Below are 57,671 nucleotides of genomic sequence, written 5' to 3'. Positions count from 1 at the left end.
TCATCCGGATTGCGAATCCGACCGATGCCCAGCTTGTTGAAGAGAACAAGAAAGCGGCCAAAGATGCTTTCGGGATTTGTTTGAATAAAATCAAGGATCATCAGCTCAAAATGAAGCTGGTGGACGTGGAATATACATTTGACCGGAATAAAATTATTTTTTATTTTACGGCTGAGGGAAGGGTTGACTTCCGGGAGCTGGTTAAGGACCTGGCGAGCATTTTCAGAACGCGTATCGAACTTCGTCAGATCGGGGTACGGGATGAAGCCAAAATGCTGGGCGGTATCGGACCGTGCGGCCGAATCTTATGCTGTTCTTCATTCTTGGGGGATTTCGAGCCGGTGTCGATCAAGATGGCCAAGGACCAGAACCTGTCCCTGAATCCGACCAAAATTTCCGGATTGTGCGGCCGGCTTATGTGCTGCTTGAAGTTCGAGCATGACAACTACGAAAGCGCCAAAGACAGCGTGCCTTCCGTAGGAACTTATGTGATTACCTCACTTGGCAACGGCAAAGTGCTTTCACTGAACATGAACGAAAAAACTTGCAAGGTTCAGCTGTATGATATCGGCAAAATAATGGATCTTCCTTTTGACGATGTAGCGGAGCAAGATTAGTTAACGGATGCAGGAAGCGTTACTTGAGGTGAGACAGTGGAGAAACATGAAATGTTTGCGCAAATCGACGGTTTGGAAGAGCAGATCGGAAAAGCATATGAGGAGCTTGGCGATTTGAAGAAAACCATCATTTCTTTGCTTGAGGATAACCAACGGCTGATGATGGAAAATCAACAGCTTCGCAAATTGCTGAAGCAGGGGGATGCCGAGGAGACGGATTCCGAACCGGAGAAAGGCATTGAGCCTGTCATCGGCGAGGGATACGACAACCTGGCCCGGCTGTATTATGAAGGCTTCCATATCTGCAATGTCTATTACGGACACCTGCGGACGGAAGGAGACTGTTTGTTCTGCCTGTCTTTCTTAAATAAATAACGTAAGCCGTAGGGAACTTTTCTCTACGGTTTTTTCCATATGAGAATTCCGGTTAAAATAAAGGAGGAATCCCCTTGCAGGTTGCACTGCATGAAACGGAGCGGATCGACGATCTGCTGACGCATGATTTGAAAATCATTCAAAGCGAAGAGGTATTTGCCTTTTCTTTGGATGCGGTTTTATTGGCGAGGTTCTGCACGGTGCCTCCACGGGGCAAAATTGTGGATCTGTGCTCGGGCAACGGAGTTATTCCCCTTCTGTTGTCTACAAGGACACCCGCAGCCGAGATCTGGGGCGTTGAAATCCAGGAGCGCTTGGCAGGTATGGGGAAACGCAATATCGAGCTGAACGGTTTGCAGGATAGGCTTCACATGGTGCATGCCGATCTCAAGCAGATTCACCGGACACTGGGAGCTTCCGGGTATGATCTGGTGACGGTCAACCCGCCCTATCTGCCGGTTCCTGCGGGTGAACAAAACCGCAACGAGCATGTGGCGGCCGCAAGACACGAGCTATTCTGTACCTTAGAGGACGTGGTAGCCTCTTCCGCTAAACTGCTGAAAACCGGGGGCAAGATGGCCATGGTACACCGGCCGAACCGGCTGGTTGATATCTGCACGTTAATGAGACAGTATCGCGTCGAGCCCAAAAGAGTCCGTTTCGTTCACCCGCGGCAGGGGGAAGAGGCGATGATGGTACTGATCGAAGGCATCCGTGACGGTAAAGCGGATATGCGAACTCTTCCGCCGCTCTTCGTGCATGAGGAGGGCGGACGGTACTGCGGCGAACTTCATGCCGTATTCTACGGGGAGAAGAGTGAACTGGAAGCAGGCGGGCAAAAGAGCCCGGAAAACGAAAGAAACAGAGGATAATTCGGCATGAATTTTAACATACAGCGAAGCTATATAATGAAGAAAGACGATCAGCGCATAACCGGGAAGGAGGGAGATGCGTCGGATACAGCGGCGTTAGAAGTGGAAGATTCACCGAACATGGAAAGACAGGCCGGTGCTGATGAGCTCCAAAAAGGTACCTACGGCCATGACGTTATCTCGCCGACGCCCGAACAGGTTCAAAGCAGAGTCCGCAGCCGTAAAACGGAAAAGTCGGCCGGCACGGGGATGCTTTATCTGGTCGGCACTCCGATCGGCAATCTCGAAGACATGACCTACCGGGCTGTCCGTATCTTGAAGGAAGCGGACCTTATCGCCGCCGAGGATACACGCCAGACTCGCAAGCTGCTGACTCACTTCGACATTTCCGGGAGACTCGTCAGCTATCACGAGCACAACAAGCAGGCGAGCGGCCCGGAGCTGGTCCGGCTCATGAGCGAGGGGCAGACCATCGCGCTCGTCAGCGATGCGGGGCTGCCGGCCATCTCCGATCCCGGGCACGATCTTGTCCGGCTGGCAATTGAAGCCGGGGTTACGGTTGTGCCGATCCCGGGAGCGAACGCGGCCTTGTCGGCCCTTATCGCCTCAGGGCTGCCTACCGATGAATTTACCTTCATCGGGTTCCTGCCGCGCGATAAGAAAGATCAGCAGCGGGAGTTGGCGAGGCTGGCGCCTGCGCAGGGCACGCTGCTGTTCTACGAATCCCCCCATAGGGTTGTCCGTACGCTCGAGCAGATGCTCGAATCATGGGGGGATCGGGAGATCTGCCTGGCGCGCGAATTGACGAAGCGCTATGAGGAATTCGGGCGCGGCCGGATCAGCGGGGCGCTGGCCCATCTCGGCGAGCATCCGCCGCAGGGCGAGTACGTCGTCCTCGTGGAGGGACGAAGCGCAGCCGAAACGGCGGAGGCGGAAGCCGCCTGGTGGAAGGAGCTTTCACTGGAGGCGCATGCCGCCCATTACATGGAACAGGGGCTGAGCAAGAAGGAAGCGATCAAAAAGACCGCTTCCGACCGGGGGCTGCCGAAGCGGGACGTCTACAACGAGCTGCTTCAGAATTAAGCTGCCGGTCCAAGTGAAATTATGTTGAGACTTGCGGGTATGATTGCAGAGGCTCCGGAATCGCCGGGCGGACTCGGGGGTGAACGCTTCCAAGCGGGGCCCGAGCGAGTGAACGCTCCCTGCTCGGCGGAGCCATTCTGTACGGAGACTCGCGTACACTTTCGGCGGCTCCTCTCAAGATTCGCATGTACGCTTGGTAGCTGTACCCTGCAGCAGCAAGCTCTCCCACGTCTATGGACAAAAAAATGTCCCTAATCCATGGCGGTGGTCCGCCGGGATCAGAGACGTAGAGGAGATATGAAAAAGGTTAGAATTACCAATGGGAACTTTGCTAGTTCTTATTATATACTATATTTCTTATTTTGTCACAGGTATTGGCATTTCATTTAAACATTCGTGACAAACAATTTTTCCTTTGAAATAAGTCACATTTTCAGCGTTGCCGCAGAAGATACAAGCAGGCTCATATTTCTTGAGCATGATGCGCTCGCCGTCTACATAAATCTCCAGCGCATCCTTTTCACCGATACCGAGTGTACGGCGAAGTTCGATTGGAATAACGACACGCCCCAATTCGTCGACTTTTCTTACAATTCCTGTGGATTTCATCATATATAAAAGCTCCTTCCAATCTACTGAAATAATTAATCGTCATTATTCAACATAGTTTTCGATATTCATGATACCAAGCATTCCCAAAATAGTCAACCCAAAATTGGTCTCTAATTGCAGTTTTTATATTTAATGAATTCTTTGTGAAATGCCGAATTCCTCCTTAGCCCTTAAAAATAAGTGAATCTTTTGCAGGTAACCGCTTTCCTTCAAACTGACAATTGTTTTATTTTTGTGACAAGTGTCACTTGGTTTGGAAAATGGCCAGAAACATTATTCGACAAATTCCTTGTTTAAATGATCAAATAGTCGGCTTTTATGTCGAAAAGGAGGCGGAAACATGATAGAAGAAAAAGTTTTTAAAGACCCTGTCCATAAATATATTTATGTGCAGGACCGTACGGTTTGGGACCTCATCAACACCAAGGAATTTCAGCGGCTGCGGCGTATCCGCCAACTGGGCACTTCATTCCTGACCTTTCACGGCGCGGAGCACAGTCGTTTTTCCCACTCGCTCGGCGTTTACGAGATTACGAGAAAGATTATTTCTCAGTTCGAAAGAAACTCATATGCCGACTGGCCGGAGGAGGAAAGGCTGCTTTGTTTATGCGCCGCCTTGCTGCATGATGTCGGTCACGGGCCATTTTCCCACTCTATTGAAAAAGTATTCGGAACGAATCACGAAAATTGGTCCTGTCGGATCATTTTGGGTGACACTGAAGTAAATCAGGTGCTTTCCAGAGTGTCGCCGACGTTTGCCCATGACGTTGCCGGCGTCATTTGCAAAACCTACCGCAAGGAAATAGTAACGAGTCTCGTCTCGTCCCAGCTCGATGCCGACCGGATGGATTATTTGCTGCGGGATGCGTATTTTACGGGTGTGAATTACGGAACTTTCGATTTGGAGCGCATTTTGAGGGTAGTCCGGCCTTATAAAGGGAAAATTGTCGTAAAAGAGAGCGGGATGCATGCCGTCGAAGATTACTTGATGTCCCGTTATCAGATGTACTGGCAGGTTTATTTTCATCCGGTTACCCGGAGCGCGGAGATTTTGCTGGGGAAAGTTCTGGAGTGCGCCAAAGCGCTGTTCGAAGACGGTTACCCGTTTACATTTATGCCGGAGCCGATCCTTCATCTTTTCCAAGGAAAATTGTCGCTGCAGGATTATTTCCTCCTGGACGAATCTTTGATGCAGACGGTTCTAATGTATTGGAGTTTGGAAAAAGACCCCGTGCTGGCTGATTTGTCCGGCCGATTTCTGCACCGCCGCTTGTTCAAATTCTCGGCCGTGGAAGAGTGGGACAAAGAACTCCTGACGGAATTCCGTGACGCTCTGGAGGAGGCGGGATTTGATGCGGATTATTACCTGGAGCTGGATTTCCCGTCAGACCAGTCGTACGATGTATACCGGCCCGATACCGGAAAGGAAGACAAACAACCCATTCTGCTGCTTGACGGCCAGGATAAACTGACGGAAATTTCAGCACGCTCCGAAATCGTTAAATCGATCTCGGGCATTCATATGGGGCAGCACCGTATCTATTATCCCGCCGAATTGTTTGAAAGGGGGGGCGGTAAAGCTGTGGCCCTCCAAAGGAAGCTATTCGACGCCTAATTCAAAAAACAGACGAACCAAAAGGAGTTCTCGTTATGCTGACCGATACTCATACTCATATGAACAATGAAGCTTTTGATGAAGACCGCGACGAAGCTATTCAAAGGGCGTGGGACAACGGAGTGACCCGGATCGTTAACGTAGGGTTCAATCGGGAAACCATCCCCTCCTCTATCGAGCTTGCGGAGAAGTACGATTTTATATGGACGACAGTAGGCTGGCACCCGACCGATGCGATCGATATGCGGCCCGGCGACCTTGAATGGATCGAGGAGCTGTGCAAGCACGAGAAAGTAGTGGCGATCGGGGAAATCGGGCTGGATTATCACTGGGATACGTCCCCGAAAGATGTGCAGGCGAGGGTGTTCCGCGAACAGATCCGCCTTGCACGCAAGGTCGGGCTTCCGATTGTGATCCATAACCGCGAGGCTCATCAAGATATCGTCGATATCCTGAAAGAAGAAAAAGCCGCCGAAGTCGGCGGCATTATGCACTGCTATTCCGGCAGTTGGGAAACGGCGAAGCAGTGTCTGGATATGAACTTCCATATTTCCTTCGGCGGTCCCATTACGTTCAAAAACGCCAAGCAGCCCAAGGAAGTCCTCAAGCAAGTGCCGCTTGACCGCCTGCTTATCGAAACGGATGCGCCTTATTTGACGCCTCATCCGTTCCGGGGTAAGCGCAACGAAACGTCTTACGTTCGTCTCGTTGCCGAAGCGGCGGCCGAGCTGCGCGGCATGAGCTTGGAGGAACTGGCCAAAGTGACGACGGACAATGCCGTGCGTTTACTCGGCCTCAAATGAAGCGGTAAATTTCCGCTTCATTACCGTAGCGCAAAGCGCGAGGCCGAGCGCGAGCCCCGCAAGCGGGGCGGCTGCGTAAACGCCCGTTCCGCTTAGCAGCATCAGCAGGGTAAGAACGATACCCTGCAGGGTGAAAGCGCCGCTGATGATCCGCACCACGGCGGCCACTTTCCGGCGCGGATCTACCGGATAAGTCTGCAGCCAGAACGTGTAGCGGTGCGACTGCTCCAGCGAGGTGAGCTGAACCAGCGAAATGAACATGGCTACGAGGCAGACTGCGGCTGCCACGGGCGCGGATTGAACGGCCGCGGCCGCGAGGCCGGCGACAAGCGTGATCCGGACGACGATGCCTAGCAGCTCGGAACGGACAAACGTCTTCGTGAAGAGATACAGGTACAGCGAGGAAGAGCGGAATGAGTACCGGTCCGTAATGCCCGCCAGCCATCGTCTCTGCTTCACTCGTACCGGGAGCTGCGGCACGTCGGCAAAGCCGCTGAAAAACAAGTACAGCCGGTACTGCTGTTTGCGGTCGTTGTCGATGAGGTAATCCCAAGCGACGCCCATTGTCCGTTGTCCGGGCCCCAGCTTGTATACGACCGCCCAGACGACAAGTCCCGCCAATAGAACGAACCCGCCCGGAAGCGGCCCCGTACCGAACAAGGCGAATACGACGGCTGCGCTTAAGACCCAGCGGTAACCTACTGAGATCAGACGCCATCCGGGGGATGAAAAACGGCCTTCCTGCCACGAGCCGAGCAGGTTGGCTGTTTTTATTAGAAGAACAAAAATCGCCATCAGCCACAAGGGCTGTCCCTCCGTACCCGTGCAGTGTTTGTACAGAGGCCATGCAATCAGCATCAGAATGATGGATCGTGCGGCTTGGATTCCTAAACTGTAGCGGAAAGCCGACCGGAAGAATACGTTCATAACGGGTTCCAGCGGAAGCAGAAACACCCGGTCCGCATTCTTCAGGAGTGTGCGCACAGAGCCGGCTGCGAGAGCCGGAACGAGGACGAGCAGAACGATCCAGATATAAGGAAAAGATGTCGGAAGCTGCTGAAGGATTTTTGCATAATAATAGGAAGAAACGATAAAAATCAGGAAAAGAAAACCGAAAAACTGGCTTCTTGCGACATAAGCCCAGTAGCGGGACGTTTCCTGCCGGTAATGGTCGAATCTGCGCTTCCACAGCTGACGGACAGCTCCGGCCGTGCCCTCTCTGTGAACGGCTGCTTCTTGGTTCATGCCGGATTCCTCCGCACCAGCTCATAGAACAGCTCGTCCAGCGTCGCATCGGACAGCCCGGTCTGTTGTCTCAACTCCTCCAGCGTGCCTTGGGCAAGAATCCGCCCTTGATGGAGAACGACGAACCGGTCGCAGTATCTTTCGATCGTGGCGAGGATGTGGGAGCAGATCAGGAAGCTGGCGCCCCTGCTCTTGAAATCCGCCATAATGTCGAGAAGAGAACGCATCGCCAGCGGGTCAAGGCCGAGGAACGGCTCGTCAATGACATAAAGCGCGGGCTCGACAAGAAACGCATTCATGATCATGACTTTCTGCTTCATCCCTTTGGACAGCTGGCCCGGAAAGCTTTTGCGCTTAGGCTCCATCTGGAACTCGCGCATCAGGCGGCCGGCACGTTCCTTGAACGCTTCCTTCGGAATATCGTAAGCCATCGCCGTCAGTTCCAAATGCTCTTCAATCGTCAGATCGTCGTACAATTCGGGAGACTCCGGTACGAAAGAATACGAGGACCGGTATCCCAGCGGGTCTTCCTCCAGGGTCCGGTTACGGATGCGGACGCTGCCTTCCTGCGGCTTCAGGAGCCCGAGAATGTGTTTGATGGTCGTGCTTTTTCCCGCTCCGTTGAGTCCGATCAGACCGACCATTTCACCTTGTCCGACTGTAATTTCGAGATCGCGGAGAATCGGTTTTCCGGGCAAATAGCCTCCGCTGAGACGGGAAATGTGAAGAATTGGATCCATGCCTTCACCTGCTTTTCTTCAATCGGTTATTGCGGCTTTCGGCCTTTTCGGGCGGATTGCCGTATCTTTTATTATAGTCAAAAAATGCCTGGAAGCCCAATGCCCAAGCGGAGCAGCGGAAATGGGGAAAACTAGAAGCGAGATAACGGGAGAAAAAAGGAGAACGACTGCAAGATAATTAGATAAATGCCATTGGTTTGGTTAAATTTGCTTATTTTTAGGGAATATGCCCCCTTTACAGGTTGGATATTTGAGCGTAATATACTTTCATGATAACTTAATAAACGCCAAGTTTTAACGCTGAGTTTCCGTAAAAGGAAAACGGGGGAACCGCTGTCAAGGTCGGAACAGCTTTGGGCCGATACAACAGGAAACAATTTGGGGTGAATCTCAATGGCAGGTGCAGGCAGCACCGCCGGCGAGTAGGGCAGCTCTCACGGCCCGAATCCGTCAGCTAACCTCGTAAGCGTACCGGGAGAGATAACAACTGTCGTGTCATTCTGTTTAGTCGCGCTCACACACAGGCCACCGGGAAGCTTTCTCTTTCCGATGGCTTTTTTTGTTCCATATCGGACGGGTATCCGACCCGCATACAGGTAAACATCAAACGGAGGTGATGCAGACCCCGTAGAGACTGAGAGCAACCGGTCAGCCCGGCGGGAAAGAAGCCAATTGCAAGGGTTCCGTTAGGAACCGCCAAATAAACCTAAGTCGCGTCCAAATCATCATGCGTATCACAGAGGCGAGGCTTTGAAGGAGGACCGAAGAAGTGGGCAATATCTCGCAATCAGAGACCCATGTTAAGCGATCATCCAGCATGTCCTTCGCATTGCGATGGAAGCATGAAAACTTGCGTATGATCATCCTTGCAGCTATCATTTCATTCGCTTTGACTTTCATGTTTTTGGTGTTGTTATACGGTACGGCTGGTAAAAGCGTATCATTGGTGGTAAACGGACGAGAAACCGTTGTGGAAACAAGACAATGGGTCCTACAGCGCCTACTGGATGAACAAGCCATTACAATCGGTGAGCACGATCAGGTATCTATGCCGCTTGACGGTAAGATTCAAGACGGTCAGAAGATTGTCATCGATCATGCATCACCCGTACAGCTAACTGCCGACGGGCAGACACAAACTGTGCATACCATAGCGAAAACGGTAGATCAAGTTCTGCAAGATTCAAATATTTTGCTGGGAGAGCACGACAAAGTGACTCCGGCCAAAGACACGGAGCTTTCAGCCAATGCGGCTATCGAAGTTGTCCGGGTGAAGAAAGAAACGGAAGAAATTTCGGAGCCCATCGCATTCAGTGTGGTCAAGAAATCCGATGAGGATCTGCTGAAAGGCAAAGAGCAGGTCGTACAGGAAGGCCAGGAAGGCGTATTGGTTAAAAAGAAAGAGAAGATTTTCGAAAACGGAAAACTCGTATCCGAGCAAGTTATCGATCAAGCAGTCAAAAACGCCAGTGTGGATAAGATTGTGGCTGTAGGCACAAAAAATCCGGTCGTTACGGTGGCAGCCGCATCCGAACCGGTTAAGCCTAAGCAGGTAACTAAAGCAGGTACCGACATAGACGCGAAGAAAATATTAAAGAACGTTACCTTGACCGCTTACTCTTCCGAAGAGCCGGGCGTAGGCAACCGGACCGCCAGCGGAACGAAGCCTGTTCAAGGCCAGACGATTGCCGTAGATCCATCCGTCGTGCCGTTAGGCTGGTGGGTGTACATTGAAGGCATCGGATACCGCCGTGCGGAAGATACGGGTGGTGCTATTAAAGGCCAGAAAATGGACGTTTATTTCGACAGCATGAATTATGCCAAGACTTTCGGTGTGAAACGGGGATATACCGTTTATGTCATCGGTCCGAATAAACCGACACAAGATTAGGATAACATGTTACCTGTAACGAAGATTTACAAACCGGTAACAAACCGTATGCGAAAAGAAGAGGGAAACCCTCTTCTTTTTGTGCGCTTAAGAGAGGATAAAAAACATGATCAAAGAAATCATTGTTGTCGAAGGAAAGGACGACACAACCGCCATCAAGCGGGCGGTTGAAGCGGATACGATCGAAACCGGCGGATCGGCAATCAACCGGGCAATTCTGGATCGCATCCGGCTGGCCCAGGAGCGCAGAGGGGTCATTGTCTTCACGGATCCGGATCACGCGGGGGAGCGCATCCGTAAAATCATTTCGGGCAAGGTGTCCGGCTGCAAGCACGCCTTTCTCCCCCAGGAACTTGCGGAGAAGCGAGGCGACATCGGAGTCGAGAACGCGACTCCGGACGCTATACGGTCCGCTCTGGCGAACGTAAAGACCGAATATGAGGGCGCCGTGTCTCTTTTGACATGGGAGGATCTGATCGCCGCCGGCCTCGTTGTTCATCCCGATGCAGCGGCCAGACGGCTGGAAGTAGGAAAAAAGCTCGGAATCGGGTATTGTAATGGTAAGCAGTTTTACAAGCGCTGCGCCGCTTTTCAAATTTCCCGGGAAGAGTTCGAAGCTGCCGTAGAGCAGTTGGACCGTCCGGATCAATAATTTACGCACAGGCAACTTTCGTCAGGGACGGAAGTTTGGAGGATGACTATGAAATTAAATGAACAAGGCAGCGGCCCGTCCTTTGCATCTGAAGATGTGGCAACGCCCAAACGGACCAAAGACATTCTAAACCGACACAATCTGGTGCTCAAAAAAAGTCTGGGACAGAACTTTCTCACGGACGGCAACGTTCTGCGCAACATCATCTCCGCGGCGGAGCTTACTCCCGAGAAGGGCGCGCTGGAGATCGGTCCCGGAATCGGCGCCCTGACCCAGCAGCTCGCTAAGGAAGCCGGCCGCGTCGTAGCGGTGGAGATCGACCAGCGCTTGCTCCCCATCCTGCGGGAGACGCTGTCGCCTTATCCGACCGCCGAGGTCGTTCACGGCGACGTATTGAAGCTCGATCTGAGGCAGCTGATCGAGGAAAAATTCTCCGGCTTGTCCGGAATCAGCGTCGTCGCCAACCTTCCGTATTACATCACGACGCCGATCATCATGAAGCTGCTCGAAGAGAAGCTTCCGCTCGAAAACATCGTCGTGATGATCCAGAAGGAAGTGGCGGACCGGATGGCGGCCAAGCCGGGCGGCAAGGAGTACGGCAGCCTCAGCATCGCCGTACAGTTCTATTGCGAGGCGGAACTGGTTACGATCGTTCCGCGCACCGTTTTCGTGCCGCAGCCGAACGTCGACTCGGCTGTGATCCGCCTGCGTCTGCGCAAAGGACCTCCCGTCGAAGTAGCGGACGAAGACTTCTTCTTCGAGGTGGTACAGGCCAGCTTTGCGCAGCGGCGCAAAACGATCTATAACAACCTCGGAGCCCGGTTCTTCTCCAAAGAGAACAAACGCGATTTGGAGGCTCTTCTGCTGGAGGCGGGCATCGAGCCGAGCCGCCGCGGCGAAACGCTCAGCATGGAGGAGTACGGCCGCGTGGCGGAAGCTCTGCGAAACTGCCCGACCTGCAACAAATAGAAGCGGGCTAATCACCAATTGCCCACCCCTGCCATACGATAGGCTTAGGAGGGGATGGCTTCATGAGGCAAGGCGATCTGGCGACCCGCAAATCCTACGGCAACGATATCATTTTTCGAATCCAGGAGATCGATACGACAAGGGCGATTCTTCGGGGCGTCGATTTTCGCCTGCTGGCGGACGCTCCCATTTCCGATCTATCCCGCGTAACGGCCGCCCGCGATTCGGATTTTCCCAGAGTGAATTTGCCGAGGGTAGGCGAGACAATCCGCAGCATCCGCCAGTTTCGTCAGGAGCTGTATCAGCTCAACGATAATCTGGTGCGTAATAAGCTGCCCGAGAATACGCAATATTTCGAGATGCCGGGTAAAATCCTGCATCTGGACGGTGATCCGAACTATCTGCGCAAAAGTATGAATCTGTACGGAGAGCTTCGCATCCCCGCGGAGGGCTTCTATGTGAACGAATCTCAGATGGCTGCCACCCTGCAGCGTCTTCTGCCGCAGGTGAAGCCCGATATCGTCGTTGTCACGGGACATGACGGTCTGCTAAAAAACAGAAAGAAGCTGGACGTACACCAGCTCGACAGTTATAAAAATTCGCTTCATTTCGTCAGGGCCGTCCAAGTCGCGCGGCAGTACCAGAACAACCGCGATGCGCTGACGATCGTGGCGGGTGCCTGTCAGTCCCACTTCGAGGCGCTGCTGCAGGCGGGGGCAAATTTCGCAAGCTCTCCCGCCCGGGTGCTCATTCATGCATTGGATCCCCTATGCATAGCCGCCAAAGCCTCCTACACATCGATTCGCGAAACCGTGTCCATGGCCGATCTGGCCGGGGTTACGGTAACGGGTCTGGACGGAGTCGGCGGCATTGAAACCAGGGGGAGCTACCGAATTGGTGTGCCCAGGCTCGTGAACTTGACCGCGGAAGCCACCATATAAGCTTCTGGCAGGGCGGCTGATGAGGCCGAGGACGTGAAGCGGGGCCCGGGGGCTTCGGAATAAAGGATGCGGCTTTAGAACCTGCTTGGCGTTTAAAGATAAGCGTACAGAACCATGTATCTTGGATACAAGGGGCTGTACGCTTTTTTATATGTTGCGGTTTAAGGGCGGAGAAATGGGCCTTTTATGAGCCGACGGATCTTAGGAAAAGGGAGCGGTGCATAATTCTGCAGGTTTTGACAAAAGCTAAGCCTATGAAAAGAAATAAAAATAGGATTTTATACCGTTGACAACGTATTTGTCCGGCTGATATAATATTTGGCTTGTTTGACAAACGCACTGTTTTAGGGTATAATTAACAGAGAAAGAGGTGGTAGATCACAATGGCTAAAAATGCGCTGTTGGAAATCAAACGCAGTCTTGAGCCTCATGTCGGACAGAAAATCATGTTGAAAGCAAATGGCGGCCGTCGGAAAACCATTGAGCGTTTCGGTGTTTTGGAAGAAACCTACCCTTCTGTTTTTATCGTAAAGCTAGACCAAGAACAACAATCATTTAAGCGGGTCTCGTACAGCTACGCGGATATTTTGACCGAATCCGTTGAAGTTACGGTTTGTGACGATGACGCAGCAGAAGAACTCCGCATCACGTATATACAGCATTAAGAACAGCGGCACTCCTTTGGGAGCTGCCGTTTTTTGCTTTTCCGGGGTGCTTTTGTGCAAGGATTGTAGGGGTACATGGGATACGTTCCTGTCCTGTCCCGGTACGAGTGAATGACATTCCGTTCCCGACGCATACTACTGGGGGAAACCTACCGCAATCGCACTTCAAAGGAGGAACTAAGATGAGCAGAAGAAGAGGAAGAAGGGGCGTCATGTCGGAGGATTTTAAGTATGAGCTTGCTAAAGACCTTGGCTTCTATGAGACTGTCGAGCGTGAAGGCTGGGGCGGGATACGGAGCAAGGATGCGGGAAATATGGTGAAAAGAGCTCTGCAAATCGCCGAGCAGACCCTAAAACGCCGTCCGTAAGCGGGAAAGCTGCCGCGGCGGTTAAACGGGGAAAGGGACAGAGGCTGAACTTCATCCGACAAGGTTAGCTTAAAAAGATGCGGGCACATTCATCGGAAGGGAGTTATCCGGTCTGCCCGGAAGTTCCGATCCGAAGTAAATGGCGGGTGGAGGATCTGCAGATTCATTCTCTTATGGAAGGTAAGATAGCACCGGATATCCGCCCTTAAATACAATTGTTAATAAATAAGTGAACAAATGGAAAATGCCCGCCCCACTTGTGTTTGAACCGTGCGGAAGCTTTAGCTTTTCTTAGAGGCATTTGCTATAATATGTGAAGCTATTATCGGCAAAGCGCCCAAAAGAAGGTGACCGTTGTGAAAATATACGAAAGAGCTTCGGCCAAAATCAACCTGTCCCTGGACGTGTTACGGAAACGGGAAGACGGCTACCACGAAGTGGAAATGGTTATGACGATGGTCGACCTGGCCGACCGGATTGAAATGCAGGAGCTTCCGCGGGATACGATCATCATTTCAAGTCAGGCCGGCTACATTCCGCTTGACGAGAAGAACCTCGCCTTCCAGGCCGCGAGGCTCATAAAAGATCGGTACGACGTCCGCAAGGGCGTCTATATACATTTGGATAAAAAAATTCCGGTGGCCGCAGGGCTCGCCGGAGGAAGCAGTGACGCCGCGGCTACGCTACGCGGGTTGAACCGGCTGTGGGGACTCGGCATCCCCACGGAGGAGCTGCAGAAGCTTGGCGGCGAGCTGGGCTCGGACGTTCCCTTCTGCGTAACGGGAGGAACTGCGCTCGCCACCGGGCGCGGAGAGATTCTTCACCCGGTGGACAACCCTCTGCAGTGCTGGGTCATTCTCGCCAAGCCGCCCATCAACGTGTCCACCTCCGAGGTGTACGGCAAGCTGAATGCTGCGGGAATCAACCATCACCCGGATACCAAGGGGGTATTGGAAGCCATCCGGCATAAACGGTTCGACGAGCTGTGCGGAAGTCTCGGCAACGTGCTCGAAGAGGTAACGCTCCAGCTCTATCCTCAAGTCCGGCAGATGAAAGAAGTGATGGAGAGGCTGGGAGCCGACGGTGTGCTTATGTCGGGCAGCGGTCCGACCGTATTCGGACTCGTATCGAAGGAAGCCAAGGTTGCCCGGATCTATAACGGGCTAAGAGGGTTCTGCAAGGACGTATACGCGGTGCGGATGCTCCCGTAAATGCATCGGGCATTCGAAATCCGTGCGATAGCTCCCGGTGAGGAGCTTTTTTTCTGCCCTGGAGGGGGAAGATTGTCCCGAATGTGACGATTTCCTTGTATAGGTTGTACAAAGACGGACAAAAATGGTATATTCTCTTTATAATATTCGGTTTTTATTAGGGGTGCGTCATGAAAAAATTGAAGCGAAGCGCTAGGTTGGTTGAGATGACGCAGTATTTGTTGTTTCGACCGCATACGCTTATACCGCTGACTACATTCGCTGAACGTTACAGTTCGGCCAAATCTTCGATCAGTGAGGATCTGGCGATTATAAAAGAGGTATTCGAGGACGAAGGACTCGGAGAACTCCATACACTTGCCGGCGCCGCAGGAGGCGTGAAATTTATTCCGAAGGTCGCCAAGGAAGCGTCGCTTTCGTTCGTGCAGGATTTGTGCAATCAGCTTGAGCAGCCGGAACGTGTGCTGCCGGGCGGATTTTTGTATATGGCCGATATTATGGGGCGGCCGCAAGTATTGAACGAAATCGGCAAAACGTTCGCTACCGCTTTCGCGGGCAGAGAGCTGGACGTTGTGATGACGGTGGAGACCAAAGGCATCCCGCTTGCTTACGCAACGGCATCCTTTATGAATCTGCCGGTCGTGACGGTGCGGCGCGACAGCAACGCTACGGAAGGGTCGGCCGTAAGCATCAATTATGTTTCGGGTTCCAGCAAACGCATACAAACGATGTCACTGGCCAGACGCACGCTCCAGGAAGGAGCGCGGGTCCTGATCATTGACGACTTCAAAAGAGCGGGCGGCACGATTCAAGGAATGGTGGACTTGCTGGGAGAATTCAAAGCAACCGTTGGCGGTGTGGGCGTGTTCATTGAATCGAACGAGGTCGAGGAGGAGCTTGTGAAAGATTATATCTCCCTCGCCAAGCTGACCGGCGTCGATTCCAAAACGAAACAGGTAACCGTTGTTCCTGGAAATTATTTCGATTCCGAATAAAGGAGAGATCTAAGTTATGCGTATCCTTTCAACGAATGAAGCACCGGCTGCCATTGGGCCGTATTCCCAGGCGGTACAGGTGGGCAATCTCGTTTTTACATCGGGACAAATTCCATTAAATGCCGAAGGCCAGCTCGTAGAGGGCGGCGTTACGGAGCAGACGCATCAGGTGTTCCGGAACCTTCAGGCGGTACTCAAAGAAGCGGGAGCGACTCTTCAGAACGTGGTAAAAGCGACCGTCTTCATCAAGGATATGAATCAGTTCGGAGCCATTAACGAAGTGTATGCTTCTTACTTCGGCGAACATAAGCCGGCGCGCTCTACCGTAGAAGTGGCAAGGCTTCCGAAAGACGTGCTTGTCGAAATCGAACTGATTGCGGCGATAGCTGTCGAAAACGTTTAAGAGCACATTTAATTTAAGGAAAATCTAAATTTTTCCTCTTTATCCAGAAGGAATTTGCACGAAAATGTGGAAGTATACACCAAGTCCTGCGAATGGAAAAAGGTGGTGAACACAGTGCAAATTACAGATGTCAGACTTCGCCGGGTGAATTCCGAAGGAAGAATGAAGGCGATTGCTTCCATTACCATCGATAACGAATTCGTCGTACACGATATTCGTGTTATTGACGGCAATAATGGAATGTTTGTTGCAATGCCTAGCAAACGGACTCCGGACGGGGAGTTCCGTGATATTGCCCATCCGATTTCATCCACAACCCGCGAGAAGATTCAAGCGGCGGTTTTGTCTGAGTACGACCGTGCGGCTGCGGAAGAGGAAGTTATTGAAGAAGGCGCATAATCAACGCCGGTTTTGGCAGAAGGAGTCCTGTTCTTGCAGGGCTCTCTTTTCTTTTTCCGGCAGATAAGATATAGTCATGGTTGAAACCCAGAGGAGAAGAAGGAGTGGATTGAAGTTGAAGCTGATGGCGATTGTACTGGCCGCGGGACAAGGGAAACGAATGAAATCCAAGCTGTACAAAGTGCTGCATTCCGTCTGCGGAAAACCGATGGTGGGACACGTACTGGATACACTTGAACATATACAAACGGAGAAAACGATCGTAATTGTAGGCCACGGGGCCGAAGCCGTTAAAGGCTATTTGGGAGACCGGGCGGAGTACGCCCTTCAGGAACAGCAGCTCGGAACGGGACATGCCGTTCTCCAGGCTAAAGATGTTATCGGAGCGGAAGACGGCGTTACCTTCGTCGTATGCGGAGATACGCCGCTGGTCCGTCCGGAGACGCTGGAGAAAATGCTCCTCCTGCATAAGGAAAAAGGCGCGGCGGGCACTATTCTGACGGCGGAAATGACGGATGCCACAGGCTACGGACGCATTATCCGCGGCGAAGGCGGCCGGGTGGACCGGATCGTCGAGCAGAAGGACTGCAGCCCGGAGGAAGCGGCTGTGCGGGAGATCAACACGGGCACCTACTGCTTCGATAACCACAAGCTGTTCGAAGCGCTGGAGAACGTGAAGAACGAGAACGCCCAGGGCGAGTATTACTTGACGGACGTCGTCGGGATTCTGAAAAATGCCGGCGAGATCGTCGAAGCCTACTGCACGCCGGACGAGGCGGAGGCCATTGGCGTTAACGACCGCATCGCCCTCTCGGAAGCGGAGACGCTGATGCGTCAGCGTATCAACCGCGGCCACATGGTGGGCGGGGTAACGTTCATCGACCCTTCTCAAACGTATATTGAGAAAGACGTCGTGATCGGGCCGGATACGATCCTGTATCCGGGGACTACTCTGCGGGGCAAAACGTTCATCGGATCGGAATGCGTGATCGGACCGAACACCGAGATTTGCGACAGTACGCTCGGCGACGAAGTCACCGTCAAACAATCGGTGCTTCAGGAAGCCAAAATCGGCAGCCACGCGAATGTGGGGCCGTTCGCTTACCTGCGTCCGGGAACGGATCTTGGCGAGCATGTCAAAATCGGCGATTTTGTGGAAATCAAAAACGCCAAGCTCGGCGAGGGATCGAAAGTGTCGCACCTCAGCTACGTGGGAGACGCCGTTATCGGTAAGAACGTCAATTTCGGCTGCGGCGCCATCACGGTCAATTACGACGGCTTCAACAAGAGCCTGACGGAGGTTGGCGACGATGCCTTTATTGGAAGCAACGTCAACCTGATCGCCCCTGTTAAAGTCGGCGACGGAGCCTATGTGGTGGCGGGCTCGACGATTACACACAACGTGGAAGACAACGATCTGGCCATCGCCCGCGAGCGTCAAACGAATAAAAAAGGCTACGCCGATCGCATTCGCAGCAAGATGAAAGCGAAGAAAGAAAACAAGCACTCGTAAAATTTTTTATAAATCATTGATTTAAACCTCCCCCGGATGGGTAATTTATGTTTAGCCATCTAAAAGGGAGGTTCTTTTTGTATGGGAGTAGCTCTTAAGGGAAATACCAGAACCAATGCCACCAAGTCGGAGGCCAAGCAGCTGCGCAGACAAGGCAAGGTGCCAGGCGTAGTTTACGGGAAAACCACGGACAGCCTGACGGTTGTTCTGGAGCGGAAGGAACTCGTGCCGCTGCTGAGAAGCCACCCGAATGCGGTGATTGATCTTAATATCGAAGGCGTGGGCAAGCGCCCCGTACTTATCAGTGGAGTTCAGAGAGACAGCCTGAGCCAGGATGTCATCCACATTGATTTCCATCAGATCAACATGAACGAGCCGGTTAAGGCTACGGTTGCCGTCGAGATCGTGGGAGAAGCGGCAGGCGTGAAGGAAGGCGGCATTCTCCAGGTGGAGACGGCACAGCTTGACGTCCGTTGTCTGCCTAGCGATCTGCCGGACTCCGTACAGGTGGATGTCAGCAATCTCGGCATCGGGGAGAATATCCTCGTATCGGATTTGAAGCTGCCTGAGAACGTCGAAGTGAAAACGGAAGCTCAGGATGTTGTGGTTACCGTGCTTCAACCGCAGAAGGAAGTCGAAGAAACGACTGCGGACGAGCCTGCAGCCGAAGCTGAGCCTGCGGCTGAAGAAGCTGCGGAGTCGAAAGAATAACACGGCCTTCGGGCAAAATGAGAGGCTGCTGCCGGTGATCCGGCAGCAGCCTTTTTAATCCTTAACCGCTGGACGAAAAAGTTGACAAGCTTTGTAAGCGCTTGCTAAATTGCGCCTAATAACCCGGTCTTGAAACGAATGTAAACATGCCGCGGTTGTAAAACGTGTTGTTGATCTTGATGAAGTGGGAAGAATAGAGATAAACGAAGCCTATATCTTTGTGGGCGTTAAGATAGTATACTTGGACAGGAACCTCCGCTTCCAAATGATCTTGAAAATGATCGTCCTGGTAAAGCTGCTGGCCGTTGTCGTACATAAGATTCATCACCTGCTACCCATATTTTTTTGAAGCGTAAATCATGCTGATTTGCGCCAATTTATGACTTTATCTTTGCGGCTGGGACCGGCAAATGAGCCAGGCGGCCGAAAAAACGCAGGCCTATGCCCGGAACCGCATAAATATGCCTGTATATAATAGACAAGTTTCGGCAGGGAATCGTTACGGTGTCTAGTTAAAAAAAGTAAAAAAATTTTGGGAGTGAATGAAACGTGAAATGTTTTGTCGGTTTAGGCAATCCAGGAAAACAGTACGAGCATACACGGCATAATATCGGCTTCATGGCGATCGACCGTTTTGCCGAGAAATGGGGCGTGTCGTCGTTCCAGAATAAGTGCAAAGGCCATTTGGCTGAAGTGCGTGTGAACGGTACAAAGGCCTACTTGCTGAAACCTATGACCTATATGAATTTGTCGGGGGAGTCGATTCGGGCTTTCATGGACTTTTATAAAGTCGACGTGTCGGATCTCGTCATTTTGTACGATGACATGGATACGCCATTCGGGAATATCAGGCTGCGTTACCAGGGGAGCGCCGGCGGCCATAACGGGATCAAATCCGTCATAGCCCATACGGGCACGTCCACGTTCAACCGCATTCGTATGGGGATCAATCGGCCTAATCCGGGCTATCCGATTGTCGACTATGTCTTGTCGAATTTCAGCAAAGCGGAAACGGGGGCGCTGCCGGCCGTTCTGGACAAAACGTGCGAAGCGATGGAGCACTGCCTGAGCGAGCCCTTCGAGAAAACGATGGCGGTTTTCAACGGAAGCGGGAGTTAGTCCGAAGACCCAGTGAATTGAACATGCCGTGTTGCAAATCGGGGCCGTTCCCCTGTTCCCTTTCTAAGGGAGATTGATCCGGGGAGGGGGCATCGGCCGCCCCAAGACACATTGTATGCCGTGCATAGGCCGGCAAATTACTTCCAGAGGTGGCTAGGATTTTAAAAACAGGGCCATACTAAGGAGTAATCGAAACCTGCAAGGAGGCATACATTGATGTCAGTAAAATATATTTGCCGTCATTGCCAATCGTCTATCGGGGAAATCAGCCGGGATCAAGTGAGCGAATACCAGCTTGGTTTCCATTTCTTGACCCCCGAAGAACGGAGCGATATAATAGCGTATAACATGGACGGGGGCGTTACGGTCAAGGTGGTTTGCGATTATTGCAAGCAGGCACTGGACGCCAATCCTGAGCTTAACCTGATCGGCAGCCCGCTGCAGTGACCGATTCCGGCCGCTGCCTGCGCGCTGCTTAGGGCGCTTATCCCGTACTCCGGACATGTGCAAAAATTGTGTCATGACAGCCTAGGCAAGCGCCGAGGCTTCTTTTTGTGAGAGGAGTGTACTTGATTTGCAAGCTTTAATACAGGCTTTTTCAACGGACCGCGATTTTCAAAGTGTGATTACGGGTATTCGTTCCGGCATGAAAGAGCAGTTGATCGCCGGATTAACCGGCTCCTCTCGTCAGGTGATGCTTGCCGCACTGATGCAGCAACTCGAGCGTCCGCTTCTCATCGTTACGCATAATATGTTCTCCGCCCAGAAGATCTTCGAGGATTTAAGCGAATGTCTTCCGGAAGACGGGGTTCTCTTATATCCCGCACAAGAGCTGCTTGCCGCCGAAGCGGCTATTGCCAGTCCCGAAATGCTGGCGCAGCGAATCGATGTGCTGACTAAACTGGCCGGCGGATACCGGGGAGCGGTCATTGTGCCGTATGCCGGATTCCGGCGTCTGCTTCCGACGAAGGAAACGTTCAAGGAAGCCCAGCTCACCGTACGTTTGGGGGATACAATTGACCTGGAGGAATTTCTGACCCGTCTGACCGAGCTGGGTTACGAGCGTGTGGAGCGGGTGGAAGCGAAGGGGGAAATGAGCGTCCGCGGAGGCATCGTGGATTTATTTCCGCTGACTTCTTCCACGGCCGTCCGGATCGAATTATTCGATGTGGATGTGGATTCTATCCGTACGTTCGACGTATCGGACCAGCGCTCTATCGAAAAGCTGGATTCGTTCGTGATCCAGCCGTGCCGGGAAGTTCTCTTAAATAGAAAGCGTTTTCAGAGCGCTGCTCAACATGCTTACGAACTTCTTCAGACCCAGCTTGCCAAAATGACGGACCGCCAGGCCAAGGACAGGCTGCTGGAAGGAATCGGACATGATATTGAACTGCTCCGAGAGGGGAACACCTTCCAGGGGCTGTTCAAGTATGTCTCGCTGCTCTATCCGGAGCGGCAGACTCTATCCGATTACATGCCGGAAGATACGGTGCTGCTCGTTGACGAGCCGGCCCGGCTCGTGGAAACCTCCAAGCAGCTGGAGCGGGAAGAGGCGGAGTGGGTGACGAGTTCCCTTCAGGACGGAAAGGCCCTTCCGGCCCTCACGCTTTCGAAGCAGCTCGAGACCCTTATGCAGCGCCGCACTTATCCGACGCTTTATATGTCGCTCTTCCTGCGCCAGGTCCCGCAGACCCAGCCGCAGAACATTGTCAATTTCATGTCCCGGGTCATGCAGAATTTCCACGGGCAGATGAACCTTCTGAAAGCGGAAATGGAACGCTGGAAAAAGACGGGCAGCCGCGTGATCATCCTAGCCAACGGTGAAGAGCGGATGGACCGCGTCCGCCGTGTGCTCGGGGATTATCAAATCGATGAACCCGAGATTATGAACGGAAACCTGCAGACCGGCTTCGAGCTGCCGTCCATTCATCTCGTTGTGATTACGGAAGGCGAGATGTTTACGCAGAAGCAGCGGAAAGCGCGCAAAGTAGACAAGAAAATCGAGAATGCCGAGAGAATCAAAAGCTACCAGGAGCTTAAAGTCGGAGACTACGTCGTTCACGTCAACCACGGGATCGGGAAGTATGTCGGGATCGGCACGCTTGAAGTCGGGGGCATTCATAAAGATTATTTGCATATTGTCTATGCGGGCGGCGACAAGCTGTCCGTCCCGATCGACCAGATCGATCTCATTCAGAAATATGTCGGTTCGGAAGAGAAAGAGCCGAAGATATACAAGCTGGGCGGGGCCGACTGGAACCGCGTCAAGAACAAAGTTCGGACCTCCGTCAAGGACATCGCCGACGATCTCATCAAGCTTTACGCGGACCGTCAAGCGACAACGGGATACGGCTTCAGCTCCGATTCCGCCTATCAGCAGGAATTCGAAAGCATGTTTCCGTATGACGAAACGACGGATCAACTCCGGGCAATTGGGGAAATTAAGAAGGATATGGAAAAACCGCGTCCGATGGACCGGCTTCTTTGCGGAGACGTCGGTTACGGCAAGACGGAAGTGGCTATCCGCGCCGCCTTCAAAGCGGCTATCGACGGCAAACAGGTCGCTGTCCTGGTGCCGACGACGATTTTGGCGCAGCAGCATTACGAGACATTCCGCGAGCGCTTCTCGGGATACCCGTTCAACATCCAGGTGTTGAGCCGGTTCCGTTCGAAGAAAGAGCAGAATGAAACGACCAAGGGCGTCAAGGCCGGTACCGTCGACATCGTCATCGGAACGCATCGCCTGCTGTCCCAGGATTTGAAGTTCAAAGACCTGGGGCTGCTCATCGTCGATGAGGAGCAGCGTTTCGGCGTCTCGCACAAAGAGAAGCTGAAGCGGCTGAAAACGAATGTCGACGTGCTGACGCTGACCGCAACGCCGATCCCGCGCACGCTCCACATGTCGATGCTGGGGGTTCGCGACCTGTCGGTTATCGAGACGCCGCCGGAGAACCGCTTCCCCGTACAGACCTACGTGCTGGAATACAGCACAACGCTCGTGCGGGAAGCGATCGAACGCGAGCTGGCGCGTGAAGGACAGGTGTATTTCCTGTTCAACCGCGTCCAGGGGATCAACCAGATGGCCGAGCAGATCTCCATGCTCGTCCCGGAAGCCCGCGTGACCGTTGCGCATGGGCAGATGTCGGAGCAGGAACTCGAGAAAACGATTCTCGACTTCCTGGACGGCGAGTTCGACGTGCTCGTAAGCACGAGCATCATCGAGACCGGCGTCGATATCCCGAACGTGAATACGCTGATCGTGCATGACGCCGACAAAATGGGCTTATCCCAGCTGTATCAGCTGCGGGGCCGGGTCGGCCGTTCCAACCGGATCGCTTACGCGTACTTTACTTATCAGCGCGACAAAGTGCTGAACGAAGTGGCGGAGAAGCGTCTCCAGGCAATTAAAGAATTTACAGAACTTGGATCTGGATTTAAAATTGCCATGAGGGACTTGTCTATCCGCGGAGCCGGTAATCTGCTCGGAGCCGAGCAGCACGGGTTTATCGCTTCCGTCGGGTTCGACCTGTATTCCCAGATGCTGAGCGAGGAAATCGCCAAGCGCAAGCTGGAGCTGGACGGAGAGCAGGCGGAGCCCGAGAAGGAATGGATCACGCAGCTTGACCTTCACCTGGATGCTTACCTGCCGTCGGATTACATTTACGACAGCATGCAGAAGATCGAGATTTACAAGAAAGTGGCGAATATCCGCTCCTTCGCGGAAGCGGAAGATCTGGATGAGGAATTGGTGGACCGGTTCGGCGATTTGCCGCCTGCCGTTTCCAATCTTTTGGCCGTAGCCAGATTGAAGGTGTATGGAGCCGAATATAAAATCGAATCCATCTCCCAGAAGGGCGACGATTATCAGATCAAGATTTCCCCGGACGAGACGGAAAGACTGGACGGTCAGAAGCTGTTTACGATTTCGAACGGCTTCGACGGGCGCGTCAAGCTGATTGCCGGGCCTCAGATTCATGTTCATATCCGCGGCAAAGGGCTGTCCCCCGAGGACACAATCGCATTGGTGGAGCGTTTTCTGTTACAATACAGGGAAGCCTTGAAAACGAAGGGAGAATTGCAGAATGCAACACAATAAATCAGGTTGGGCCAAAAGCAAGTGGCTGCTGCTTGCCGTATTAGTCCTTGTCTTGGCCGTGGCCAGCGGGTGCGGCAAGAAGGACGAAGGAAAAGCCGGCACGCCGGAAGAGGTTATCGCCACTTACAAAGACGGGGGTAAAGTGACCCGCGGAGAGTTTGACAAACTGCTTTCCTTCAACCGTCTCCTGTATCCGGAATACGCGCAGTTCGAAACGGACCCGGCTTACCAGCAAAGCATGCTGGAGCAGTTTATCATGCTGAAGGTCCTTTCCGGACGTGCGAGCGATGACGTGAAGAAAGAAGCGGACAAGCAGGTAACCGATCAAGTTACGCAGCTGAAAACTTTCGTGGGCGCGCAGGAAGGCGGCCTGGAGAAGAAGCTGAAGGACGCTAAACTGGAAGAGAAAGACATTGAGGACCTCTTGAGACTAAGCGTGTATTCCACGAGCTACTTGGAGAAGCAGGTCACCGACGACGAAATCAAAGCGGAATACGAAAAGGCCAAAAAAGCGGACCCGAACGCCTACGATGTAGCGACTGTCCGTCATATTCTCATCGGTCTTAACGATCCGAATACGAATAAAGAGCTCCGCACGAAAGAAGAAGCTCTGAAGCGCGCAAAAGAAGTGCAGCAGAAGCTGAAAAACGGCGGAGACTTCGACGCTCTTGCCAAAGAATACTCGGATGACCCGGGTTCGAAAGATAAAGGCGGCAAGTATGAGAACGCCAAAGTCGGCCAGTGGGTAGCCGGATTCAAAAAAGCGGCCCTTGAGCTGCCTTTGAATACGATCAGCGATCCCGTTGAGACCGATTACGGTTACCACGTCATGAAAGTGGAATCCCGTAAAACCGAAACCGTAGAAGACGCCAAGAAAGATCTGGCCTCTAACCTGGCGCAAGTGAAGATGCAGGAGTTCGTAACGAAGGAGCTTCCCGGCTTGATCGAAACGAACAAGCTTCCTAAGCCGACTCCGACTCCGGCTCCATCGGCCAATCCGAGCCCGGCACCTGGCGGAAGCACGGCACCGAGCGGAACGGAGGCTCCGACAGGCAGCCCGTCTCCGCAGACGACGCCGACCCCGGCGCCGACCGACGTGCCTGGAGCGACGCCTCCGGCCGCAAGCCCTTCGCCGGCGGCGAAGTAAGCGGATCTGCGAAGCCTGGCGGCAGATCATTTATTTAACATAAGCCATCTCGTCCATCCGGACGGGATGGCTTTTTATTTTACGTGGATGGAAAGAGGGAAATGTATAAGAATATGGGGGCGGATGAATACTATGGTCAGAATCGAATCGCTACACCCTTCTCTTTTAAATACACGCAGATCGGCGTCCAGTCGTATCCAAAACTTCAAGTGAAAGTGGGGCAACAAGAGTCATGAAAGCAACTGGAATCGTTCGTCGCATTGATGACCTGGGTAGGGTTGTCATTCCGAAGGAAATACGGCGCACACTGCGCATCCGGGAAGGCGACCCGCTCGAGATATTCGTCGATCGCGACGGTGAAGTTATCTTGAAGAAGTATTCCCCGATCGGCGAACTGGGGGATTTTGCCAAAGAATATGCCGAGTCTCTCTATGAGAGCACCAATCATATCACACTGATTACGGACCGGGATACGATTATCGCGGTAGCGGGCGGTTCGAAGAAAGAGTATATGGACAAGCAGATCGGGCAGATCGTGGAGACCACCATGGAAAACCGTAAACCGACGATCGAGAGCGGTTCGGGTACATACGAAATCTCCAAAGACAATCCCGAAACTTACAGCTCTTTCGTCATCGCTCCGATTGTGGCGGGCGGAGACCCGATCGGTTCGGTTATTCTGATGAGCAAGGACGAAGAAGTCACGATGGGCAACATGGAATCGAAAATGGTGGAGACGGCAGCCGGTTTTTTGGCGAAACAAATGGAACAGTAACCGAAAGCTTCCCTTACTTGGAAACCAATTCCGGAGGTAAGGGGGCTTTTTTTGTTTTATGAGGAAATTTATATATAATGGGAAGAGTCCTCTTTAATCCGTATTTTTCAAACATCCTAGTGTAAACCCCCAGAAGGAAAGCGAGGCTTTAAGCAGTATGAAAGCGACAGGTATAGTTAGACGCATAGACGATTTAGGACGGGTAGTCATTCCGAAAGAGATTCGGCGCACCATGCGCATCCGGGAAGGCGATCCCATGGAGATATTCGTGAACCCCGACGGCGAAGTCATTTTGCAGAAATATTCTCCGGTCGGTGAACTTGGAGATTTTGCGCTGGAATATGCGGAATCGTTAAACGAGAGCACCGGGTATCAGGCCGTTATAGCGGACCGGGAGACCTTCATCGCAGCGGCGGGCCGCGGACGTAAAGAATATGACGGCAAACCGGTGGGCGAGCAATTGGAGAACGCCTTGAACGGAAGACAGACCATCTTGCAAGAAGCGGCCGGCATTTTCGAACTGGTTAAGGATGCGGCAGATGCTTACGGTTCATTCGTCATTGCACCGATCATTCACAACGGAGATACCATCGGCGCCGTTCTGTTGGTCAGCAAGGAAAATGACGTGGTCATGGGAAAAACCGAGCGGATCATGGCCGAAACGGCCGCTTCCTTCTTGTCCAAGCAAATGGAAGTGTAGATACACACGGACACATTTAATCTTTTATCGCAGGAGAGACGTTCATGTCCACGGAAAAGGGAACGCAGGAACAGGCTGTGACGGTCGGAAGCTCCCGTCTCCTTAAGGGTGCCGCGTTACTGGCCGCCGCGGCGGTATTCTCCAAACTGCTCGGAACCCTCCAAAAAGTTCCGCTGCAGAATATAGCCGGAGACGGGGCTTTCGGCATTTATAACGCCGTCTACCCGCTGTACCTCCTGATTCTTTTCCTGGCGACGGCGGGTTTTCCGATCACGGTCGCAAAATTCGTCCAGGACCGGGCAGCCGCACGCGATCATGCGGGGGCTAGACGGGTGGCGGCGGCCTCCGCTCTGCTCCTGACAGGAACTGGCGTCCTTTGCTTTCTCTTGCTGTATTTCGGAGCCGATGTGCTGGCGGGCTGGATAGGAACAGCGGCTGCAGCGCCGGCCATCCGCAGCATTTCATACGCGCTTCTGCTGGTTCCTGTGCTCTCGGTTCTCCGCGGTTATTTTCAAGGCTATCAGAACATGATCCCCACCGCGGTGTCCCAGGCAGTCGAGCAGACGGTGCGCGTGCTTACGATGGTTCTTCTTCTGCTGTACTTGACCGAACAAGGTGCGGGAGACGGCGATATTGCCGCCGGAGCGACATTCGGTTCCGTAACGGGGGCAGCGGGGGCCTTACTTCTGCTTCTGTATTATTGGCAGAGAAGCAAAGATAGGAGAACCGGGAGGCGGCGGGCTGCCGCAAAGACGTCGGAAACGGGGGATCGTCCCGACTCCTGTAATGCCCCGCATAGCGCCGGGAACAGCCTTGATCGATCGGCTGTTGAGAGACCGGCAGCACCGGGAGAGGCTGCCCAAGCTGAAGCCGCCGGCCCTGTGGGGGCCAAAGAACCGCTTGGCCGGCTCATGGCCTCTATCGGCGCTTACGCTCTGCCGATCTGCCTCGGCTCGATCATGACGCCGATTCTCAATCTCATCGACGCCTTCACCATCCCCCGCCTGCTCCTTGGCGGGGGAGCGGACCCGGCTGAGGCGATGCGCCAGTTCGGCCTGTACAACCACGGCCTGCCCTTGGTTCAGGCCGTGACGATGGTCGCGTCCTCGCTGACGGCCGTGCTGGTGCCGGCAATCGCCGCAGCTAAGGCGGCGGACCCGGCGCAGCTGCAAATCCGCACGGAGCGGACCGTGCGGATGACGGGCCTGCTCGGCCTGGCTGCGGCCGCCGGCCTGGCCTCTCTCACCGTGCCGGTGAACGTGATGCTCTATCAGAGCGAAGAAGCGTCCGGCACGATGGCTCTGCTCGCGCTCACGGCGCTGTTCGGCACGCTCAACATCGTGCTTGCCGGAGTGCTGCAGGGCCTCGGCGCCGTGAATGCTCCCGCGCTGCATCTGCTCGCTGCCGCCGCCGTCAAGATCGGCGGCAGCCTGCTGCTCGTGCCGCGCTGGGGAATCGCCGGCGCAGCCGTGTCGGCGGTGCTCGCGTTCGCTGCCGCGTCCGCCCTGGGCCTTGCCGAGGTGCGGCGGCTGACCGGCGCTCCGCAGCGCCCGCGCTTCTCGGCCTTGGCGCCGCTTGCGGCCGCCGTGCTCATGTGCGCCGCTCTGGGCGCGCTCCAGCTCGTGGGCGGGCCGCTGCTTGGCGCCTTGGCGCCGGGCCTGGGCCCGCGCGGGCAGGCCAGCGTATTGGCGCTGGCCGGGGTGGCGCTCGGCGCGGCCGTGTACGCGTTCGCGCTGCTGCGCTTCGGCGCCGTGAACCGCGCGGAGCTGGAGCAGCTCCCCGGCGGCGGCAAGCTGGCTTCGGCGCTGACGAAGCTGCGCCTGTTCCCGCAGGGGGAGCGGCTCTAGGAGCGGGCCGCGCCTCGTGATAGACCGCGCCGTTTCGGCGTAAAATAGCTGCGAATCAACCGGCTCCGCTTAAGCGGGAACCGGAATACGCGTGGGAGGCAAGGACTATGACGCAAGGAATTACGGTTCTCGGACTCGGTTCCGGGGACGAAAACCAGCTCACGCTCGGCGTGCTGCGCCGTTTGCAGCAGGCTCCGAAGCTGATTCTCCGCACCGATCATCACCCGGTTGCCGCCTATCTCCGGGCGGAGGGGATCCGGTACGAGACCTTTGACGCGATTTACGAAGCGAAGGACCGCTTTGACGACACATATGAAGCGATAGCGGCCTCGCTGCTGGAGTCCGCCCGTTCGCAGGCTGTCGTGTACGCTGTTCCCGGACACCCTATGGTGGCCGAGTACACCGTGCAGCTGCTGAGGGCGAAATGTCCGGAAGCGGGCATTCCGCTGGAGATCGTTGGCGGGGAAAGCTTCCTCGACCAGGCGTTTCTCCGGTTTGGCTTTGACCCCATCGAAGGGATGCAGCTTCTGGATGCGACGGATCTGCGGCCCGGCATGCTGAACCCCCGCTTGCATACGGTTATCGGACAAGTGTACGATACATTTACGGCGTCGGATGTGAAGCTTACGCTGATGGAGCTTTATCCGGACGATTACACCGTCTTTGCGGGTCACTCCCTTGGCGTTGCGGGAGAAGAATCGGTTGTCCGGGTTCCTCTTTACGAGCTCGACCGGATCGAGGGCTACGGCAACCTCTCCCTTGTATGGGTGCCGCGCAGCGACCGGGACGAACTCCGCAACCGTACTTTGGAGCGGCTGCATGAAATTGTGGCGATTCTCCGCAGCCCGGAAGGCTGCCCGTGGGATCGCGAGCAAACGCATGCCAGCCTCCGCAAAAACCTCATCGAAGAAGCGTACGAGGTGCTGGAGACGATCGATGAGGACGACCCCGACCATATGTGCGAGGAGCTCGGTGACCTGCTGCTGCAGGTGATGCTCCATTCCCAGATGGAAGAGGAGACCGGCGCTTTTACCGTCTATGACGTAATCGCGGGCCTCAACGAGAAGCTGATCCGCCGTCATCCGCACGTTTTCGGTACGGAAGGAGCGGAAAATGCGGAGGAGGCTCTCGCCAACTGGCAGCAGATGAAGGACGAGGAGAAGCGCCGCAAAGGGATTGACCCTTCTAAGCAGTCTGCTTTGGCGGGAGTGCCCAAGGATCTGCCGGCTCTGATGAAAGCCCTGAAGCTTCAGAAGAAAGCGGCTGTCGTCGGTTTTGACTGGTCCGAGGTCGGAGAAGTGATCGCCAAAATCACCGAGGAACTCGGTGAAGTGCAGGAAGCGATGGAAAACGGTGCGGCGGCGGAGCGCCTGGACGAACTCGGGGATCTGCTTTTCGCCGTCGTCAATCTGTCACGCTTCCTGAAAATCGATCCGGAAGAGGCGCTGGCTTCGACTAACCGCAAGTTTGTACGCCGTTTTCAGTACATCGAAGAGCGCCTGGAAGCCCGGGGCAAGTCCCTGGCGGAGGCGGATTTGGCAGAGATGGAAGAATTGTGGCAGGAAGCAAAAAAACTTCAATCCACGTAGGTTTTTCAGCAGGATTTCCCAAGCTGAGCAAGAATACTTAGTTTCGGAAGAGGCTTTTCTGTTAGATTCAGAACCAGCTACACATTGTCATTCACTTTAGGAGGTATTCGAATCATGAACAAAACAGATCTGATCAACAACATTTCCACAAAGAGCGGACTCACCAAGAAAGACGTGGAAACCGTCCTCAACTCTTTCCTCGGTGAAATTACGGACGCGCTGTCCACAGGAGATAAAGTTCAGCTGATCGGCTTCGGTACATTCGAAACCCGCAAACGCTCCGGACGCACGGGCCGCAACCCGCAAACCGGTCAAGAAATTTCTATTCCGGAATCGAATGTTCCTGCTTTTAAAGCGGGCAACAAGCTTAAAGAAGCCGTAAAATAATGAGACTCGACAAGTTTTTAAAAGTATCCCGGCTGATCAAACGCCGTACGGTGGCCAAAGACGTCTCCGATCAGGGACGTGTCTGGATTAACGGGCGGGATGCGAAACCGAGCTCGACGGTGAAGGTAGGCGACGAACTTACCATTCAATTCGGGCAGAAGAAAGTGACCGTTCGCGTGGAACAGCTGACGGAGTCGACTCGTAAAGAGGATGCGGCTCATATGTACACGCTTCTGCGGGAAGAAGCGAATAACGGATAACCAAGAGGCTGAAAGGCGGATTACGCCGACTAGGCCTCTTTTTTACGTGTTTCCGGGTGTTCTAAAAACGGACATCCCCCCATATCGTAGTGGTAGGAAAAGCTGTAGGGGGGACTCGCCATGATGGAGGCCGGAAAGACCAAACGGCAGGAAGTGAAAATGCTCAACCGCAAGCTGCTCGAAATCTCCGGGGTGAAGAATGTGGAGAGCTTTGATAGTGAGGAATTTTTGCTGGAGACGGACTGTGGGTTTCTGCTCATTAAGGGACAGAATCTGCATATCAAGAATTTGAGTCTGGAGCAGGGACTGGTGGCGATAGAAGGATACGTCAACGCCTTGTCTTATGTGGACGCAAATTCCCCGGAGAAAAACAAGGGATTTCTGGGTAAGCTGTTCAAGTGACACTGAACGTCCAGTTTTTAACCTTGTGGTTCATGTTCGTCAGCGGGATGGGGCTGGGGATGCTCTACGACGCCTTCCGGGTGGTGTTCGTGCAGCTGCGGCTGCCGCGCTGGACTTTCCCGCTTGCGGATGTGGTTTACTGGATTACGGCGACCGTCTGCGTGTTCGGGACACTCGTGCACAGCAATCAGGGACAAGTCCGATTCTTCGTCTTTGTCGGGTTAATTATCGGCCTGCTGGTTTACATGATGACGCTGAGCCGTACCGTCCGTAAGGTTATTGCGGCCCTGATCCGGGCGGTTAAATGGCTTCTCCGCTTCTTCAAGCGAACGTTTACGCTGCTCTTTATCAAACCTGCGATCGGGTTATACAAGCTGGCCTGGGTGCTGCTGGGCTTTTTGACGGCGCTGGCTATGTTCCTGTTCCGAGTTGTGGTACAATTGGTTTACCCTGTGTGGAAACTGCTGCTTTGGCTGACAAGACCCCTGTACAAGCATTTACGGGTACCTGCCCGCGTGCTGCGGTGGTTAAATTTTTTAAAACAACTGTTTCAGAAGTGGTTTCGCAAGGGTAAGTAACCGGGCATGGGTCGAACTATATGATGGCCCTGCACGATCAGGAGGCTCAGAGATTAATGCCTGTTTCACCCAAATCAACGCAGACGCAACCTAAATCGAATAGCAAAGGCACGCGCCGCAGATTCCGTATTGCCGCCGTCATACTGCTCGGTTTTCTGACGTGGGCGGGAGTTACATTCTGGGGACAACATGGCAAGATCAGCGAGAAGCGTGCGGAAATGCAGCAGATCAAACAGGAATTTACCGATGAACAGAAGCGTAAAGCGGACCTTCAGCAGGAGATTGCCCGTCTGCACGACCCTGAGTATTTGGAGCAAGTTATCCGCAGCGAGTTGAATTATGCCCGCGAAGGAGAAACACGTTTTTTTATACCGACGTCCAAATCACAAAATCCGTAAAACCGGATTATTTGGGCTTTTCTCCATGTTGACCGTCTATTCAGCAATGGGGTATAATCGGCATAGCCATTCTTTTGAACAATTTAAGGGAGGAACATTGTATTTTATGGCAATAGAAGTGGGCAGCAAATTAGAAGGAAGAGTGACCGGTATCACTCACTTTGGGGCATTTGTCGAGCTTGAACAAGGTGTCACCGGATTGGTGCATATCTCGGAGATTGCCGACAACTACGTGAAGGATGTCAACGACCATCTCAAGCTGGAAGACAAGGTTCTGGTCAAGGTCATCAACGTGGACAAGGACGGGAAAATCGGCTTATCCATCAAGCAGACGATTGAAAAGCCCGCTGAACCTGCTCGCCCTGAAAGACAAGGCAATGGCAAGTTCGACTCCCCTCGTTCCGGAGATCGTGGCGGATTCGGTAACCGCGGAGACCGCGGCGGACGCGGTGGTGGCTTCCGTAACGCACCCGGCAAATTGTCTTTCGAAGACAAGATGAACCGTTTCCTCAAGGACAGTGAAGAGCGCATTTCTTCGCTGAAGAAGCAAGACTCCAAGCGTGGTGGGCGTGGCGGACGCCGCGACTAATTGTTCCTCGCTCTACTATTTACACAAATCTACAACCACATTCGATTTCGGCGGATGTGGTTTTTTTGCGTCGATTAACATGCGGTTATTCGGGGAATCGACACAACCTTACCGCATACGCATCCCTTTTACCGGTGACAAGCTCCCACCGCTTCGGAACGGTTGTTCGGAAGGGAGAAGCCGAGCCCCCATGGGGTAGGCATTTGCGTCGACCTGACAGGCCCCCCTTTTTTGTCGGAAATTTCTTGAACTCTAGTAACTCATTATGACAAATTCTATGATAGAACCCACCTATAATAAACTCCACTAAGAGAAATGGTGGTGTCTGAACATGGAAAAACGAAATGGTGCACTTTCCATCGGTCTGCAATGGGCAGGCGCGGTGCAGCGGACGAAGTCGGCAGCTCAGGGCAGAGTGGCGGAAAACAGACTCATTCAATCGTTTGTAGCCAAGAAATGGTCTATCCTGCTCCTGTTGATGGCCTTTTTGCTGGGGAGAGCCATGATCCTTGAGGAGCTCGCTCCGTTTTCGATAGCCTTTTTTGCGGTCATGTATTTCCAGCGCCGTGATTTGCTTCTATGGACAGGCGTATTTCTATTTGCCGGAAGTTTACTGGCCGTACAACCTCAGAGCGGGTTTATCCTGACCGAGATGGTCGTGTTTCTCCTCATCCAGAAAGGATTGGAAAAATACGAGCGCTCGGATATCTCGCTGGCGCCGGTACTCGTCTTCATTACAACGCTGCTCGTGCAGATGTTCGCTCACCTGGTCAGCTCGGACCTATCTTGGTACTCCTTGACGATGACGGGAGTGGAATCGGTGCTGAGTCTGGTGCTTACGCTTATTTTCGTACAAGCCGTCCCCGTCTTCACACTGACCCGCAAAAATTATCAGCTCAAGCATGAAGAGATCATTTGTCTGATCATTCTGCTGGCGTCCATGATGACCGGCACCGTGGGCTGGACGCTCGGACCGGTTACGGTTGAGCACGTTGTTTCCCGTTACCTGATTCTGTTATTCGCACTGGTGGGCGGAGCGCCGTTCGGAGCCTCGGTCGGTGTGGTGACGGGACTTATCTTAAGTCTCGCCAATACAAATGCGATTTACCAGATGAGTCTGCTGGCTTTTTCGGGCATGCTGGCGGGCATGCTGAAGGAAGGTAGACGAATGGCGGTAGCTTTCGGAATGCTGCTCGGTTCGTCGATCCTCTCCATTTATATCGGGACGCAGGGGGAAGTCATGAACTCCACCTGGGAATCTGTTGCGGCGGTAGCGCTTTTCCTGCTCACACCCAAGGGCGTTCTCCAGACGCTGGCCAAATACGTGCCGGGTACCCAGGAGAACCTCAAATCCCAGCAGGATTACGCCAAACGTGTCAGGGATATTACGGCCGGCCGCGTCGAGCAGTTTTCGCAGGTGTTTATGCAGTTGGCCCGGAGCTTCAAGCAGCTTACGGTCGAGAGCCAGCCGGTACCTAAGGAAGAGGAGATCAGCCATTTTATGGAGGCCGTTTCCTATCAGACCTGCCAGATGTGCCCGAAGCGGGTCCGGTGCTGGGACCAGCGTTTTTATCAAACGTATCAGTTTATGACGAGCATGATGACGGAAATCGAGCTTAATCCGAATTTCTCGCGGAAGCAGATTCCGATAGATTGGAAACAGGCCTGTACGAAGCCGGATCAGGTGCTGGATGTTATGAAAAACCAGTATGCGAAATATCAGAACGATATGCACTGGAAAAAGCAGATTTCGGACAGCCGGCAAATTGTGGCGGATCAATTAAGCGGCGTGTCCCAGGTCATGGAGGATTTGGCGAAGGAGATCAAGCGGGAGGGCCAGGAGCTCTTTCTGCAGGAGGAGCAGATTCGTCAGGCTCTGGAGGATCTCGGACTTTCCATACACAGCATTGATGTTATTTCGCTGGACGAAGGTAACGTGGAGATCGAGATCATCCACCAATATACAAAAGGCTTCGATGAGTGCCGCAAAATCATAGCGCCTCTGTTAAGTGAAATTCTCGGAGAACATATTGCGGTGAAAAATGAGGAAATGCTCCCGAGGGGTGAAGGCTACAGCACGGTATTGTTCGGCTCGGCCAAAGAATTCGAAGTGGAGACGGGAATCGCGGGAGCAGCCAAAGGCGGAGAACTGCTGTCCGGAGACAGCTTCTCCGTAGCGGAGCTGGGCAACGGCAAATTCGTCGTGGCGCTGAGCGACGGAATGGGCAACGGCGAGAGGGCCAGGGCGGAAAGCTCGGCTGCGCTGACTATACTGCAGCAGCTTCTCCAATCGGGCATGGATGAGAAAATCGCGATCAAATCGGTCAACTCCGTTCTGCTCCTGCGTTCTTCCGACGAAGTGTATGCGACGGTGGATATGGCTCTAATTGATTTATACAGCGCAGAGACGACCTTTATGAAAATCGGGTCCACACCGAGCTTTATTAAAAGAGGCAGCGAAGTCATTCCGGTGATGGCTAACAACCTGCCGGTCGGCATTTTGCAGGACATCGAAGTGGACCTGCTGTCGCGATCCCTACAGCACGGAGATCTGCTGATTATGATGACTGACGGCATTTACGACGCGCCCGGACATGCGGTCAACAAGGAAATGTGGATGAAGCGGGTGATCCAGGAAATCGACACGGACATTCCCCAAGATTTTGCCGATAGTCTGCTTGAACGCGTTATGCGCTGTCATCACGGAGAAATTATCGACGATATGACTGTGGTCGCGGCGCGTGTCGAGAAGCATCAGCCCGAATGGGCGACATTTCGCTGGCCCGGCGTCAACCGGATCGAGCGGCCGAAGGTGGTGAGCTGAGTGCCACAAAAGCGGTAGAACCGTGCCCTGCCGGTTTATAAATAGAAAGGAGGCCGAATGCTGAAATTCGACAAATGCAGCCGTGCAGCGGAGTATCCTAGCGGGTGCCCCGCTGCTTTTTTTTGAAAAAAGTTCCGCGCTAAGCCCGCCAGGCAGCCCCCTCCGGCCCGGCCGGCTGACCGGCGACTGATTTCTTCCGCCCCTATGATTAGAATCTCGCAGACTTGGCGAAACTAGTAAGAACATTCATAGGTTGGAGGCGGAAGAGATGAAACAGATCCTACTAATCACCGACGGCTGTTCGAACGTCGGAATCAGCCCGGCGGCCGCCGCGGCGGAAGCCCGCGCGGAAGGCATTACCGTCAACGTGATCGGTGTCGTTGACCAGGGTGAGCTCGGCCTGCTCGGCGCCGAGGAAATTCGCGAGATTGCGAAAGCCGGCGGGGGCATGAGCCGGATCGCAACCTCGCAGCAGCTGTCGCAGACCGTGCAGATGATGACGCGCAAGACCGTGACGCAGACGGTCCAGCAGGCGGTCAGCCGGGAGCTGCAGAGCATACTCGGCAGCGGCGATATGACCGAGCTGCCTCCTGCGCAGCGCTCCGAGGTCGTGCGCGTCATCGACGAGCTTGCGGAGAGCGGTTCTCTCCGCGTCGCGCTGCTGGTGGATGCCAGCGCCAGCATGAAGCCGAAGATGGCGGCGGTGCGCGAGGCCATCTCCGATCTGCTGCTGAGTCTCAAGGCGCGAAGCGGGACAAGTGAGCTGGCGGTTTTTCATTTTCCGGGACGGTATGACGGTGATCCTGATGTGGAAATGGATTCGGGCTGGACGTCAAATCTTGCAAATCTGGATAAGATGTTCTATAAATTAAACATGAAGGGCACCACCCCTACCGGACCTGCCATGCTGAAAGTGGCGGCGTACGTATCGGGTAAACCTATCTATTCAGACGATGAGGACGGGATGCTGCGTGACTACGTCGTATGAGCCCGCCCTGCCGCTCGGTACGACCCTCAAGGGGATCTGGAACGGCAGAACTTATACGGTTGTGCGCGGGCTGGGTTCGGGAGCGAACGGTCAAGTGCTGCTTGTACGCAGAGGCGAGCGCCGGTATGCGATGAAGATCGGATACGACCCTCTCGACCATCAGTTCGAAGTAAACGCCCTGCAGTCCCTTTCCAAGACGGACACGTCGTTCAGCAGATTTCTGCTGGATGCCGACGATGCGGAATTCGAGGGACGCCGCTTGTCGTTTTTTATCATGCCTTACATACAGGGCCTTTCTTTATCGAAATACATACGGACCTACGGCAAGGACTGGATTTACGTGATCGGATCGAATCTGCTTAAAAAGCTTACGGAGCTGCACCGCAGCGGGTTTATCTACGGAGATCTGAAATCCGACAATCTCGTTCTTAGGGAACATGGAAGCGTGGAGCTGATAGATTTCGGCGGCATGACGGCCAAGGGACGTGCGGTTAAGCAGTTTACGGAGATTTTTGACCGCGGCTACTGGTGTGCGGGTGAACGGGTTGCGGAGGAGAGCTACGATTTGTTTTCGTTCGCCGTTCTGATCATCAAAACACTGGATGAACGCGACGCGTTCCGCCCCGCCCTGCAGGAACTTCCTCAGAACCGGAATATCTCCATGCTTGAGGATATCGTCAAAAGCAGCGAGCGGATGAAAGGCTTGGCTCCTTTTTTGCTGAGGGCTCTGAATAACCGGTTTGCTTCTTCCGAAGAAGCGCTTGCCGTATGGAGGGAACAAGCCAAGAAGGCGCGCGGTATCAAAGTCCCGACCGAACGAAAGGATGCCCCCGGGATTGTTCTGTTTTTGACGATATCCTTGATTGTTTTGCTGGGAACGATCGTTTACTTTTATCTGGACTGAAAAAAGGTCAAGACTTCGGCCCTTTCGTTACAAGGGCCGATTAACAGGGGCTGCAGCAGCGGACGGAAAGCGGGGAAACAATCATGGAAGGGAAGCGGCAGCCCAAAGAGGCTAACCACAGTGAGCCCGGCAGCAAAGGATTGGACCCGGGATTCCGGGTCCGCGCGGCCGTTGAGAGCCGTATCGCCGAAGAGAAGCTGCTGGAACCGGGCGATACCGTCGTTGTAGCCGTGTCGGGAGGACCGGATTCGGTTGCGCTTCTTCATTTGCTGTACGGGCTGGCGGGTTCAAGGAATTGGCGGCTCATCGCAGCGCATGTCAATCACCGGTTCAGAGGGGAAGAGTCCGACCGTGAAGCGGCATTCGTCGCTTCCTTTGCGGAGCGTCTCGGATTGCCCTGCGAATCGGCTTTTATCGATGTGCCCGCTTATATAGAAGAAACTGCCTTGAACTCTCAGGTCGCGGCGCGGCAGAAACGGTACGAGTTCCTTTATGAGACGGCTCGCAAGTACGGCGCAAGTAAAATCGCGCTCGCCCATCACGCGGACGATCAGGCCGAGACGATTCTGATGCGGATTTTACGGGGCACCGGGCCCGGAGGATTAACGGGAATACCCGAGCGGCGAGCCGAAAAAAAAGTGGAACTCGTCCGGCCTATGCTTCGTATATACAAGAAAGAGGTAATTAGTTATTGTGAATTCCTGGGGCTCGCTTACTGCCGGGACAGCAGCAACGATTCGCGGAAGTATTTCCGGAACCGGATACGGCTGGATGCGATGCCCTATTTGCGCCAATATAACGATCAGCTTCCGGAGTCCTTGAACCGGCTGGGTGAAATCATGACGGCCGAGAACGATTATATGGAACACGAAGCTGACCGCGTGTATGCTTCCGTCGTCAAGGCCGAGGCGGGTGCAGTGAGCTTGGATCGGGGTGATTTTGTTCACTTGCACGTCGCTTTACAAAGGCGTGTGATTAAACTAATATTAAATTATCTCGCTTTTCAAGAGGAAAACGTCGATTATGCAAGATTAGAGGCGATTCGTACGGCAATTGTACAGGATAGTCCCTCCAATCTCACATGGCCAATCGACGGACGTATTGCCTTGATTCGTGAGTACGAACGTATCTGCTTTCGATCCGAGACATCAGCCAGGTCGGGGGATGCGGCTTTTTTGCATCAAGTGGACTTGCAGCAGCCGTTTCTGCCTATTCCGGAAGCCGGAATGACCTTTGGTTTTACGGCCGCGGAGCGGGATGGAATCGGCGTCGCCGATATTCCGGTAACCTGCCCCGACGAAGCTTGGTTTGACCTTGATGCCCTTCGGATGCCGTTGTCGGTGAGAAACCGGCAAGCCGGGGACCGTTTGGACGTGTTTGGTTTAAACGGCACCAAAAAAGTAAAAGATATTCTCATGGATGCCAAAATACCGCCCAGCCGCAGAGACCGGCTTCCGCTGCTTATGGATGCAGAAGGAAGGGTTCTGTGGATACCGGGCGTTCGTCGTTCCCGCCATGCGCTTGTCGGACCGGGAACCGTACGTTGGCTGCACATCCGGATTGAGCCCCCGGTGACTGAGGGAAACGGCCTTGGAGAATGATTTTTCACAGTTTTCATATTATTAAGTAGGGGGAGCATCCTTGTTTAACGACATTCAAGAAGTTTTTTACTCGGAGGAACAAATTCAAGCTAAGGTACAGGAGCTTGGAACCCAGATATCCAAAGACTTCGAAGGCCGCAATCCGCTTGTGATTTGTGTGCTTAAAGGGGCTTTTATTTTCATGGCGGACCTCGTGAAGCAGGTTACGATTCCGCTTGAGCTTGATTTTATGGCGGTATCCAGCTACGGACAATCGACCAAGTCGTCGGGCGTCGTCAAAATCATTAAAGATTTGGACGTATCCGTAGAAGGACGTCACGTGCTGATCGTCGAAGATATTATCGACAGCGGTTTGACCCTGAGCTACCTCATTGACGTGCTTGAGAGAAGAAGTGCCCAGTCCGTGTCTGTGGTTACTCTGTTCAACAAACCTGCCAGACGGTCCGTCGATCTGCAGCCCGATTATGCCGGTTTTGAAATTCCGGATGCGTTTATCGTAGGCTACGGGCTCGATTATGCCGAGAAATACCGCAATCTTCCTTACATCGGTGTTCTGAAACCAGAGATTTATTCTTCTTAAGAACACCCGGGTATGTCCCACGGCCGGCTTTGTTGTGATGCTAAGACATGCTGTGGTAAAATATAAAAAGTGTGTCGTTTGAGAGGAGGTAGCGGATGAATCGCTTTATCCGGAATACCGGTTTTTATTTATTGATTTTCCTGGTAACAGTCGGTATTGTGCATTTCATTAGTACGCAGAACGATCAAAAAGAAGCGATTACCTACAACCAGTTCCGGCAGGAATTAACGTCCAAGAACGTCGAGAAGCTTCAAATTAAAGTCGACGGGGGCACGTACCTGATCAACGGGCAATACAAGAATCCTAAGGCGGCGGATAAATCTGCATTCGTTACCCGTGGTCCCTTTGATTCACGTGTAGTAGAGCTGATCGAAACAGCGGGGGTTCAAGAAGAGTATCTGAAAATGGAAGGCGACAGCGTTTGGATTTCATTCCTGACGTCCATCATTCCGTTTGTGATCATCTTCGTCCTGTTCTTCTTCCTGATGAACCAGGCTCAGGGCGGCGGCGGCAAAGTCATGAATTTCGGCAAGAGCCGCGCACGCTTATATAATGAAGAGAAAAAGCGCGTCACGTTCGAAGACGTTGCCGGCGCGGATGAAGAGAAACAGGAATTAATCGAAGTCGTCGAATTCCTTAAAGATCCGCGTAAATTCTCTGCAGTAGGAGCCCGCATTCCAAAAGGCGTGCTTCTCAACGGTCCGCCGGGAACCGGTAAAACCCTGCTTGCCCGTGCAGTTGCGGGTGAAGCCGGAGTTCCGTTCTTCTCCATCTCCGGTTCCGACTTCGTGGAAATGTTCGTCGGTGTCGGTGCTTCCCGTGTACGGGATCTCTTCGAGAATGCGAAGAAGAACGCGCCTTGTATTATCTTTATCGACGAGATCGATGCCGTCGGCCGTCAGCGGGGCGCAGGCCTCGGAGGCGGACACGACGAGCGCGAGCAGACGCTCAACCAATTGCTCGTCGAGATGGACGGTTTCGGAGCGAATGAGGGAATCATTATCGTCGCGGCTACCAACCGTCCGGACATTCTGGACCCGGCGCTTCTTCGTCCGGGACGTTTCGACCGTCAGATTACGGTTGACCGTCCGGATGTGAAAGGCCGCGAAGCGGTTCTCAAGGTTCACGCGCGCAATAAGCCGCTGGCCAAGGACGTAAGATTGGACTCCATCGCGCGTTACACCACCGGTTTTACGGGTGCCGACTTGGAGAACCTGCTTAACGAAGCGGCGCTAATCGCAGCGCGCCGCAACCGCAAAGATATCTCGATGGCCGAGATCGAAGAAGCTTTCGACCGTGTTATCGTAGGTACGCAGAAGAAAAGCCGCGTAATCAGCGAGCGCGAGAAGCGTACGGTAGCTTACCATGAATCCGGTCACGCCATCATCGGTTACTATGCCGAGAATGCGGACATGGTTCATAAGGTAACGATCGTTCCCCGCGGCCGTGCAGGCGGCTACGTGATGATGCTTCCTAAAGAAGGCGAAGACCGGATGATGCAGACCAAGAACGAGCTGCTCGATAAGGTCACCGGACTTCTTGGCGGTCGTGTTGCCGAAGAAATCTTCATCGGCGAGATCGCGACAGGAGCATACAGCGACTTCCAGAAAGCGACCGGAATCGTTCGCAAGATGGTCATGGAATTCGGTATGAGCGACAAGCTCGGCCCGATGCAGTTCGGCAGCAGCCAAGGCCAAGTATTCCTGGGCCGCGATATCGGTCATGAGCAGAACTACAGCGATGCGATCGCTTATGAAATCGATCAGGAAATGCAGCTCATCATCCGGGAGTGCTACGACCGGGCGAAGCAGATCCTGAATACTCATAAGGACAAAGTTCACCTTGTCGCTCAAACGCTTCTCGAAAGAGAAACGCTCGATAAGGAACAGATCGTGGAGCTTCTTGAGAAAGGTCACATTTCGGGCAATGAGGATATAAAAGTGACGATCCAGGGACAAGATGACAGCGTTAAGCCGGAACCTGCACCTGAAATCGAACTGAAAACCGAAACGCCTGAACGGACCAAACTGAATCCGGATAAACCGGATGATGAAGGCAACAACCAGGCATAACCGAAAGAACCGAGCATACAACCGGATGTCCCCGCGGACGTCCGGTTTTTTCATTTTAGCGGCCGGATTTGCGGATTGACACGTTTAAGCATGTTGTGTAAATTTAGTTGTGATACTTGAATTGCCTTTTACAAAGAGTTCACAAGGGTGAGAAGGCGATCGCCATAGCTATTGAACATAGGGCGTGCCGCTTCATATAAGGAGGATGCATTCATGGAGGCATTGGCTCTCGAAAGAAAAGCCGAGCAGAACAGACTGCTGAAAGAGCGAATTTTAGAGCTTAAGAAAGAACGCAATGCCATTATTCTCGCTCATTACTACCAGCGTGACGAGATTCAGGAAGTCGCCGATTTCCGCGGGGATTCATTTCTTCTGGCTCAGAAAGCCGCTGAAACCGATGCAGATGTTATCGTTTTTTGCGGAGTACACTTTATGGGGGAAAGCGCTAAAATTCTCGCTCCTACCAAGACGGTGATTATTCCCGACGAACGGGCCGGCTGCCCAATGGCCGACATGGTGAACGTGGAAGGGTTGCGGGCTTTGAAGAAAGAGCACCCCAATGCGAAGGTTGTCGCCTACATCAACACGTCAGCGGAAGTGAAGTCCGAAACGGATATCTGCTGCACCTCCGCGAATGCAAGAAAAGTCATCGAATCGATCGATGCCGAGGAGATTATCTGGGTACCGGATAAAAATTTAGGCGACTATGTATCAAAATTCACAAACAAAAAAATGATCATCTGGGAAGGCTACTGCAACACCCACGATATGCTAACCGTCAAAGATGTCGAGGAAATGAAGGCGGCTCATCCCAACGCTCAATTCGTGGTTCACCCGGAATGTCGTCCTGAGGTTGTAAAGCTCGGAGATTTTGTAGGCAGCACGACGGCCATCATCAAATACTGCCGTGAATCCGATTGCCAGGAGTTTATCGTCGGAACGGAAGACGGAACAGGCTATCAGCTTCGTTTGGACAGCCCTAATAAAACCTTTCATTTTGCCACGAAATATCTGGTGTGCCCGAATATGAAAGTAAACAACTTGAAAAAAGTCGTCCGGTGTCTGGAAACCATGCAGCCTGAAATTTATGTAGCACCGGAAGTGGCTGAAAAAGCAAAGCTTTCCTTAGAGCGCATGTTACAAGTTAAGTAGCATGCGCTACTCTCTTTGTTGAAGGCACGGGTGAACTTCCATGATACCTAGATACTTAACGGATACGGATTTGACCGCCATTCCGCACTATAAAACCGACGTAATCATTATCGGTGCAGGAATTGCCGGTTTATTCACGGCGCTGCAGGCCAGCGCTTCTCAGCGCGTGCTATTGATTACAAAGAAATCGCTTCTGGACAGCAACACCCGGTATGCCCAAGGTGGAATTGCCGCGGTAATTTCCGATGAAGATTCGCCTGAGTATCATCTGCAGGATACGCTTGTCGCCGGCGCGGGCTTGTGCTCGCGAGATGCTGTGGACGTACTGGTTCATGAAGGACCGCAGGGCGTGCAGGACCTGATCCGGATGGGGACGCAGTTTGATTTGGAAAACGGGGAAATCGCCTTGACCAAAGAAGGCGCTCACAGCCAGCGAAGAATTCTTCATGCGAATGGGGATGCGACCGGCGCTGAGATTGTTAGGGCGCTTTCCGAAAATACCAAGAACAACCCGTCCATTGAAATTTGGGATGATCATATTGTGATTGATCTGATTACGGTTGATGGGGAATGCTGTGGTGCCCTAGTTCAAAAGCCCGATGGCCAGCGTGTATATGTCCAAGGCAACGCGACCGTGCTTTGTACAGGCGGTGCGGGTCAGTTGTTCCGCTATACGACTAATCCGGACGTTGCGACCGGAGACGGGGTGGCGATCGCTTACCGTGCCGGCGCGGATATACGTGATATGGAGTTTATCCAGTTTCATCCGACCGTGCTTGTTTACCCGGGAGCACCGCGTTTTCTAATTTCGGAGGCGGTCCGCGGTGAGGGCGCTTATTTGCGCAACATCAAAGGGGAGCGGTTTATGGAGAAATATCATCCGCAGCTCGAGCTTGCTCCCCGGGATGTAGTAGCCCGCGCGATCGTCAGCGAAATCGAAGAAACGGGTTCAAGTTTCATCTACCTGGATATAACCCATGAGCCGGAACAGATGATCCGGCACCGGTTCCCTACCATCTATGAAACTTGTCTGTCATTCGGTCTGGACTTGACAAGCGACTGGATTCCCGTCGCCCCTGCCGCCCATTATATGATGGGAGGGGTAAAGACCGACTTGCATGGGGAAACCAACATTAAGAGGCTGTTCGCCTGCGGGGAAGTGTCCTCAACGGGTGTACACGGAGCCAACCGGCTCGCGAGCAATTCGTTATCCGAAGCGATTGTGTTCGGGCGCCGGATTATAGATCGTATCCGGACACTCGCTCCGCTTCCGAACGGGGTGCCCCAGGCAGGGGAGGGAACCTCCGCCCGTACGGAGCTGCCGAAACAGGCAATGGTAGAGAAAAAATTGAAGCTGCAGAAGGTTATGGTTCGTTATGCGGGAGTCCGCCGAGATGCGGCCGGGCTTCAGCGGGGACTCGACGAACTTAAACGGCATCTGCCGTCCTTCGACTCATGCCTTACCCGCAGGGAAGATTACGAGTTCGCTAATTTGCTGACCTGTGCGCTGCTGACAGCCGAAGCCGCACTTCGCCGTGAAGAAAGCCGCGGCGGGCATTACCGGGAAGATTTTCCGCAGCGCAGAGACGAGCAGTGGCTTAAACATACCGTATTAAACCGTGAATGTGGTCTGACGGAGGAGTGGATACTTAATGATGGAATTAAACTTTAAACAAATACGGCAAAACATCAAGTTATGGCTCGACGAGGATATCGGAACGGGTGATGTGACCACGATGTACACCATCCCCGCGGACCAGCAGAGCAAAGGGATCATTCATCTGAAAGAATCCGGAATTGTGGCGGGGCTGCGCGTAGCGCAGGAAGTATTCACGGAAGTGGACGAGAACTTGGTATTTTCGCCGCAGGTAAAAGAAGGGGAATTTGTTTCCAAAGGGACGGTAATAGCTATCGTCACAGGAAACACTCGGAGCATCCTGAAGGGAGAACGGCTTGCTCTCAATCTTCTTCAACGGATGTCCGGTATCGCCACGCGTACGCGCCAATATGTGAACGCGCTGGAGGGTCTTCCTACCCGGCTCGTCGATACACGGAAAACGACACCCGGGCACCGGATGCTTGAGAAATACGCCGTACGAGTCGGCGGTGGTTTCAATCACCGCTACGGCCTGTACGATGCCGTCATGATCAAAGATAATCATATCAAAGGCGCAGGCAGCATTACGGCGGCAGTCCGTGCGGCTCGTTCGAGAATCCCTCATACGATGAAAATTGAAGTAGAAGTGGAGAACTTCGAGCAACTGGATGAAGCCATTGCCGTTGGCGCGGATATTATTATGCTGGACAATATGAAAGCGGCCGACATGGCCAAAGCCGTTTCCATCGTTAAAAGCCAGGCTCCGCATGTGCTGATAGAGGGTTCCGGTTCCGTTACCCTGGAAACGATCAAGTCGCTGGCGGAAACAGGGGTACATGTGATTTCCGTCGGAAGACTGACCTACTCCGTGTCTGCGCTTGATATCAGTCTGGATCTTAACGAGCAGAAAGGAGTTTCCTTGTGATTTTAGTCGTAGACGTTGGCAACACCAATATAGTCCTGGGCATTTATCAGGGCACCGAATTGCTTCATCACTGGCGGCTCGGAACGAATCGCTCGGCGACCGTGGACGAGTACGGGATGATGTTTCATAACCTCTTTCAATATGCCGGCATTGATATCCAGCAGATTGAAGGGGTCATTATTTCATCCGTCGTACCGCCTCTGATGTTTGCGCTGGAACACCTTTGTTTAAAATATGTGAAGAGAACGCCGCTTATTGTCGGTCCCGGCATCAAAACGGGACTCAACATCCGGGTCGATAATCCGAAGGAAGTGGGGGCGGACCGGATCGTCAATGCCGTGGCTGCGCTCGAGCTGTATGGCTCTCCGTGCATCATTGTTGATTTCGGTACGGCGACCACGTACGATTATATAGACAAGGCCGGGCAGCTTATCGGCTGCGCGATTGCACCCGGCATTGGAATTTCAACCGAGGCTTTGTATCAGCGGGCGGCCAAATTGCCGCGTATCGAACTGATCAAGCCCAAAAGCGTTGTAGGACGTAATACGATATCGGCCATGCAGGCCGGAATCATTTTCGGCTATGTCGGCCAGGTAGACGGCATCGTGGACCGGGTCAAACAGGAATTCGGCATCGCCCCTAAGGTTATCGCGACCGGAGGACATGCCGAGCTGATCGCAAGTGAATCCCGTACGATCGATGTCGTCGATCCGATGCTGACGTTGGAGGGCCTGCGCTTCATTTATGCCAAAAATGCGAAGCAGGAATAGCTTACAAGAAACGGGGTAACGTGATGAGTGATTATTTAATCCGGGGAACTGCGCTGGAAGGAAGAGTCCGGGCGTTTGCCGTCCTGACGACCTCCATTACGGAAGAACTCCGCCAACGGCACCAGACAACGCCGACAGCCACGGCCGCCCTGGGAAGAACGGCAGCAGCCGGTCTTATGATGGGTGCTATGCTGAAGGGCGAAGAGAAGCTGACCCTGCAGGTTAAGGGCGGCGGACCTATCGGTTCTATCGTCGTTGACGCGAATTCCAAGGGCGAGGTGCGCGGATATGTAGACGATCCGAATGTAGATCTGCCATTGAACGCCAAAGGTAAATTGGATGTGGCGGGCGCGGTCGGAACGGACGGTTTTTTATATGTAACGAAAGATCTCGGGCTTAAAGAAAATTACCGCGGCAGCATCCCGATCGTTTCCGGTGAACTGGCCGAAGACTTTACCTACTATTTCGCCAAATCCGAACAGACGCCTTCGGCTGTAGCTCTTGGTGTACTTGTGGACGTTGACCGGACGGTCAAAGTCTCCGGGGGGTTCATTATTCAGCTTCTGCCGGGCCTGACGGACGATGAAATCACCGAAATCGAAAAGACGCTGGCACAGATCCCGCCGATTACAACCTTGCTGGATCGCGGCGCGTCGCTTGAAGAGGTGCTGAAAGAAGTTCTGCCGTCTGTGGAGATTATGGAACGGTCGGCCGTATCTTTCCAATGCAAATGTTCCCGTGAAAGAGTGGAGCAGACCATTATCAGCCTGGGCCGGGATGAACTGCAATCCTTAATCGATGAAGACGGACGCGCGGAAGTCGTCTGCCATTTCTGTAACGAGGCTTACCAGTTTGAACGTGAAGAGCTGCAGACTATGTTGGATTCCATCAACAAGTAACAAATCGAGGGAGAGAGCATGCACAATGTAAAAGTGTTGTGGGGAGCTATCCTCGCTTTGTCGATAGGAGTCATTGTTCTCTTGTCGCTCTATTTGTCGGATACGGGATTAGGGAAGAAGCCGGAGGCAGGTGGACGTTCCGGGGATACTCCTGCCGACGGTCACATTGTGGCCCGGATCACGGGTCGTGAAATTACACAAGGCGAATTGACGGAAATGTTGACCAAACACTACGGTGCCGAAATGCTCAATCAAATGCTGGACCGCGAGACACTCCGGCTGGAAGCCAAGGAACAGGGAGTGGACATCGGCGAAGCGGAAATCAGCCGCGAGCTGAAGCGGATGCAGCAGGGGTACGAAAACGAACAAAACTTTTACGACTCGATGAAAGAACAGCTCGGAATGAGCAAAGAGGATGTCAAAGAAGACGTGCTCTATAAACTTTTGCTCGAAAAGCTTGCGACGCATGACGTTGAGATAGCAGACGACCGGATTACGAAATACATACAGGGGCATCCGGAAGAGTTCAAGCAGACCTCTCAAATTCACCTTCACAAAATGGTCGTGTCCACTCTGGATCAGGCTAAAAAGGCGACGGCCGCCTACCGGGGCGGGGAGAGCTTCACAACTCTGGCAAGGGACCGTTCTTTGGACGATTCCGGGAGCCAGGGGGGAGATCTGGGCTGGATGGAGGAGGACGATCCGTTCCAGCCGGCGGAAATCATGAAGGCGGCCCGTAAATTAGGGGTCGGTCAATTGAGCGCACCCGTCAAGACCGCGGGGGGATATGCCCTTATTTTAATCACGGAGAAAAGAATGAATACCGGTCCCGACGAAGCGGCTATCCGGGAGAGTGTGCGGAAACAGCTTGCCCTGCAGGAAGCGCCTCCTCTTAACGATTATTTGCTGTCCCTCCGCCAAAAATGGAAAGCGACCATTGCCGACCCGGGATTAAACCCGAATTCTTAGGGAAATTGTAAGGTGTTGACAAGGGTCTTAGGCACTGATAATATAGGATTATAATACCAACCTAATAACTCGGATATAAATCCTTTTTTTCCAAACCTGGGAGGGTGACACGAATGGCTAAATTGGTGCAAAGCATTACACAGTTAATCGGGAATACTCCGCTTGTAAAATTAAACCGGATCGTTCCGGAAGATAGCGCGGAAATTTACGTAAAGCTCGAGTTCCAGAACCCGGGTGCAAGTGTAAAAGACCGGATTGCCATCAGCATGATCGAAACCGCTGAACAGGAAGGCAAGCTGAAGCCGGGCGACACGATCGTAGAGCCGACTAGCGGCAACACGGGGATCGGTCTGGCCATGGTAGCGGCGGCGAAAGGATACCGTGCCATTCTGGTTATGCCGGAAACGATGAGTATGGAACGCCGCAATCTGCTGCGCGCTTACGGTGCCGAGCTTGTTCTGACACCTGGAGCCGAGGGCATGAAGGGCGCTATCCGCAAAGCGGAAGAGCTTCAAGCGGAGAACCCTGACTATTTTATTCCTCAGCAGTTTAAAAACCAGGCCAACGTTAAAATTCACCGTGAAACGACAGGTCCGGAAATTGTCGAAGCCATCAAAGGCCACGACGGCAAGCTGGATGCTTTTATCGCCGGTATCGGAACTGGCGGAACGATCACCGGTACGGGCGAGGTGCTGCGCGAGAACTTCCCGGGCATCAAAATCGTAGCGGTAGAGCCAAGCGCTTCGCCGGTTCTGTCGGGAGGCAAGCCGGGCCCGCATAAGATCCAAGGGATCGGCGCCGGTTTTGTGCCGGACATTTTGAACACGGAAATCTACGATCAGATTATCCCGGTCGACAACGAGGATGCTTTCGAAACTTCGCGCAGCGTTGCTCGTCAAGAAGGGATTCTGGGCGGTATTTCTTCCGGTGCGGCGATCTTCGCTGCCCTTAAAGTTGCCAAAGAACTCGGGCCCGGCAAACGTGTTATTGCCGTCATTCCGAGCAACGGTGAGCGTTACTTGAGCACCCCGCTTTACCAATTCGACGAATAGAGCCGGATAAGAAACGGAACGCTCCGAAAGTCTTCAGCAGATCGTGCTGGAGGCTTTTTATTTTGAGCCAATTCAAGTATACTAAGGGACAAATCCGACGCAAACCCCGGTTTTCGAACAGGAAAATCGCGGCGTGCAGCTTACGGAATTTGTCAAATAAACACAATTCATGCCGTTTCGATTAACTAACCTATCTTACCTTACCGCATGAGTATAGAGCGGAATGAGGAGCTGGCTGCATGTCTGCGACAACAATAACGTTAACTACCTTGGCTGACTGGACGGAATGGGCGGAAGCAGGCGCCTATACTTCCGTTCCTTATATAACAAGTATCCCGTGGACACAAGATATCAGCACCTGGGAGCATGCATGGAGAGCGGCGGGCACACACGCATTCGTACTGGAGAGCGGCAGAGGAGGCCGATATACCTTCCTCGGGCTGCACCCGGTGGCGGCCATATGCGGCAGTGCGGCATCGGCGGAAGCCGCGGAACAGGACGGAGCCGTCCCGGACGGCTGGCGTTCCGTTCCTATGCAAGGCGCTCCGCTGGAAACCGTCAAGCGGTGGATGGCTCCTTGGCGTTCCCCGGATGTAGCGGGGGCCCCAAAATTCACAGGCGGCTGCGTAGGATTCTGGAGCTACGATGTCGTGCGGAGCATGGAGAAGCTTCCGGAGCTGGCGGAAGACGACCTTCCGCTGCCGGAATACAGCTTCGCCCGCTACGACGAGGTCTGGGTCTTCGACCGCGAGGAGGGCCGGCTTTACGCGGCTGTGCATACCCCGCTGCCGTCGGAGCATTCCGTCTCCGACCTCTCCCGGCTCTACCAGGCCGCCGTTCAGCGCTCGGAGAGCATGCTCCGGCTCTGGCACAGGCTGGCCGGGGACACCGAGGCCGGCGCCCAGCGGCTCCAGCGCGAAGCGGAGTGGCAGGCGCTTGTGAGCGCCGGCGAAGACACCACGCTGGAGGCGGAAGCGGCGGAAGGTGCCAGCCGGGCCTTTCCGCGGGAATCTTTCATCCGCGCCGTCGAGCGGATTCAGGCTTACATCGGGCAGGGGGATGTTTTCCAGGTGAATTTGTCGGTCCGCCAGAGCAGACCGCTTCAAACATCGCCCGAACAGATCTACGAAGCGCTGCGCATTGTGAACCCGTCGCCCTACATGGGGCTGATGAGGTTCCCCGGCTTCGCGCTTGTGTCGGGATCGCCCGAGCTGCTGGTCCAGCTTGAGGGCAGGCACCTGCGCACCCGGCCTATCGCGGGTACGCGCCCCAGAGGTCGCACGCCGGAAGAGGATGCCCGGCTTGCGGATGAGCTTCTCTCCAACGAGAAGGAACGTGCGGAGCACGTGATGCTCGTGGATCTGGAGCGCAACGACCTTGGACGTATCGCCCGGTACGGCTCCGTCAAGGTCGATGAGTTTTTCGTGATCGAGCGGTACTCTCACGTGATGCACCTCGTCTCGGAAGTAACCGGCGAGCTGCGGGAGGGCCTGGACGCGTTCGACGTCATTGCGGCCGCATTCCCGGGAGGGACGATAACCGGGGCGCCGAAAATCCGGACGATGGAGATCATTGAAGAATTGGAGCCGGTCCGGCGCGGCCCTTATACAGGATCGATGGGGTGGATTGACTACAACGGCAATATGGAATTTAATATACTTATACGAACGCTCGTAGCGGTCGGAGGCAGCGGTTATATTCAGGCGGGTGCGGGAATCGTGATCGACTCCGTGCCGGACCGTGAATACGAAGAGGCCCTGAACAAAGCGAGAGCGTTATGGAAAGCGATTCAGTTTAGCGAGCACAGCATGAGCCGAGCAGGGACAGAGGTCCTGTAGAAGAGTAGAGGAGGAAGACAAGCATGATTCTTGTCATTGATAATTACGATTCGTTTACGTACAATCTGGTTCAATATCTGGGTGAATTGGGACAGGACATCGTCGTGAAACGCAACGATGCCATTGATCTGTCCGGTATTGAGGAGTTTTCCCCGGACCATATTCTGATTTCTCCGGGACCTTGCACCCCGAATGAAGCCGGCATCAGTCTTGACGTGATTCGACATTTCAAAGGCCGCATCCCCATTCTCGGCGTCTGTCTCGGTCACCAGGCCATCGGTCAGGCATTTGGCGGAGACGTTGTCCGGGCAGGCAAATTGATGCACGGAAAAACCTCGCCGATTTATCATGACGGCAAAACGATTTTCGAAGACATTCCTTCTCCCTACACGGCAACGCGCTACCACTCCCTGATCGTCCGCAAAGAAACGCTGCCGGATTGTCTGGAAATCAGCGCTACTTCGGACGAAGGAGAGATCATGGGACTCCGTCATAAAGAGTACCCGATCGAGGGTGTGCAGTTCCATCCGGAGTCTATCATTACGGACCACGGCCTGACTTTGCTCCGCAATTTCCTGGGGCGTACCGTACCGGCGGGAACCGGGGCTTGAAATGAAGATTTGGATGAACGGAAATCTGGTAGAAGAAAAAGAAGCGGTCGTCTCCGTTTACGACCACGGATTTTTATATGGCATGGGGCTGTTCGAGACGTTTCGCACGTACAACGGACACCCTTTTTTACTTAAGGAGCATATGGAACGAATCCGCGAGGGCTGTGCGGAGCTGGGCATTCCGTTTCATACGGACGAAACCGGAATGAGGGCCAGAGTGGAGGAGCTTCTTCGGGCTAACGGACTGGAGGACGCCTATTTCCGGTATGCCGTCTCGGCCGGAGTGGACATGCTCGGTTTGCCGGGCGGCGCTTTTTATGAGAATCCCAGCGAGATTATTTACGTCAAAAGCCTTCCGCCACGGAACGCGGATCAGCCTGCCTCACGTCCCCTTCAGCTGCTGAATCTGCGGAGAAATACGCCCGAAAGCGGACGCAGGCATAAGTCGTTCCATTACATGAACAATATCCTTGCCAAAAGAGAAATGATGAACTATCCGTGGGCGCATGGGGCGGAAGGACTTTTTCTTACGGATAACGGCGGATATGTAGCGGAAGGAATCGTCAGCAATATTTTCTGGATCAAAGGAGTCGTCTGCTTCACTCCTTCTTTGACAACGGGCATTCTTCCCGGTATTACACGCGCTTTTGTCCTTAAGCTTGCAGAAGAGGAAGGCTTGGAAATAAGCGAGGGATTATTTCCCTGGAGCGAGCTGTGTGAGGCAGACGAAATTTTTGTGACGAATTCGGTACAGGAAATTGTTTCTATAAATGAACTGTTTGATGAGCGTGGCGGTTCGATAACCGTCTCACGGGGAATGGCCGGACCTGTTACGAGCCGCCTGGCTCAGTTGTATCGGGAATGCACGAGATTACTCTAGCCTTAGGAAGTGACTTTTGGAATGATTCGAACGTTTGCAGCAGGAGAGACAAGCTTTGAACTCGGACGCCGGACTCTCATTATGGGAATTCTGAACGTCACGCCGGATTCTTTCTCCGACGGAGGCTCTTACACTACCGTGGAGCATGCGGTAAAACACGCGCTGAGCATGGTGGAAGAAGGAGCCGATATGATCGACATCGGCGGAGAGTCGACCCGTCCGGGACACGCGCCTGTTTCGCTCCGGGAGGAGTTGGAACGAGTCGTACCTGTTATCCGGGAACTGGTCCGGCACGTTCGGGTTCCGATTTCGGTGGATACTTACAAAGCGGAGGTCGCGAGGCAGGCGATCGAAGCGGGTGCCCATATCATCAACGATGTATGGGGATTCAAAGCGGACCCGGACATAGCCGGCGTGGCGGCTCAAGCCGGCTGTCCGGTTATTCTCATGCATAACCGCCCGGAGGCCGTATATACGGATTTTCTGCCGGAAGTTCTGCAGGATCTCCGGGAAAGTATTGATCTCGCTTTGAGCGCGGGAGTGAAGAAGACGAATATCATCCTCGACCCCGGTATCGGTTTCGCCAAAAGCTACGAGCAGAATTTGTGGCTGATGAACCGGCTGGAGGCTATTGCGGAGCTTGGGTATCCCGTCCTGCTCGGCACTTCCCGCAAAAGTATGATCCGCACGACGCTCGGACTGCCGCCCGATGACGTCATTGAAGGAACGGCGGCTACAACGGCGCTCGGAATTGCGCAGGGCTGCGATATCATCCGTGTACACGATGTGCACGCAATGAAGCGGGTAGCCGTCATGACGGACGCAATCGTTCGCGGACCCGGGAGTATGTAGAACCTGAATCTGCCCCGATAGTCTTCTGGATTTCGGACCGGCAGTTTTGCGCTTATTCTGATTTTGAGGCTTGAGGAGGAAGATGTGTAATGGACAAACTTATACTGACACGTATGGAGTTTTACGGGTATCATGGCGTTTTTGCCGAAGAAAATAAATTGGGACAGCGTTTTTATGTGGATGTCGAGCTGCACATGCCGCTGGACAAACCCGGCCGTACCGATAACATAGAAGATTCCATCAACTACGCGGAGGCGTATGCCGTTATTAAAGAGGTCGTGGAGAAAAGAACCTTTAAATTGATCGAGGCTCTGGCGGAGCAGGTTGCATCCTCCCTTCTTGAAACTTATACTAGTATCGAAGAAGTGACGGTGCGGGTAATCAAACCACATCCGCCTTTCGATATTCATTTTGCAGGCGTGACCGTTGAGATAAGCCGGAAGCGGGCGCAATCATGAGCCCTGCCGACATCACGACCGCATATATCGCGCTTGGTTCCAACATAGGAGACCGGGAGCGGTATTTGGCCGAAGCGCTTAAGAAGCTGGACGAACACCCGCACGTTCAAGTGCTGGCCTGTTCGTCCATTTATGAGACGGATCCGGTCGGGTATGTGGACCAGGATGCCTTTTTAAACATGGCCGCAGCCGTTCATACGAGCCTTTCTCCGGAAGGGCTGCTTGCAGTCATGCAGAACATCGAGCAAGTGCTGGGCAGAGTCCGAGACATTCGCTTCGGTCCCCGAACGATTGACTTGGATTTGCTGCTTTACGGGGAGCGGGAGATCCGCACGCCGGATTTGATTGTCCCGCATCCCCGTATGCAGGAGCGAGCGTTTGTGTTAGTCCCCTTGGCAGATCTTTTTTCACATATACCGAACACATCGTTTGCATCCATAGAGAAACAGTTGGCTAAACTGGATGGAAAGGAAGGCGTTATGTTGTGGAAAAAAATGCAGTGGCCCAGCGAATCCGGGCATTCCGCAAGCTGAAAGGATACACCCAGAACCAACTCGCCGAACTGCTTGGCGTTTCAATAGCCGTTCTCGGTTCCGTCGAACGGGGAACACGTAAACCGGACACCCGGATGATTCAGAAAATATCCAATGCCCTGGGCATTGAACCGGAGGAGCTTCTTCCGCCCTCCGGCAAATAGGAGGAGAACACATGTTAAAAATAGGCGACGTCGTCGCCCCGAATAACGTTGTACTGGCACCGATGGCCGGCGTATGCAACCCCGCTTTCCGTCTGATCGCCAGAGAATTCGGATGCGGCCTGGTCTGCGCTGAGATGGTCAGCGACAAAGCGATTGTGCACGGCAACTCCCGTACGATGGAGATGCTCTACGTGGACGAACGCGAGAAGCCCCTTAGCCTGCAAATTTTCGGCGGTGATACGGAGACGCTCGTGCAAGCCGCTAAATATGTCGACGCCAATACGAATGCCGATATTATTGATATCAATATGGGCTGCCCCGTACCCAAAATCACGAAATGCGATGCGGGGGCGCGCTGGCTGCTCGACCCTTCGAGAATCGAAGAAATGGTACGGACGGTAGTGGGCTCCGTGAATAAACCCGTTACGGTCAAAATGCGGATAGGCTGGGACTCCGAGCATATTTACGCAATCGAGAACGCCCAGGCGGTCGAGCGCGGCGGCGGTTCCGCCGTTAGCGTACATGGCCGTACGCGGGAACAGCTCTATACCGGCAAAGCGGACTGGAACATCATCCGCGACGTCAAGCAGGCCGTCTCCATTCCGGTTATCGGGAACGGGGACGTCGTTACGCCGGAAGACGCCAAACGGATGATCGATGAAACCGGTGTAGACGGCGTCATGATCGGCCGCGGCGCGCTGGGCAACCCTTGGATGCTGTATCGCACTGTACAGTATCTGACCAAAGGCGAACTGCCCCCGGAGCCGGAAGCCGAAGAGAAAATGCGTATCGCGACCCTTCATATGGACCGATTGATCAAGCTCAAAGGCGAGAACGTGGCCATCAAGGAAATGCGCAAGCATATGGCGTGGTACCTCAAAGGCATGAAAGGCGCCGCCCGCCTGAAGGACGCCATCATGGAACAGACGACCCGCGACGGCATGGTCCGCATCCTGGACGAATATGCGAGTTCTTTCGACAATATGTCCGATAATCAGGAAGAACAGCCTGCTTTGCACTAAGTAAAGGGGGCACTGGGTTACATTGACAATTGTAATTGGTTGCCCTATAATCAGGCAATAAGTTGCAGCTTTACGTTAAGTTTTTTGAATAAATGAGTGAATTCGTATAGCATTTCCTTGAATTTACACGACGGGAGATAGGTTTGTATGAGTGAAAAAGAAGTGCTCCTTACCCAGGAAGGCCTCAAGAAACTTGAGGAAGAACTCGAACATTTGAAATCGGTTAAACGCCGCGAGGTGGCCGAGCGGATTAAAGTAGCCATCGGCTACGGGGATATCAGTGAGAACTCCGAGTACGAGGATGCGAAGAACGAGCAGGCTTTTATTGAAGGCCGCGTCATTACCCTGGAGAAAATGCTTCGTAACGCCCGTATCGTCAATCTGGACGAAGTTGACATCAATACCGTCAGCGTGGGCTCTATCGTGACGCTCAAAGATCTCGAATTCGGCGATCTTGTCGAGTATACGATTGTCGGTACAGCCGAGTCCGATCCTTTCCTGAACAAAATTTCCAACGAAAGTCCTGTCGGCAAAGCGATCCTTGGCAAGCAGAAGGGCGCTAAAGTCGATGTGACGGTTCCAGCCGGCGTTATCCAATACGAAATCATGGACATCAAAAAATAAAACCGCGCTATTGGATGAACATCCGAAGCGGGGAATGCAGGAAAAGCTTCCTTTGGAAGCTTTTTTCGCGTAGAATAGACCGTATAATTACGGGCAGCCCGCATAATAAGCGCTGCTTTTCTCCTCTTGGGAGCATCATCGGGAGCGGGAAGGGCATGCTAAAAGCTTCGCAATCCGGAGCTATAACATATAGGAGTTGAAAGCATGAGTCAGGAACTCGAATTAAACGAATTGTTACAAATTCGCCGCGACAAACTGGACGAGTTGCGCGGTCTGGGTGTAGATCCGTTCGGCGACAAATATGTACGGACGCACACGGCCAAACAAATTTTGGATGCCTATGAAGAAACGCCTAAAGAAGAGCTGGAGCAGCAGACCGTTGAAGTCAGCATTGCCGGACGTATCATGCAGAAGCGTGCTATGGGGAAAGCAAGCTTCGCCCATCTTCAGGACATTACGGGCAAAATTCAAATATACGTTCGTCAGGATGCTCTTGGCGATACGAAGTACAGCGCTTTTGATCTGCTGGATATCGGCGATATGGTAGGTGTGAAAGGTACCGTTTTCAAAACGAAGACCGGGGAAACCTCCATTAAGGTACAAGAACTGGAAGTGCTGACTAAATCGCTGCTTCCTCTGCCCGAGAAATACCACGGCCTCAAGGATGTCGAAACCCGTTACCGCCAGCGCTATGTCGATCTGATCATGAACCAGGAAGTGAAGGAGACCTTTATTCTGCGTTCAAGAATCATTCAATCCATGCGCCGTTATCTGGATGGCCTCGGCTATCTGGAAGTGGAAACCCCGACTCTGCACGCTATTGCCGGAGGCGCGGCCGCACGGCCTTTTATAACGCATCACAATGCGCTTGATATGCAGCTTTACATGCGTATTGCTATTGAGCTGCACCTGAAACGCCTGATTGTAGGCGGCTTGGAGAAAGTGTACGAAATCGGGCGCGTTTACCGTAACGAAGGGATTTCCACCCGTCATAACCCCGAATTCACCATGATTGAGCTGTATGAGGCTTATGCGGATTACAAAGATATTATGGCGCTCACGGAGAATATGGTCGCTCATATCGCACAGGAGGTATTGGGAACGACTACGGTTCAGTATCAAGGACATGAAGTAAACCTTGCGCCTTCTTGGAAACGGATCTCCATGGTAGATGCGATTAAAGAAGTGGTTGGCGTTGATTTCAGCGTACACATGAGCAATGAAGAGGCTCAGCGTCTGGCAAAAGAACACAAGGTTCCGGTCGAGCCTCATATGACTTTCGGCCACATCGTGAACCAATTCTTCGAAACGTTTGTGGAAGAAACGCTTATTCAGCCTACGTTTATCTATGGGCATCCGCTTGAAATTTCGCCGCTTGCGAAGAAGAATCCGGAAGATCCGCGTTTCACGGACCGTTTCGAGCTCTTTATCGTAGCGCGTGAACACGCTAATGCCTTCACGGAGCTCAACGATCCGATCGACCAGCGTCAGCGTTTCGAAGCGCAGCTGCTTGAGCGTGAACACGGCAACGACGAGGCCCATGAAATGGATGATGACTTCATTCGTGCGCTTGAATACGGCATGCCGCCTACAGGCGGACTTGGTATCGGGATTGACCGTCTGGTTATGCTGCTTACCAACGCTCCGTCTATCCGCGACGTGTTGTTGTTCCCTCATATGCGCGAGCAGCGTCAGGGAGAATAGATTTGTACGTAAAAAGGCGCCGATTTGGCGCCTTTTTAATTTTTTTGGGCTTGTCCAAAATTTGGGCTTGCATTCTGTTTGTCAG

Annotated in this window: 59 protein-coding genes and 1 riboswitch (1 of these 60 running past the window's edge); of the genes, 55 read left to right on the top strand and 4 right to left on the bottom strand. The window is 53.4% G+C overall.

Annotated elements, in window-relative coordinates:
- From PCH01S_RS27615 to rsmI, 4 genes are all read left to right on the top strand, one after another.
- Nucleotides 1-617: the 3' portion of a PSP1 domain-containing protein gene (locus tag PCH01S_RS27615; RefSeq protein WP_016424270.1), read on the top strand. It extends 187 nt beyond the left edge of the window; the window shows 617 of its 804 coding nt (coding positions 188-804); the start codon falls outside the window, past its left edge; it ends in the stop codon at nt 615-617.
- 36 nt (nt 618-653) lie between these two features.
- On the top strand, nt 654-992 hold the full coding sequence (gene yabA / locus PCH01S_RS27610; protein ID WP_042235332.1) for a DNA replication initiation control protein YabA: 339 nt from the start codon (nt 654-656) through the stop codon (nt 990-992).
- Nucleotides 993-1,066: 74 nt separating this feature from the next.
- Entirely contained in the window at nt 1,067-1,864 is a 798-nt protein-coding gene (locus tag PCH01S_RS27605) for a tRNA1(Val) (adenine(37)-N6)-methyltransferase (protein WP_042235330.1), read from the top strand.
- A gap of 6 nt (nt 1,865-1,870) precedes the next feature.
- Entirely contained in the window at nt 1,871-2,947 is a 1,077-nt protein-coding gene (gene rsmI, locus PCH01S_RS27600; protein WP_042235328.1) for a 16S rRNA (cytidine(1402)-2'-O)-methyltransferase, read from the top strand.
- Nucleotides 2,948-3,304: 357 nt separating this feature from the next.
- On the opposite strand, the gene PCH01S_RS27595 is transcribed toward rsmI, so the two are convergent.
- Complete coding sequence (locus PCH01S_RS27595) at nt 3,305-3,559, bottom strand: AbrB/MazE/SpoVT family DNA-binding domain-containing protein (RefSeq protein ID WP_009671874.1); 255 nt, start codon at nt 3,557-3,559, stop codon at nt 3,305-3,307.
- A 340-nt stretch (nt 3,560-3,899) separates the two neighbouring features.
- On the opposite strand from PCH01S_RS27595, the gene PCH01S_RS27590 reads away from it, so the two are divergent.
- Nucleotides 3,900-5,174, top strand: a complete 1,275-nt coding sequence (locus tag PCH01S_RS27590; protein WP_042235326.1) for an HD domain-containing protein — start codon at nt 3,900-3,902, stop codon at nt 5,172-5,174.
- 35 nt (nt 5,175-5,209) lie between these two features.
- Nucleotides 5,210-5,977 (top strand): TatD family hydrolase, encoded by a 768-nt coding sequence (locus PCH01S_RS27585; protein ID WP_042235324.1) that lies wholly within the window; start codon nt 5,210-5,212, stop codon nt 5,975-5,977.
- Here the strand turns inward: PCH01S_RS27585 and PCH01S_RS27580 are convergent.
- Together PCH01S_RS27580 and PCH01S_RS27575 are read right to left on the bottom strand one after the other, a co-directional pair.
- A complete protein-coding gene (locus tag PCH01S_RS27580) occupies nt 5,960-7,222 on the bottom strand; it encodes an ABC transporter permease (RefSeq protein WP_042235322.1) in 1,263 nt (420 codons plus the stop codon). The genes PCH01S_RS27585 and PCH01S_RS27580 overlap by 18 nt on opposite strands.
- Entirely contained in the window at nt 7,219-7,962 is a 744-nt protein-coding gene (locus PCH01S_RS27575) for an ABC transporter ATP-binding protein (RefSeq protein ID WP_042235320.1), read from the bottom strand. The genes PCH01S_RS27580 and PCH01S_RS27575 overlap by 4 nt, the downstream gene beginning before the upstream one ends.
- Before the next feature lie 288 nt (nt 7,963-8,250).
- Nucleotides 8,251-8,445, top strand: a riboswitch (cyclic di-AMP (ydaO/yuaA leader).
- 286 nt (nt 8,446-8,731) lie between these two features.
- Here PCH01S_RS27575 and PCH01S_RS27570 point away from each other — a divergent pair.
- From PCH01S_RS27570 to PCH01S_RS27515, 12 genes are all read left to right on the top strand, one after another.
- Complete coding sequence (locus tag PCH01S_RS27570; protein WP_042235318.1) at nt 8,732-9,853, top strand: 3D domain-containing protein; 1,122 nt, start codon at nt 8,732-8,734, stop codon at nt 9,851-9,853.
- Nucleotides 9,854-9,959: 106 nt separating this feature from the next.
- On the top strand, nt 9,960-10,505 hold the full coding sequence (gene rnmV, locus PCH01S_RS27565; RefSeq protein WP_042235316.1) for a ribonuclease M5: 546 nt from the start codon (nt 9,960-9,962) through the stop codon (nt 10,503-10,505).
- 48 nt (nt 10,506-10,553) lie between these two features.
- Nucleotides 10,554-11,474, top strand: a complete 921-nt coding sequence (gene rsmA / locus PCH01S_RS27560; protein ID WP_042235313.1) for a 16S rRNA (adenine(1518)-N(6)/adenine(1519)-N(6))-dimethyltransferase RsmA — start codon at nt 10,554-10,556, stop codon at nt 11,472-11,474.
- A 62-nt stretch (nt 11,475-11,536) separates the two neighbouring features.
- Nucleotides 11,537-12,415: a sporulation peptidase YabG gene (gene yabG / locus PCH01S_RS27555; RefSeq protein WP_042235311.1), complete on the top strand. Its 879-nt coding sequence runs from the start codon at nt 11,537-11,539 to the stop codon at nt 12,413-12,415.
- A gap of 383 nt (nt 12,416-12,798) precedes the next feature.
- The gene (gene veg / locus PCH01S_RS27550) at nt 12,799-13,080 is read left to right on the top strand and encodes a biofilm formation stimulator Veg (protein WP_009671869.1); all 282 of its coding nucleotides are present in this window, start codon (nt 12,799-12,801) and stop codon (nt 13,078-13,080) included.
- A 182-nt stretch (nt 13,081-13,262) separates the two neighbouring features.
- A complete protein-coding gene (locus PCH01S_RS27545) occupies nt 13,263-13,448 on the top strand; it encodes a small, acid-soluble spore protein, alpha/beta type (RefSeq protein WP_042235309.1) in 186 nt (61 codons plus the stop codon).
- Between the two features lie 356 nt (nt 13,449-13,804).
- On the top strand, nt 13,805-14,659 hold the full coding sequence (gene ispE / locus PCH01S_RS27540) for a 4-(cytidine 5'-diphospho)-2-C-methyl-D-erythritol kinase (protein ID WP_042235306.1): 855 nt from the start codon (nt 13,805-13,807) through the stop codon (nt 14,657-14,659).
- Between the two features lie 170 nt (nt 14,660-14,829).
- Nucleotides 14,830-15,654 carry a pur operon repressor gene (gene purR / locus PCH01S_RS27535; protein ID WP_009671872.1) on the top strand — a complete coding sequence of 275 codons (825 nt, stop codon included), beginning with the start codon at nt 14,830-14,832 and terminating at the stop codon, nt 15,652-15,654.
- A gap of 16 nt (nt 15,655-15,670) precedes the next feature.
- Nucleotides 15,671-16,057 carry a RidA family protein gene (locus PCH01S_RS27530; protein WP_009671871.1) on the top strand — a complete coding sequence of 129 codons (387 nt, stop codon included), beginning with the start codon at nt 15,671-15,673 and terminating at the stop codon, nt 16,055-16,057.
- Nucleotides 16,058-16,171: 114 nt separating this feature from the next.
- Nucleotides 16,172-16,456 (top strand): septation regulator SpoVG, encoded by a 285-nt coding sequence (spoVG, locus tag PCH01S_RS27525; RefSeq protein ID WP_009671859.1) that lies wholly within the window; start codon nt 16,172-16,174, stop codon nt 16,454-16,456.
- A gap of 115 nt (nt 16,457-16,571) precedes the next feature.
- Nucleotides 16,572-17,969 carry a bifunctional UDP-N-acetylglucosamine diphosphorylase/glucosamine-1-phosphate N-acetyltransferase GlmU gene (glmU, locus tag PCH01S_RS27520; RefSeq protein ID WP_042235348.1) on the top strand — a complete coding sequence of 466 codons (1,398 nt, stop codon included), beginning with the start codon at nt 16,572-16,574 and terminating at the stop codon, nt 17,967-17,969.
- 81 nt (nt 17,970-18,050) lie between these two features.
- Nucleotides 18,051-18,680: a 50S ribosomal protein L25/general stress protein Ctc gene (locus PCH01S_RS27515; RefSeq protein WP_042235304.1), complete on the top strand. Its 630-nt coding sequence runs from the start codon at nt 18,051-18,053 to the stop codon at nt 18,678-18,680.
- Between the two features lie 115 nt (nt 18,681-18,795).
- Here PCH01S_RS27515 and PCH01S_RS27510 read toward each other — a convergent pair whose 3' ends face one another.
- The gene (locus tag PCH01S_RS27510; RefSeq protein ID WP_009671908.1) at nt 18,796-18,996 is read right to left on the bottom strand and encodes a hypothetical protein; all 201 of its coding nucleotides are present in this window, start codon (nt 18,994-18,996) and stop codon (nt 18,796-18,798) included.
- A gap of 233 nt (nt 18,997-19,229) precedes the next feature.
- Here PCH01S_RS27510 and pth point away from each other — a divergent pair, with 233 nt between their 5' ends.
- From pth to lysS, 37 genes are all read left to right on the top strand, one after another.
- On the top strand, nt 19,230-19,799 hold the full coding sequence (gene pth / locus PCH01S_RS27505; protein ID WP_042235302.1) for an aminoacyl-tRNA hydrolase: 570 nt from the start codon (nt 19,230-19,232) through the stop codon (nt 19,797-19,799).
- A 216-nt stretch (nt 19,800-20,015) separates the two neighbouring features.
- Nucleotides 20,016-20,246: an anti-sigma-F factor Fin family protein gene (locus tag PCH01S_RS27500; protein ID WP_009671878.1), complete on the top strand. Its 231-nt coding sequence runs from the start codon at nt 20,016-20,018 to the stop codon at nt 20,244-20,246.
- A 127-nt stretch (nt 20,247-20,373) separates the two neighbouring features.
- Entirely contained in the window at nt 20,374-23,895 is a 3,522-nt protein-coding gene (mfd, locus tag PCH01S_RS27495; protein WP_042235299.1) for a transcription-repair coupling factor, read from the top strand.
- Nucleotides 23,882-25,042, top strand: a complete 1,161-nt coding sequence (locus tag PCH01S_RS27490) for a peptidylprolyl isomerase (RefSeq protein ID WP_042235297.1) — start codon at nt 23,882-23,884, stop codon at nt 25,040-25,042. Before mfd ends, PCH01S_RS27490 begins: the two co-directional genes overlap by 14 nt.
- A 232-nt stretch (nt 25,043-25,274) precedes the next feature.
- On the top strand, nt 25,275-25,817 hold the full coding sequence (gene spoVT / locus PCH01S_RS27485) for a stage V sporulation protein T (RefSeq protein WP_042235295.1): 543 nt from the start codon (nt 25,275-25,277) through the stop codon (nt 25,815-25,817).
- A 157-nt stretch (nt 25,818-25,974) separates the two neighbouring features.
- Nucleotides 25,975-26,517 carry a stage V sporulation protein T gene (gene spoVT / locus PCH01S_RS27480; protein WP_042235293.1) on the top strand — a complete coding sequence of 181 codons (543 nt, stop codon included), beginning with the start codon at nt 25,975-25,977 and terminating at the stop codon, nt 26,515-26,517.
- 44 nt (nt 26,518-26,561) lie between these two features.
- Nucleotides 26,562-28,364 carry a polysaccharide biosynthesis protein gene (locus PCH01S_RS27475; protein ID WP_042235291.1) on the top strand — a complete coding sequence of 601 codons (1,803 nt, stop codon included), beginning with the start codon at nt 26,562-26,564 and terminating at the stop codon, nt 28,362-28,364.
- A gap of 107 nt (nt 28,365-28,471) precedes the next feature.
- Nucleotides 28,472-29,953 (top strand): bifunctional methyltransferase/pyrophosphohydrolase YabN, encoded by a 1,482-nt coding sequence (gene yabN, locus PCH01S_RS27470; RefSeq protein WP_042235289.1) that lies wholly within the window; start codon nt 28,472-28,474, stop codon nt 29,951-29,953.
- Nucleotides 29,954-30,067: 114 nt separating this feature from the next.
- On the top strand, nt 30,068-30,340 hold the full coding sequence (locus PCH01S_RS27465; RefSeq protein ID WP_009671911.1) for an HU family DNA-binding protein: 273 nt from the start codon (nt 30,068-30,070) through the stop codon (nt 30,338-30,340).
- Entirely contained in the window at nt 30,340-30,600 is a 261-nt protein-coding gene (locus tag PCH01S_RS27460; RefSeq protein ID WP_042235286.1) for an RNA-binding S4 domain-containing protein, read from the top strand. The genes PCH01S_RS27465 and PCH01S_RS27460 overlap by 1 nt, the downstream gene beginning before the upstream one ends.
- 120 nt (nt 30,601-30,720) lie before the next feature.
- Nucleotides 30,721-31,002: a sporulation protein YabP gene (yabP, locus tag PCH01S_RS27455; protein ID WP_009671862.1), complete on the top strand. Its 282-nt coding sequence runs from the start codon at nt 30,721-30,723 to the stop codon at nt 31,000-31,002.
- Complete coding sequence (gene yabQ, locus PCH01S_RS27450) at nt 30,999-31,580, top strand: spore cortex biosynthesis protein YabQ (RefSeq protein WP_042235284.1); 582 nt, start codon at nt 30,999-31,001, stop codon at nt 31,578-31,580. The genes yabP and yabQ overlap by 4 nt, the downstream gene beginning before the upstream one ends.
- A gap of 56 nt (nt 31,581-31,636) precedes the next feature.
- Nucleotides 31,637-31,978, top strand: a complete 342-nt coding sequence (locus tag PCH01S_RS27445; RefSeq protein WP_042235282.1) for an FtsB family cell division protein — start codon at nt 31,637-31,639, stop codon at nt 31,976-31,978.
- Between the two features lie 106 nt (nt 31,979-32,084).
- Entirely contained in the window at nt 32,085-32,567 is a 483-nt protein-coding gene (locus tag PCH01S_RS27440; RefSeq protein ID WP_016424266.1) for a S1 domain-containing RNA-binding protein, read from the top strand.
- 331 nt (nt 32,568-32,898) lie between these two features.
- Nucleotides 32,899-35,391 (top strand): stage II sporulation protein E, encoded by a 2,493-nt coding sequence (spoIIE, locus tag PCH01S_RS27435; protein ID WP_042235278.1) that lies wholly within the window; start codon nt 32,899-32,901, stop codon nt 35,389-35,391.
- Nucleotides 35,392-35,659: 268 nt separating this feature from the next.
- A complete protein-coding gene (locus tag PCH01S_RS27430) occupies nt 35,660-36,379 on the top strand; it encodes a vWA domain-containing protein (protein ID WP_042235275.1) in 720 nt (239 codons plus the stop codon).
- A complete protein-coding gene (locus tag PCH01S_RS27425) occupies nt 36,363-37,283 on the top strand; it encodes a protein kinase domain-containing protein (protein ID WP_042235273.1) in 921 nt (306 codons plus the stop codon). The genes PCH01S_RS27430 and PCH01S_RS27425 overlap by 17 nt, the downstream gene beginning before the upstream one ends.
- An 83-nt stretch (nt 37,284-37,366) precedes the next feature.
- Complete coding sequence (tilS, locus tag PCH01S_RS27420; protein ID WP_053228800.1) at nt 37,367-38,884, top strand: tRNA lysidine(34) synthetase TilS; 1,518 nt, start codon at nt 37,367-37,369, stop codon at nt 38,882-38,884.
- Between the two features lie 40 nt (nt 38,885-38,924).
- On the top strand, nt 38,925-39,464 hold the full coding sequence (hpt, locus tag PCH01S_RS27415; RefSeq protein ID WP_042235271.1) for a hypoxanthine phosphoribosyltransferase: 540 nt from the start codon (nt 38,925-38,927) through the stop codon (nt 39,462-39,464).
- A gap of 95 nt (nt 39,465-39,559) precedes the next feature.
- On the top strand, nt 39,560-41,536 hold the full coding sequence (gene ftsH / locus PCH01S_RS27410) for an ATP-dependent zinc metalloprotease FtsH (protein ID WP_042235268.1): 1,977 nt from the start codon (nt 39,560-39,562) through the stop codon (nt 41,534-41,536).
- A 213-nt stretch (nt 41,537-41,749) separates the two neighbouring features.
- Nucleotides 41,750-42,688 (top strand): quinolinate synthase NadA, encoded by a 939-nt coding sequence (gene nadA / locus PCH01S_RS27405; RefSeq protein ID WP_009671902.1) that lies wholly within the window; start codon nt 41,750-41,752, stop codon nt 42,686-42,688.
- 40 nt (nt 42,689-42,728) lie between these two features.
- Nucleotides 42,729-44,360, top strand: coding sequence for an L-aspartate oxidase (nadB, locus tag PCH01S_RS27400; protein ID WP_042235266.1), 1,632 nt, complete (start codon nt 42,729-42,731; stop codon nt 44,358-44,360).
- Entirely contained in the window at nt 44,341-45,210 is an 870-nt protein-coding gene (gene nadC / locus PCH01S_RS27395) for a carboxylating nicotinate-nucleotide diphosphorylase (protein WP_042235264.1), read from the top strand. The genes nadB and nadC overlap by 20 nt, the downstream gene beginning before the upstream one ends.
- A complete protein-coding gene (locus PCH01S_RS27390; protein ID WP_042235262.1) occupies nt 45,207-45,980 on the top strand; it encodes a type III pantothenate kinase in 774 nt (257 codons plus the stop codon). Before nadC ends, PCH01S_RS27390 begins: the two co-directional genes overlap by 4 nt.
- 23 nt (nt 45,981-46,003) lie before the next feature.
- Nucleotides 46,004-46,879: an Hsp33 family molecular chaperone HslO gene (gene hslO, locus PCH01S_RS27385; RefSeq protein ID WP_042235260.1), complete on the top strand. Its 876-nt coding sequence runs from the start codon at nt 46,004-46,006 to the stop codon at nt 46,877-46,879.
- An 18-nt stretch (nt 46,880-46,897) separates the two neighbouring features.
- Nucleotides 46,898-47,848, top strand: coding sequence for a peptidylprolyl isomerase (locus PCH01S_RS27380; protein ID WP_042235258.1), 951 nt, complete (start codon nt 46,898-46,900; stop codon nt 47,846-47,848).
- Between the two features lie 113 nt (nt 47,849-47,961).
- Nucleotides 47,962-48,900: a cysteine synthase A gene (gene cysK, locus PCH01S_RS27375; protein ID WP_042235255.1), complete on the top strand. Its 939-nt coding sequence runs from the start codon at nt 47,962-47,964 to the stop codon at nt 48,898-48,900.
- Between the two features lie 239 nt (nt 48,901-49,139).
- Nucleotides 49,140-50,738 (top strand): anthranilate synthase component I family protein, encoded by a 1,599-nt coding sequence (locus tag PCH01S_RS27370; RefSeq protein WP_042235254.1) that lies wholly within the window; start codon nt 49,140-49,142, stop codon nt 50,736-50,738.
- 23 nt (nt 50,739-50,761) lie between these two features.
- Nucleotides 50,762-51,349: an aminodeoxychorismate/anthranilate synthase component II gene (gene pabA, locus PCH01S_RS27365; RefSeq protein ID WP_042235252.1), complete on the top strand. Its 588-nt coding sequence runs from the start codon at nt 50,762-50,764 to the stop codon at nt 51,347-51,349.
- A 1-nt stretch (nt 51,350) separates the two neighbouring features.
- Entirely contained in the window at nt 51,351-52,229 is an 879-nt protein-coding gene (pabC, locus tag PCH01S_RS27360; RefSeq protein WP_042235250.1) for an aminodeoxychorismate lyase, read from the top strand.
- Nucleotides 52,230-52,250: 21 nt separating this feature from the next.
- On the top strand, nt 52,251-53,081 hold the full coding sequence (gene folP, locus PCH01S_RS27355) for a dihydropteroate synthase (RefSeq protein ID WP_042235248.1): 831 nt from the start codon (nt 52,251-52,253) through the stop codon (nt 53,079-53,081).
- Nucleotides 53,082-53,170: 89 nt separating this feature from the next.
- Nucleotides 53,171-53,539: a dihydroneopterin aldolase gene (gene folB / locus PCH01S_RS27350; protein ID WP_009671857.1), complete on the top strand. Its 369-nt coding sequence runs from the start codon at nt 53,171-53,173 to the stop codon at nt 53,537-53,539.
- On the top strand, nt 53,536-54,072 hold the full coding sequence (folK, locus tag PCH01S_RS27345) for a 2-amino-4-hydroxy-6-hydroxymethyldihydropteridine diphosphokinase (RefSeq protein WP_042235246.1): 537 nt from the start codon (nt 53,536-53,538) through the stop codon (nt 54,070-54,072). The genes folB and folK overlap by 4 nt, the downstream gene beginning before the upstream one ends.
- On the top strand, nt 54,024-54,236 hold the full coding sequence (locus PCH01S_RS27340) for a helix-turn-helix domain-containing protein (protein WP_042235244.1): 213 nt from the start codon (nt 54,024-54,026) through the stop codon (nt 54,234-54,236). Before folK ends, PCH01S_RS27340 begins: the two co-directional genes overlap by 49 nt.
- 11 nt (nt 54,237-54,247) lie before the next feature.
- On the top strand, nt 54,248-55,258 hold the full coding sequence (gene dusB, locus PCH01S_RS27335) for a tRNA dihydrouridine synthase DusB (RefSeq protein WP_042235242.1): 1,011 nt from the start codon (nt 54,248-54,250) through the stop codon (nt 55,256-55,258).
- Nucleotides 55,259-55,405: 147 nt separating this feature from the next.
- Complete coding sequence (gene greA / locus PCH01S_RS27330; RefSeq protein ID WP_042235239.1) at nt 55,406-55,882, top strand: transcription elongation factor GreA; 477 nt, start codon at nt 55,406-55,408, stop codon at nt 55,880-55,882.
- Between the two features lie 204 nt (nt 55,883-56,086).
- Nucleotides 56,087-57,586, top strand: a complete 1,500-nt coding sequence (gene lysS, locus PCH01S_RS27325) for a lysine--tRNA ligase (protein WP_042235237.1) — start codon at nt 56,087-56,089, stop codon at nt 57,584-57,586.
- Nucleotides 57,587-57,671: the final 85 nt, after the last annotated feature.

This window comes from Paenibacillus chitinolyticus NBRC 15660 (genome assembly GCF_000739915.1).
In the GTDB taxonomy this organism is placed as follows: Bacteria; Bacillota; Bacilli; order Paenibacillales; family NBRC-103111; genus Paenibacillus_F; species Paenibacillus_F chitinolyticus.
The sequence above is the reverse complement of the archived record's forward strand: the minus strand, read 5'-3'. Positions and strand labels throughout refer to the sequence as shown.

Coding starts and splice junctions, on each gene's coding strand:
- PCH01S_RS27530 (WP_009671871.1), top strand. CDS start 15,671: ATGCGTATCCTTTCAACGAATGAAGCACCGGCTGCCATTGGGCCGTAT.
- PCH01S_RS27575 (WP_042235320.1), bottom strand. CDS start 7,962: ATGGATCCAATTCTTCACATTTCCCGTCTCAGCGGAGGCTATTTGCCC.
- PCH01S_RS27580 (WP_042235322.1), bottom strand. CDS start 7,222: ATGAACCAAGAAGCAGCCGTTCACAGAGAGGGCACGGCCGGAGCTGTC.
- PCH01S_RS27440 (WP_016424266.1), top strand. CDS start 32,085: ATGGCAATAGAAGTGGGCAGCAAATTAGAAGGAAGAGTGACCGGTATC.
- PCH01S_RS27500 (WP_009671878.1), top strand. CDS start 20,016: ATGTCAGTAAAATATATTTGCCGTCATTGCCAATCGTCTATCGGGGAA.
- rsmI (WP_042235328.1), top strand. CDS start 1,871: ATGAATTTTAACATACAGCGAAGCTATATAATGAAGAAAGACGATCAG.
- PCH01S_RS27445 (WP_042235282.1), top strand. CDS start 31,637: ATGCCTGTTTCACCCAAATCAACGCAGACGCAACCTAAATCGAATAGC.
- yabG (WP_042235311.1), top strand. CDS start 11,537: ATGAGGCAAGGCGATCTGGCGACCCGCAAATCCTACGGCAACGATATC.
- PCH01S_RS27595 (WP_009671874.1), bottom strand. CDS start 3,559: ATGATGAAATCCACAGGAATTGTAAGAAAAGTCGACGAATTGGGGCGT.
- PCH01S_RS27475 (WP_042235291.1), top strand. CDS start 26,562: ATGTCCACGGAAAAGGGAACGCAGGAACAGGCTGTGACGGTCGGAAGC.
- PCH01S_RS27460 (WP_042235286.1), top strand. CDS start 30,340: ATGAGACTCGACAAGTTTTTAAAAGTATCCCGGCTGATCAAACGCCGT.
- yabP (WP_009671862.1), top strand. CDS start 30,721: ATGATGGAGGCCGGAAAGACCAAACGGCAGGAAGTGAAAATGCTCAAC.
- spoVT (WP_042235293.1), top strand. CDS start 25,975: ATGAAAGCGACAGGTATAGTTAGACGCATAGACGATTTAGGACGGGTA.
- folB (WP_009671857.1), top strand. CDS start 53,171: ATGGACAAACTTATACTGACACGTATGGAGTTTTACGGGTATCATGGC.
- nadC (WP_042235264.1), top strand. CDS start 44,341: ATGATGGAATTAAACTTTAAACAAATACGGCAAAACATCAAGTTATGG.
- PCH01S_RS27590 (WP_042235326.1), top strand. CDS start 3,900: ATGATAGAAGAAAAAGTTTTTAAAGACCCTGTCCATAAATATATTTAT.
- yabN (WP_042235289.1), top strand. CDS start 28,472: ATGACGCAAGGAATTACGGTTCTCGGACTCGGTTCCGGGGACGAAAAC.
- folK (WP_042235246.1), top strand. CDS start 53,536: ATGAGCCCTGCCGACATCACGACCGCATATATCGCGCTTGGTTCCAAC.
- tilS (WP_053228800.1), top strand. CDS start 37,367: ATGGAAGGGAAGCGGCAGCCCAAAGAGGCTAACCACAGTGAGCCCGGC.
- pabC (WP_042235250.1), top strand. CDS start 51,351: ATGAAGATTTGGATGAACGGAAATCTGGTAGAAGAAAAAGAAGCGGTC.
- PCH01S_RS27490 (WP_042235297.1), top strand. CDS start 23,882: ATGCAACACAATAAATCAGGTTGGGCCAAAAGCAAGTGGCTGCTGCTT.
- spoVT (WP_042235295.1), top strand. CDS start 25,275: ATGAAAGCAACTGGAATCGTTCGTCGCATTGATGACCTGGGTAGGGTT.
- PCH01S_RS27585 (WP_042235324.1), top strand. CDS start 5,210: ATGCTGACCGATACTCATACTCATATGAACAATGAAGCTTTTGATGAA.
- nadB (WP_042235266.1), top strand. CDS start 42,729: ATGATACCTAGATACTTAACGGATACGGATTTGACCGCCATTCCGCAC.
- folP (WP_042235248.1), top strand. CDS start 52,251: ATGATTCGAACGTTTGCAGCAGGAGAGACAAGCTTTGAACTCGGACGC.
- hslO (WP_042235260.1), top strand. CDS start 46,004: ATGAGTGATTATTTAATCCGGGGAACTGCGCTGGAAGGAAGAGTCCGG.
- PCH01S_RS27515 (WP_042235304.1), top strand. CDS start 18,051: ATGGGAGTAGCTCTTAAGGGAAATACCAGAACCAATGCCACCAAGTCG.
- rnmV (WP_042235316.1), top strand. CDS start 9,960: ATGATCAAAGAAATCATTGTTGTCGAAGGAAAGGACGACACAACCGCC.
- spoIIE (WP_042235278.1), top strand. CDS start 32,899: ATGGAAAAACGAAATGGTGCACTTTCCATCGGTCTGCAATGGGCAGGC.
- PCH01S_RS27545 (WP_042235309.1), top strand. CDS start 13,263: ATGAGCAGAAGAAGAGGAAGAAGGGGCGTCATGTCGGAGGATTTTAAG.
- purR (WP_009671872.1), top strand. CDS start 14,830: ATGAAAAAATTGAAGCGAAGCGCTAGGTTGGTTGAGATGACGCAGTAT.
- PCH01S_RS27370 (WP_042235254.1), top strand. CDS start 49,140: ATGTCTGCGACAACAATAACGTTAACTACCTTGGCTGACTGGACGGAA.
- pabA (WP_042235252.1), top strand. CDS start 50,762: ATGATTCTTGTCATTGATAATTACGATTCGTTTACGTACAATCTGGTT.
- lysS (WP_042235237.1), top strand. CDS start 56,087: ATGAGTCAGGAACTCGAATTAAACGAATTGTTACAAATTCGCCGCGAC.
- cysK (WP_042235255.1), top strand. CDS start 47,962: ATGGCTAAATTGGTGCAAAGCATTACACAGTTAATCGGGAATACTCCG.
- rsmA (WP_042235313.1), top strand. CDS start 10,554: ATGAAATTAAATGAACAAGGCAGCGGCCCGTCCTTTGCATCTGAAGAT.
- PCH01S_RS27465 (WP_009671911.1), top strand. CDS start 30,068: ATGAACAAAACAGATCTGATCAACAACATTTCCACAAAGAGCGGACTC.
- PCH01S_RS27430 (WP_042235275.1), top strand. CDS start 35,660: ATGAAACAGATCCTACTAATCACCGACGGCTGTTCGAACGTCGGAATC.
- ftsH (WP_042235268.1), top strand. CDS start 39,560: ATGAATCGCTTTATCCGGAATACCGGTTTTTATTTATTGATTTTCCTG.
- veg (WP_009671869.1), top strand. CDS start 12,799: ATGGCTAAAAATGCGCTGTTGGAAATCAAACGCAGTCTTGAGCCTCAT.
- nadA (WP_009671902.1), top strand. CDS start 41,750: ATGGAGGCATTGGCTCTCGAAAGAAAAGCCGAGCAGAACAGACTGCTG.
- PCH01S_RS27380 (WP_042235258.1), top strand. CDS start 46,898: ATGCACAATGTAAAAGTGTTGTGGGGAGCTATCCTCGCTTTGTCGATA.
- dusB (WP_042235242.1), top strand. CDS start 54,248: ATGTTAAAAATAGGCGACGTCGTCGCCCCGAATAACGTTGTACTGGCA.
- PCH01S_RS27510 (WP_009671908.1), bottom strand. CDS start 18,996: ATGTACGACAACGGCCAGCAGCTTTACCAGGACGATCATTTTCAAGAT.
- greA (WP_042235239.1), top strand. CDS start 55,406: ATGAGTGAAAAAGAAGTGCTCCTTACCCAGGAAGGCCTCAAGAAACTT.